Source organism: Streptomyces sp. CBMA291 (assembly GCF_014596525.1).
In the GTDB taxonomy this organism is placed as follows: domain Bacteria; phylum Actinomycetota; class Actinomycetes; order Streptomycetales; family Streptomycetaceae; genus Streptomyces.
In genome coordinates, this window is sequence record NZ_MSJP01000104.1 from 1 (window position 1) to 57,671 (window position 57,671).

The window sequence follows — 57,671 nt, forward strand, 5'->3', positions numbered from 1 at the left end:
CCTCCGGCAGCCAGACGGGCGCGCCGTCGGCGAGCACGGACCGGAAGGGCTCGGGGGCCGCCGGGGGGATCCACTGCCAGGCCTCCGCCTCGGCCGCGCCCACCCCCGCGTGACCGGCGAGCCGGAGACACCCGGCCCCGGCGGGCCGCCACAGCCAGAGGCTGTCGGCACCGAGCGGGGCGAGCCCTTCCGCCAACAGCGTGTGCGCGGCCTCGCCGACCGCATCGGCGACCTCCGCCTCGGCGGCCGTACGCCGGTACCGGCGCCGCTCGACGAGATACCCGGGGGTGTCGGGTCGGACATCGCCGGCGCCCGCGGCTTCGGGACCGGGCTCGGGATTGCCGGGGCGTATGCCTCCGGCGGCGGGGGGTGCGGGCTCGGGCCGGGGTCCGGCCCCGGGCTCAGGCTTGGGCCGGGGTCCGGCCTCGGGCTCGGCCTCGGGCTCGGACCCGGGCTCGGACCCGGACCCGGACCCGGGCTCGGGCTCGGGCTCGGGCTCGGGCTCGGGCTCGGGCTCGGACCCGGACCCGGCGGGGCGCACATCCACGGCGCCCGCACCCACCCCCCGACCGCCCCCCGCACCCGTATCCGCACCCGTATCCGCACCCGTGCCGGTGAGGCGTACGCCCCCCTGGTTCGGCTCCCCGTCGGCCGCGTTCACGATGTCGGCGGCGAGGTCGGCCGCCGGGAGGCCGGTCGCCTGGGCGAGGGCGGTCAGGTGGTCGGCCGCCTCGGCGGGAGGCAGCCGCAGCTGGGCCGCGAGCACCCCGGTGGCGAGGTCGAGCAGGTGCCGGTGGGCGAGCCGGGTGCGCAGCCACCGGTTCTCCGCGACGAGCGCGGCGGCCCCCGGCTCCTCCGGAGCAGCCCGCGGGGCCTCCTCGTAGTCGCCGGAACCGGTCAAGTCGGCCTCCGTCCCGCCCTGGCGCGCCCACCGGGAAGGTCCCGGCGGACGTGCTCCGGGCGTACGCGCGGTTCACCCTCCCATTCGAACACTCTTTGGCGGCTCGGGACCGGCCGGACGGGTGCGGCCTGTGCGGCGAAAGCCCGGTGGCGGGGGGACGGGACCCGCCCGTCCTCAGTCCCGGGCGGCTTCCGTACGTCCCCGGTCGCCGCCGCCCACCGCGCGCAGGGCGAAGGGCAGGAAGCGGTCCGCCGCCGCTTGCGCTTCGGGTCCTTCGAGCCGCTCCGGCGGGCGGGGGGTGAGGAGGAAGCGGGCCATGACCGGGCCGACCACGATCTCGCCCAGCAGTTCGGCGTCCTCGACCGGCGGGATCTCGCCCCGGTCGGCGGCGAGCCGTACGACCTCGGCCACCCGCCGGTACACGGGCGCGAGGAAGGCCGTCGTGAGCGCCTCGGCCAGGGTCGCGTTGTGGGCCGCCTCGCCGATCAGCGCGCGCATCAGCCGCCCTCCCTCGCCGGTCACGGCGAGGACCTTGTCCCGGAGGACCACCCGGAGATCGCCTTCGAGGCCGCCGGTCGCGGGCGGGCCGTAGGGATCCTCGGCGAGGCTCGCGGCGGCGGCGACCACCAGTTCCTCCTTGGACGACCAGCGCCGGTAGAGGGTCGCGGTGGAGACCCCGGCCCTGGCCGCCACGGCGGCGGTGGTCAGGGCCCCGTAGCCGCTCTCGGCGAGCACTCCGAGCGTGGCGTCGAGAAGCGCCCGGTCCCGGCCCGCGTCCCTCGGGCGGCCTCGGCGCGGTGCGGGGTCCGCGGGAGAGGCGGCGGGGGCTGCGGAGGCGGTGTCTTCCATGCCGCAAGACTAATCCAGCAAAAACGAAACGAAATGATTTCGTTTCGTTTACACTCGACGGCATGAGCGCTCCCGCCACCTTCGCGACCTCGTCCACCGCCGACGCGGCCACCACCGTCGCCCGGCTGAACGCGACCTTCGCCAGCGGCCGCACCCGGCCCCTCGCCTGGCGCAAGGCCCAGCTCCGCGCCCTGCGGCGACTGCTCACCGAGCAGCAGGAGACCTTCGCCGCCGCCCTTCACGCGGACCTCGGCAAGAGCGCCACCGAGGCGTACACCACCGAGATCGGCTTCACCCTCAACGAGATCGACCACACCCTGCGCCACCTCCGCCGCTGGCTGCGCCCCCGCCGCGTCCCGGTGCCGATGGCGCTCCAGCCCGCCCGCGCCCGTACGATCCGCGAGCCGCTGGGCACCGTCCTGGTCATCAGCCCCTGGAACTACCCGCTGCAACTGGCCCTGGCCCCGCTCGTCGGCGCGCTGGCGGCGGGCAACACCGCCGTCCTCAAGCCCAGCGAGCTGGCCCCGGCCACCTCCGCCGCGCTGGCCCACTGGCTGCCCCGCTTCCTGGATCCGACGGCCGTCGCCGTGGTCGAGGGTGCCGTCCCGGAGACCACCGCCCTGCTTGAGCAGCGCTTCGACCACATCTTCTACACCGGCAACGGCACGGTCGGCCGGATCGTGATGGCCGCAGCCGCCCGCCATCTCACCCCGGTCACCCTCGAACTGGGCGGCAAGAGCCCCGCCGTCGTGGAGCCGGGCGCCGATCTCGCGACCGCCGCCCGCCGTATCGTCTGGGGCAAGTTCATGAACGCGGGCCAGACCTGCGTGGCCCCCGACTACGTCCTGGCCGTCGGCGCCGCCGCGGACGCGATCGAGCCGCATCTCACCGCCGCGATCCGCGAGATGTACGGAAGCGACCCGGCGCACAGCCCCGACTACGGACGGATCGTCCACGAGCGTCACTTCGACCGGCTGACCGCCCTGCTCGGCGACGGCCGGATCGTCACCGGCGGCGACCACGACCGCGCCGACCGCTATCTCGCCCCGACCGTCCTCGCCGACGTCGACCCGGACGCCCCGGTGATGAGCGCCGAGATCTTCGGGCCCATCCTGCCCGTCGTCCGCGTCCCCGACCTCGACGCCGCCCTCGCCTTCATCACCGCCCGCGACAAGCCCCTGGCCCTGTACGCCTTCACCGCGAGCGCCCGCAGCAAGCGCCGGATCGCCGCCGAGACCTCCTCCGGGGCGCTGGCCTTCGGCGTACCCAACGCCCATCTCGCCGTTCCCGGGATGCCCTTCGGCGGTGTCGGCGAGAGCGGCGTCGGCGGCTACCACGGCCGCCACTCCCTCGACACGTTCAGCCACACCAAGGCGGTGCTCGACAAGCCGCTCCGTGCCGACACCCTCCGCCTCGCCTACCCGCCCTTCACCCCGTTCAAGTCCGGCCTCCTCCGCCGCTTCCTCTGAGCGGGGCGGCCCGACCGACCGACCGTGCCTGGCGTCGCTCCGCTGCCGCGTCAGGCGCGGGGCACCGCCAGGGTCGCCAGCTGGTCGGCGTAGGCGTCGAGCGCGGCGAGGGCCTGGGTGTCGTCGCGGTCGATCAGCCAGTTGAGGGTGAGCCCGTCCAGGAAGTTCAGCCCGTAGCGGGCGAGGACGGCGGTCTCCACGCTCCACCGGATGTCGGCCAGCCGGGCGACGGTCCGCAAGTGGTCGACATTGGCCTGGAGATACTGCTGGTACTGGCGGCGGGCGACCTCGGCGAGACCCGGCTCGCGCAGCGCGTACTGGGTGAGTTCGTAGGTGAGTTGGTGCTCGTCGGGGCGCTCGCGGATGCCGTCCCAGTAGGCGTGCAGGAAGACCCGGAGCAGGTCGCGCGCCGAGGCGCCGTCGACGGGCGCGTCGAGGGGGAAGGCGAGCGAGCGCAGCATGATGCGCTCGATCACGCTTTGCAGAAGCTGCTGCTTGGAACGGAAGCAGTAGTGGAAGGCGCCCAGCGGAAGCCCGGCCTCGCCGACGATGGCCCGGGTGGTGGCCTTGGCCACGCCGTCACGGATCATGACGCGGATGGCGGCCTCCACGAGTTGCTCGCGGCGCGCTTCGGCGGACTGGCGGACCATGGGGTCTCCCGGGTGGGTCTCGTGGGGGGGGCGGCGGGCCCGGTGGCGCCCTAGAGGAAGGCGTGGCCTTCCCCTCGGTAGGTCGGGACCACGTCGACGACCCGGTCGCCTTCGACCAGGTGCAAGTGGTTGACCCGCTCGCACAGTTCGCCCGCCTTGGCATGCCGGAACCATACGCGGTCGCCCAGCCGCAGCCTGTCGGCGACGGCGCCGGTGAGCGGGGTCTGGACCTCGCCCGCCCCTTCGCCCGGCAGCATCCGCAGCCCGGCCGGCCGGACCGGGAGGGGCAGCCGGTCGAGACCGGCGGGCCCGGACGCCACCCAACCGCCGCCGAGCAGGGTGACGTGCCGGGGAGCGGGCCTGCGGACGACGGACAGCACGAAGTGGGCGGCGGGCAGGGGACGGAAGCGCCGGTAGTGGTCGAAGAGCCCGGGGGCGTACAGACCGGAACCGGCGCCGAGTTCGGTCACGGCGGGTTCGGCCGAGGTGCTCTCCAGGCTGCCCGTTCCGCCGCCGTTGACGAACTCCAGGGGGGTGAGGGCGCGTACGGCGTCGACCACGGCGGCCCGACGCTCGCGCAGTTCCCGCGCGGAGAGCCGCTGGACGAGCCGTACGGCCGCGCGGCTCCCGGGCAGTCCCGGCCGGTTGTCGCCCACTCCGGCGATCTGCCCCTCGTACGCCATGACGCCGACGAGCCGCAGCCGCGGCCGGGCGAGCACGGCGACAGCGAGGGCGCGGGCCTGTTCGGGGGTGTGCACCGGGGAACGGCGCATCCCGAGGTGGACGCGCCCGCCCGCGAGCCGGAGGGAGGCGTCGAGATCGAGGCAGACGCGCAGCGGGGGCCCGTCGGGGCCGACGGCGTCGGTGATCACGTCCAGGTGCGCCGCGGAGTCGACCATGAGCGTGACGCGGGCCGCGAGCCGCGCGTCGGCCGCCAGGCGCCGGAGCGCGGGCCCGTCGGTCGAGGGGTAGGCCACCAGGACGTCGTCGTGGTCCTCCGCCAGCCACAGGGCCTCCGGGAGGGTGAAGGCGAGGACGCCGGAGTAGCCGGGCACGCGCAGTACGTCGCCGAGCAGCCGACGGCAGCGGAGGGACTTGCTGGCCAGCCGGATCGGCTTCCCGCCGGCGCGTCGCGCCATACGGGTGGCGTTGACGGCCAGCGCCCCGAGGTCGACCACCGCGAACGGCGGCTGGAGGGACGCGGTGGCCCGCTCAAGCTCCTCGGGGGTCGCGGGGCGGGCGGTGGAGACGGGGGCGGCGGAGGCGACGACCGGGGCGATGGCGCCGGGCGAGACGTCCGGGGTCGCTCGGGACCCCGCGTCCTGGGCGGCCTGCGCGCCGTGGACCCGCCCGGACGGGGCCTGCCCGTCCCGGTCCCGCATGTCCCGGCTTCGCTCATCCCGGCTCTGCTCATCCTGGCTCTGCGTGTCCCGGCTCTGAGGGGAACTTCCCATGCTGGAGGGGCCTTTCTCGGGGCCTGGAGGGCGGCGCTGGCAGGGCTCTGCCCCGGCTCTGAGGGCCGCTCGGGGGTGCCTCACCTTGCTCTTGGTCAGTTGTCCAAGTCAAGGCCTCCCACCCCTTGACTTGGACAACCGACCAAGACGACGCTGCCCCCGACGCGTGCCATCGGCCGCCGATTCCGCCCGTTCTGTCTGTCGAGAGGACTTCCGGTATGACCGAGGTATGGAGCAACTGGTCGGGCAGCGAACGGGTACGGCCCTCGCTCGTCCGCGCCCCGGCGAGTACGGACGAGGTGGCCGCCGCCGTGTCGGAGGCCGCCGCGCGCGGGCTGCGGGTCAAGGCGATCGGCTCGGGCCACTCCTTCAGCGGCGCGGCCGTCGCCCCCGGCGTCCAGCTCCGCATGGACGGCATGGGCGGCCTGCTCTCCGTGGACCCGGCCGAGAAGCTGGTCACGGTGGAGGCGGGGATGCCACTGTGGCGGCTGAGCCCGCTCCTGGCCTCGCACGGGCTCGCCATGAAAATCATGGGCGATATCGACCGGCAGACCGTCTCGGGGGCGATCTCCACCGGGACGCACGGCTCGGGCTTGCGCTTCGGCGGTATCTCCACGCAGATCAGGGCCTTGCGGATGGTCCTCGCCGACGGCTCGGTGGTCACCTGCTCCGCCGAGGAGCGCCCCGAGCTGTTCGAGGCGGCACGCGTCGGGATCGGGGCCCTCGGGGTGATCACCGAGGTCACACTCCAGTGCGTCGACCGGTTCGCCCTGCACGCCCGGGACACCACGACGCCGGTACGGGAGGTCCTCGACCGGATCGGGGAACTGACCGAGGAGAACGACCACTTCGAGTTCTTCTGGTTCCCCCACAGCGATGTGACGCTGACCCGCCGCTTCACCCGGCTGCCCGGCTCCACTCCGCTGAAGCCGATCGGCCCCGCCGCCCGCAGGCTCGACCGGCTGGTCGGCGACCTCGGGTTCGAGGGGCTGTGCCGTCTCGGTACGGCGGTTCCGGCGCTGGTGCCGCCGATCGCCCGGTTCGCGGCGCGGGCGATGTCCGCGCGGGAGTGGACGGACCTGTCCCCTCGGGTGTTCGCCTCTCCGCGCGAAGTCCGTTTCCACGAAGGCGAGTTCGCGATCCCGCGTGAACACGCCGTCGACGCGCTCCGGGAGATCGAGCGGTGGATCGCGTCGACCGGCGAGCGGGTGTCCTTCCCGCTGGAGGTGCGGTTCGCGGCGGCGGACGACATCTGGCTCTCCACCGCGCACGGCCGCGAGACCTGCTACATCGCCTTCCACCAGTACCACCGGATGTCCCACCACCGGTACTTCCGGGCCTGCGAGGACATCCTGGGCTCCTACGGCGGCCGCCCCCACTGGGGCAAGATGCACACGCTGGGCGCGGGCAGCCTGCGCTCCCGCTATCCGCGTTTCGACGACTTCACGGCCCTGCGCGACACCCTCGACCCGACCGGGGTCTTCGCCAACTCCTATCTCGACCGCGTCCTCGGGCTCGCGCCCGGCGCCGTACCCGTCACCCGCGACCTCGTCAGGACCACGGCCTGACCCTCCCGCCACGGCCCGCGCCCCGGCCCCGCCCGTCCCTCCCCGCCGGGCGCCGCTCCCGCCACCCCTGCCCCAGGAGACCTCATGCCCCGCCCCGTCCACCCGGAGATCTGCGACGCCTCCGCCTCCGATCTGGTCCGTCGTCTGCGCTCGCGCGAACTGTCCGCGCGCGAGGTCATGACCGCCCATCTGGAACGCGTCGAGCAGCTCAACCCGGAGCTGAACGCGATCGTCACCCTCACCGCCGAAGCGGCCCTCGAAGGGGCGGCCGAGGCGGACGAGCGTCTGGCGCGCGGCGAACCGGTCGGTCCGCTGCACGGACTGCCCGTCGCCCACAAGGACACCCACAACACCAAGGGCCTCCGCACCACCCACGGCTCCCCCGTCCTCGCCGACCATCTGCCCGAGCACGACGACATCAGCATCGAGCGCATGCGGGCCGCCGGGGCGATCACCCTCGGCAAGACCAACGTCCCCGAGTTCGGGGCCGGTTCGCACACCTTCAACCCGCTCTTCGGGCCGACCCGCAACCCGTACGACACCACACGCTCGGCCGGTGGCAGCAGTGGCGGTACGGCGGCGGCCCTGGCGGCGGGGCTCCATCCGCTGGGCGACGGCAGCGACATGGGCGGCTCGATCCGCAACCCGGCCTCGTTCTGCAACATCGTGGGACTGCGCCCCTCGCCGGGCCGGGTGCCGCTGTGGCCCGACTTCACCCCCTGGGCCACCCAGGTCGTCCAGGGCCCGATGGCCCGCACCGTGACCGACGTGGCGCTGCTGCTCTCGGTGATGGCCGGGCCCGATCCGCGCTGCCCGGTCTCCGTCGACCAGGACCCGTCCGTCTTCGCCGCCCCGCTCGACGGCGACGTGCGCTCCCTGCGGGTCGCCTGGTCGCCGGATCTGGGCGGAGTGGTGCCCGTCGAACCGGTCGTGGCCGAGGCCGTCGAGGCGGCGGCCGGGGTCTTCGCCGGACTCGGGTGCTCCGTCGTCCGGGACTGCCCCGATCTCGCCCTCGCGGACGAGGTCTTCCGTACGCTGCGGGGCTGGCAGATGGCCACCGCGCTCGGCCCCCTGCTCGAAGCCCACCCCGACCAGGTCAAGCGGACCCTGGCCGAGAACATCGCGTTCGGGCAGCGGCTGACCGGCGCGGATCTGGGCCGGGCGGAACTCCTGCACGGCGAACTCTTCCACCGCATGAGGAACTTCTTCACCCGCTACGACGTCCTTCTGCTGCCTGTCAGCCAACTGCCCCCGTTCCCGGTGGAGATCGAGTACCCGACCGAGGTCGCCGGTACCGCCATGACCGACTACCTGGACTGGATGAGGTCGGCGTACTCCATCTCGGCCACCGGCAGCCCCGCACTCGCCGTACCCGCCGGATTCACCCCGGAGGGCCTTCCGCTCGGCGTCCAGCTCGTCGGCCCGCACCGGGGCGAACTGCCGCTGCTGCGCGCCGGATACGCCTTCGAGCAGGCCACCCGGTACGGCGAGCGGCGGCCGGGCTGAGCGGGGCCGTGGCGCCGCCGGAGCCCCGGGCCCCGGCGGCGGCTCAGCCCTCCGGGGGCGCCAGGGGAACCCGGCCGACGGCCCGGCCGTAGTCGTCGAGGAGCCAGCCCATCCGCTTGCGCGCGCCCGTCGTGACGGCGCGGTCCGCGATCTCCAGCGCCGGGAAGGCCTCGGCAAGCTGCGCCTCGAAGGATTCGATGGCCGACAGGCTGTGCAGCAGCACCTGGACGAAGAGGTTGTGCGGGCCGGTGACCGAGGCGCACAGCCGGACCTGGCCCATCCTGGCCAGGTCCGGCCCCGTCTGCCTCAGAAGACGGTGGGGGACGGTCATGCGGTAGGTGACCATGGCGGGCAGCCCGGCGAGCGGGTGGGCGAAGTCGCAGCGCAGCGTGAGGTCGCCGTCGCGGAGCATCCGCCCCACTCCCCGGCGGGCCACGTGCTCGCCCAGCCCGGTGGCCGCGGCCAGGGCCGTGTAGCCGAGACGCGCGTCGCCGCCGAGCGCCGCCAGAAGGGCACGGTCCTGAGCGGACCGCCGGGGGCTGTCCCGCACCCCGTACGGCGTCCGGCTGGGCGGTCCAGCCGTGCCGAGTCCGGCCCGGCCGGCCGGCTCCATGGCCCTGATGCGCCAGTCGCCGCCCTCTCCGTACAGGCTGATGCCCAGCTGTGTCCGCATCGAACGGACGCCGTCCAGGCCGCCGATGGCGTGGTGCACGGCCCGGCCGAGTTCCGACGGCCGGTAGGCGCCCACGGCCAGCAGGAGATCGAACTCGCCGGTGACCTCCTCGACGCCGAACACCCAGGGCAGCGCGCACACCCGGGCGCTCAGCGCCTCGCGGGCGCCCGGCTCGCTGCTCACCTCGACGAAGGCCACCGCGGCCGTCCTGGCCGAGTCGTAGGCGGTCACCCAGGCGAGTCCGCCGGTCGTCAGCCGCTCCCAGCGGCGGGCGGCCGTCGTCGCGTCGATGCCCAGGGCCCGTCCGATGGCCGCCCACGGGGCGCGCGGCGAGGACTGGAGGGCGTCGATGAGCGCGAGGTCCTGCTCGGTGAACTGCGCTTCGCGCCCCGGACAGAGGACGGAGGCGTCGGATTCACGACGGAACGACTCCAGTCCGTCATTTTCCTGCAATTTGGCGTCATGTTCGCTCACGCGCCAGATCTTAGGTGCACTTCCGGCCGGAGCGCTGCTGCGGCCCCAGGTGAGAGGAGTGCCATGCCTGCTCCGTCCGTCCCGTCCCCGCCCCCGGCCGCCGCCGACCGGGGCGCCCCGGGCAAGCGCGCCGTCAGGACCACGGTCGTCCTGCTGTTCGCCGCCTGGCTGATCGACTACGCCGACCGGCTCGTCATCAACTTCGTCCTGCCGTCCATCGGCGAGGAGTTCCACCTCACACGCGGACAGCAGGGCCTGATCGTCTCGGCGTTCTTCCTCGCCTACGCCCTGGCCCAGGTCCCCGGCGGCATGCTCACGGACCGCTTCGGCGCCCGCCGGGTGACCCTGTGGGCGCTGCTTTCCTGGTCCCTGTTCACCGCGCTCACCGGCTTCGCCTGGTCCTTCGCGGCACTGCTGCTCATGCGCTTCGCCTTCGGTGCCGCCGAGGGCGTCTTCCCCCCGGCCGCGATGAAGGTGCTGGTCGAGCGGACCGCCCCCGCCGAACGCATGGGGGCCAACGGCGTGATCATGAGTTCCAACGCGTTCGCGGCCATCCTCGTGCCGCTCTCGGTGGCCCCGCTCGTCGCCGTCTTCGGCTGGCGCTCGGCCTTCTTCTCGACCGCCGCGCTCGGCGTCCTCGTCATCGTGGCGATACGGGCCTGGCTGCCGGCTTCCCGGCCCCTGACCGAGCCCGAGGCCGAGGCGGCCCCCGAGGCCAACGGGCAGCCCTGGCGGCTCCGGGACGTGCTGCGGTTCGGCGTGCTCTGGCGCTTCGCCGCGATGATGTTCGGCTACAACGTCGTCACCGGCGGGCTGATCACCTGGGCCCCGTCGTATCTCAGCACCGAGCGGGGGGTCCCGCTCGCCTCGTCCGGTCTCCTCCTGGTCCTCCCCGCGCTCGCGGGCGCGGCGGCCACCATCATCGGCGGGCGACTGGCCGACCGGCTCGGCGGCCACCACCGCAAGGTGATCGTGCCCGGCATGGCCGTCGCCGCGATCGCCCTGCCCCTGATGGCGTACTCCCCCTCGCTCATCGGGTTCGTGGCCTTCGCCACCCTCGTCGTCTTCGCCGCCTCCCTGGCCTACATGCCGATCTTCGCCGTGCCCCTGAGCGGTCTGCCGTCCGCCTGCCTCGGGGTGGGCAGCGCCGTCATCGTCCTCGGCGGACAACTGGCCGGCATGATCACGCCGCCTCTCGTGGGCGCGCTCGCCGACTCCTTCTCCTTCCCCGTCGCCTTCACGGTGACCGGCGTCGGCGCGATCATCGCCTCCGCCATGGCCTTCCTCACCCCTCAGGACGCCGACGCCTTCCGCGCCGTCCTCCCCCGCCCCCGCACCACCCTGGAGCAGTCATGACCACCACTTCCCCGACCGGGCTCCTCACCGGTATCGCCGACCTCGTCCCCGAACTGCGTGCTCTGTACGAGGACTTGCACGCCCATCCCGAGCTGTCGTTCCAGGAGGTCCGTACCGCGGGCGTCGTCGCCGAGCGGCTGCGCGCCCAGGGCTGGAAGGTCACCGAGGGCGTCGGCCGCACCGGCGTCGTCGGCGTCCTCGCCAACGGCCCGGGACCCGTCGTCCTGCTCCGCGCCGACATGGACGCCCTGCCGGTGGAGGAGAAGACCGGCCTGCCGTACGCCTCCACAGCGCGGGGCACCGACCGCGACGGCAACGACGTCCCCGTCATGCACGCCTGCGGGCACGACATGCACGTCACCTGTCTGCTCGGCGCCACCGGACAGCTCGCCGCCCACCAGGACGCCTGGCACGGCACCGTCGTCGCCGTCTTCCAGCCCGCCGAAGAGGTCGGCGGCGCCCCCGCCATGATCGAGGACGGCTTCCTCGACCGCTTCCCCCGCGCCGAGATCTGCCTGGCCCAGCACGTCCTGCCGTCGCCCCTCGGCTACGTGGTCACCCGTCCGGGTCCGGTGATGGCCGCGAGCGACAACCTCAGGGTCCGGCTGCACGGGCGCGGCGGCCACGGCTCCGTCCCGGAGCTGACCGTGGACCCGGTCGTCATGGCCGCCGCCGTCGTCATGCGCTTGCAGACGGTCGTCTCGCGCGAGGTGGCCGGGACCCAGACCGCGGTGCTGACGGTGGGCGCGATCCACGCGGGTACGAAGGAGAACGTCATTCCCGACACCGCCGAGCTGCTGATCAACATCCGCAGTACCACCCCGGCGGTGCGCGAGCGGGTCCTCGGCGCGGTCGAACGCGTCGTCCGGGCCGAGTCCGCCGCCTCGGGCGCCCCGAAGGACCCCGAGATCATCCCGTTGGCCGCGTTCCCCGTGACCGTCAACGATCCGCAGGCCACGGCGGTCGTGACCACGGTCCTCGGCGATGTCCTCGGCCGGGACAAGGTCCTCGTCACTCCGCAGCCTTTCACCGGAAGCGAGGACTTCGGCATCTTCGGCGACGCGCTCGGGGCCCCCTCCGTGATGTGGTACTTCGGCAGTCTGCCCGCCGCCGTCTTCCAGGGCCTGAGCCCCGCCGAACTCATGACGAACGGTCTGCCCGACTCCGTCCCCACCAGCCATTCCCCCCTCTACGCCCCCGACCCCGACCCGACCATCCTCACCGGGGTCACGAGCCTGCTGGCCGCCGCCGCGCACTGGCTGCGTCCCTGAACGCGTCGGTGCGCGGCGGCGGGTGGGGAAGGCAGGCACTCACGCGCCCGTACGGGCCCGCCCTCCGGTCCCCGGGTTGACGAGGTAGTCGTCGACCACCCGCTTCACCTGCCCCGTCTTGCCCTCGCGGTAGAGCCAGTGGCTCACGACGTCCATGGTGTACAGGCGCGCTTCGGGGAAGGAGGCCGCCATCCGGCGGGCGCCGGGGAGCGGGGTCGCGTAGTCGAGCGTGGCGTTGACCACGAGGACGGGCGGGAGCGGGCCCGCCGACCGCGCGGGGCGGGGCTTGGGCGGCATGGTCCAGCCCTGGCAGCCGAGGACGAAGTCCAGTGCCTGGGCGTTGTACCGGACGTGCGGGGCGGCTTGGGCGACCCGCTGGAGGATGGCCTGGTACTGGGCGTGGTCGCGGATTCGGAAGTCGTAGTCCCGGCACAGGACCAGCCGGTGGGCCGGTTCACCTTCGGTGTCGATCCACTGGACCTGGCCCTTGCCGCTGTGGAGGGCGGCCAGTTGCTTCGCCGACTCCGCCAGCGCACCCTTGCCGACCCAGAAGGTCAGCAGGCCGGCCAGCCGGTCGGCGTCGACCTTGGTGCGGGTCGGGCCCTTGGGCCCGGGGTCGCGGAGCGTGCCCGCGTCGGCGCGGGCGAACAGTCCGTCGGTGACGGCGACCACGTCCTTGCCCTTGAGCGCACAGGTCCCGTCCTTCGCGCACCACTCCGCGAGCCGCTTCAGCGCGCCGTCCAGGGTGACGGCGGCTTCGGTGAGATAGCGCTCGGCGCCCGGCCGGCCCGGGTCGAGGGCGCTGTCGAGGGCCAGGGCGCGGAGCCTGCCGGGGAAGAGGCGTGCGTAGCGTTCGCCGATGAGGGTTCCGTAGGAGTGGCCGATGAAGCTGATGCGGCTCTCGCCGAGGGCGGCGCGGATCGCGTCCATGTCGCGGGCGACGCTCTCGGCGTCCATGTGGGCGGCGAGCGGCCCGGTCTCCTTCAGACAGCTTTCCGCCAGTCGGCCGTTCAGGGTGCGCAGCCGTCCGAACTCCGCCGCGTCGTGAGGGCGGGCCGGGATCGAGCCGAGAAGGTTCTCGTCGCAGACGGCCCGGTGGCTGCGGCCGATGCCGCGCGGGTCGAAGCCGATCATGTCGAAGCGCCGGAGCATCTCCGGGGAGTAGCCGCCTGATGGGCCGTCGGCGTACATCGCGTCGCCGAGACCGGGTGCGCCGGGGCCGCCCGGGTTCGACAGGAGGACGCCGACGCGCCGTGCGGGGTCGGTGGCCCGGTGGCGGGCGACCGCGATGCCGATCTTCGGCCCCTTCGGCTGCGACCAGTCCAGCGGGACCTTCACGGTGCCGCACTCGGCGCGCGGGCCGGGGTCCGGGAAGGGCGGATCGGCGGTGCAGGCACCCCAGATGATCGCCGGGGTGGAGGCGGGGACGGAGGCGGATGCGGGGGCGGATGGGGAGGCGGGGGTGGTGACGGACGGTTGCCGGGCCGCTGCCGCCGCGCCCGGCGCGGTCAGCGTGGTGGCGGCCATGGAGGAGGCGGACAGGGTGAGCAGGAGGAGTGCGGAGAAGGTTCGGCGCCCCGGGGAGCGCGGCGGCCCGGAGGCCGTCTGCGGCCCCGAGCCCACGAACGGGTTCACCTGCGGACTTCTGTACGGATTCACCTGCGGGTTCGTATTCACGTCGCCGACTCTTCCGGGCCCGTGTGATGGCGCCCCCATGAGGACGTGGTGGGAACGTAACAAGGCTCCAGGCCACTCGGATGTCCACGCCGCCGCTCACCGGAGCGTGAGGAATCGATTCACCAGACCGATTTATCAACAATCCATGAAATATGCCTGGTTGGGATGACTTTCTGTGGTGAACCGGGGGCGTGCAGGGTTCACGCGCCCGGCGCCCATCACAACGTGCGCCGGGGCAAGATCTGTTGCTGTCCGTAGTTTCCTAGCTTCATACTGTGATGGACGCCTCGGCCTCGTCCGCCGATCGCGCACCCACCCGTCCCGTCACCCCCGTGAGTGAGGCGTGCCATGCCCTGGTTAACGGCGCGAAACGCACTGACCGTAGCCGCCCAGCCGGTCCTGCTGCTCGCCGCCGTCTCCGTCTTCGCCCTCACCCAATGGCGCGGATGGGAACCGGGGATGACCACCTTCCTCTTCCAGTTCGCGGTGCTCGGCCTCCTCGTCGTGCTGGAGTTCCTCATCCCGTACGACCCGTCCTGGCGGCCGACCCGCCGGGAGTGGGGGTACTACGCCGTGTACTACGTCCTCACCGCCACCGGCGGCGGACTCGGCCAGAACCTGGTGCTCTACGGCGTCGGCGCGCTGGCGAACCCCCGCCCCCTGCTCCCGCTGTGGGGCGAGATCCCGCTGGCGCTCGTCATCGGCTCCCTCGCGAGCTACGCGGTGCACCGAGCCGGGCACACCTACGCCTGGATGTGGCGGCTGCACGGGGTGCACCACGTGCCGAACAAGGTCAACGTCGCCAACAACGGCGTCAACCACGTGGCCGATGTGATCATCTCCCAGGGCTTCGTTCAGCTCGCTCTGGCGCTGGTCGGATTCTCCGAGCGCGCCGTCTTCGGCGTGGGCCTCTTCATCGTGGCCCAGGGGTACTTCGTCCACGCCAACATCCGTGTCCGGCTCGGACCCTTCAACCACGTCCTCGCCGGTCCCGAGCAGCACCGGCTCCACCACAGCACCGACCTCGCCGAAGCCGGTCACTACAGCTCGGACCTGGCGCTGTGGGACAGAGTCTTCGGCACGTTCACCTGGCGTCCCGGCCGTGAACCGGTGGCCGTCGGCCTGACCGACCCCCGCGCCTTCCCGGCGACCGGCCGCATCCTCACCACGCTCGTCCACCCCTGGCGCCGTTCCACCGGCTGACCCCCGCGAACGGCTCCGCCCCGTCCCCTCTCCCCGTTCCGTCCCCCTTCTCCGCTCCCGCTCCCGCTCACGTTCGTACGGCGCGCGCCACTCCCCTTCGCGTGCGCCCGTTCCGCGGTTCAAGGAAGGCTCATGTCCACACAAGCCCGTACGTCCCCACCGGCACCTCTCCCCACTCCCCCCGCGAAGGTCGCGGTCATCGGCATCGGCTGCCGCTTCCCCGGCGGAGCCAACGACCACCGTTCCTACTGGCGCAATCTGATCGAGGGAAAGGACTGCATCACCCCCACCCCGCCCGACCGGTACGACGTGACCAGCCTGGGCAGCAAGGACAAGGCGAAACCGGGCCGGCTGGTGGGCAGACGCGGTGGCTACATCGACGGCTTCGACGAGTTCGATCCGGCGTTCTTCGGCATCAGCCCGCGCGAGGCGCACGCCATGGACCCGCAACAGCGCAAGCTGCTCGAAGTCGCCTGGGAGGCCCTTGAGGACGGCGGGCAGAAGCCGGCGGAGCTGGCCGGGCGGGACGTCGGCGTCTACGTCGGGGCGTTCACCCTGGACTACAAGATCCTGCAATTCTCCGACCTGCGGTTCGACACCCTGGAAGCCCACACGGCGACCGGGACGATGATGACGATGGTCTCGAACCGTCTCTCGCACTGCTTCGACTTCCGGGGGCCGAGCCTCTCCATCGACTCCGCGTGCAGCTCCTCCCTGGTGGCCGTGCACCTCGCCTGCGAGAGCCTGCGCCGCGGCGAGAGTTCCCTGGCCCTGGCCGGCGGCACGCTGCTGCACCTCACCCCGCAGTACACCATCGCCGAGACCAAGGGCGGCTTCCTCTCACCCGAGGGCCGCTCCCGCACCTTCGACGCAGGAGCCGACGGCTACGTCCGGGCCGAGGGCGTCGGCATCGTCGTCCTCAAGCTCCTCTCCGAGGCGCTGCGCGACGGCGACCCCGTCCACGCCGTGATCACCGAGACCGGGGTCAACCAGGACGGGCGCACCAACGGCATCACCGTCCCCAGCGCCGACGCCCAGACCGCGCTCATCGAGCAGGTCTGCGCCCGCGCCGGGATCACCCCGGGCCAGCTCCAGTACGTGGAGGCGCACGGCACCTCCACCCCGGTGGGCGACCCCATCGAGGCCAACGCCCTGGCGAGCGCCCTGGCCATCGGCCGCGCACCCGGCGCCCGGTGCTACGTCGGCTCCGTCAAGACGAACATCGGGCACACCGAGTCCGCCGCCGGGATCGCCGGTCTCATCAAGACCGCGCTCAGCCTCGAACACCGCCTCATCCCGCCCCACATCAACCTCGAAGAGGTCAACCCGGCGATCGACCTGGCCTCCGCGCCCTACGAGATCCCCGACCGGGTCACCCCCTGGCCCGCCCACGAGGGACCCGCGCGCGCCGGGGTCAACTCCTTCGGCTTCGGCGGCACCAACGCGCACGTCCTGCTCGAAGAGGCACCCGCCCGCCCCGCCGAGGACACCCCTGCGCCCGTCCCCGGGCAGCGGTCCGCCGCCGAAGGGCTCCCCTTCCGCGTGCTGCCGCTCAGCGCCCACGACGCCTCGGTGCTCCCGGACCTCGCCGAGGCCGTCCGCGCGGAGCTGGCCGCCCCCGGGCCGCACCCGGCCGCCGCGCCCGTCTCCCTGACGGACCTGGCCCACTCCTTCGCCCGCCGCCAGCACCACGACGCCCGGCTCTCCGTGGTGTACGAGGCCCGCGAGGACCTGGACGAGGCGCTCGCCGCGTACGCCAGGGGCGAGGAGCACCCCCGCGTCCTGCCCGGCGGCGCCCGCCCCGACCGGCATACCGCGCCCGTGTGGGTCTTCACCGGGATGGGCCCCCAGTGGTGGGCCATGGGCCGCGAGCTGTTCGCGTCCTCGCCCGTCTACCGCGAGGCCGTCGAGGCCGTCGACCGGGAGATCGCCGCCCAGGCGGGCTGGTCGCTGACCACCGAGATGAACGCCGGGGAGAACGCCTCCCGGATGGCGGAGACCTGGCTCGCCCAGCCCGCCAACTTCGCCGTGCAGGTGGGCCTTTCCGCCCTCTGGCACGCCCACGGGGTGCACCCCGCCGCGATCGTCGGCCACAGCACCGGCGAGATCGCCGCGTTCTACGAGGCCGGGGTCTACAGCCTGCGCGACGCGGTGCGGATCGTCCTGCACCGCAGCCGCCTCCAGCAGCGGCTCGCGGGCACCGGCACCATGCTGGCCGTCGGCCTGCCCGAGGACGAGGCCGTACGGCGCGCCGCCCCCTTCGGCGACCGGCTGTCCGTCGCCGCCGTGAACAGCCCCGGCGCCCTGACCCTCGCCGGGGAGCGGGACGCGCTCGCCGAGTACGCCGAAGCACTCCGCGCCGACGGGGTGTTCGCCAGGTTCCTGGACGTGGAAGTCCCGTACCACAGCGCCGTGATGGAGCAGATCAAGGACGAGCTGCTGACGGAGCTGGCCGGGATCGAGCCCCGGCCCGCGCGCCTTCCGCTCCACCTCACCGGCCGGGAGGGACGCGCCGAAGGACCCGAACTCGACGCGGAGTACTGGTGGAGCAACGTCCGTGACACCGTCCGCTTCCGCGCCGCCGTCGACGCCCTGATCGCCGAAGGGCACCGTACGTTCCTGGAGATCGGCCCCCATCCGGTGCTCGGCCACTCCGTCCGGGAGTGCGCCGCCGCCCACGAGGGCGACCCCGCGACCGTGACCACCCTGCCGTCCCTGCGCCGCGCCGAGGACGAGGCCCTGCGCTTCACCACCTCCCTGGCCGCGCTCCACGCCCTCGGCTGCGCCGTGGACTGGGAGGCGCTGCACCCGGCCGGACGGCGGGTCCCGCTGCCCCGGTACCCGTGGAAGCGGGACCGGTACTGGACCGAGCCCGCGCCCGTGGCCCAGGTCAGGCTCGGCCGGATCGACCACCCTCTCCTCGGCCGGCGCCTCGCCACGGCGGAGCCCGCCTGGGAGGTCACGCTCGACGTGGAGGCCACCCCCTACCTCGCCGACCACCGCATCCAGGGCAGGACGCTCTTTCCCGGCGCCGGGTACGTCGAGATGGCGTACCAGGCGTTCCGGGCGCTGACCGGGGGGACGGACGCGGAGCTGGGCGACATCGAGCTGCGCAAGGCGCTCTTCCTGCCGGACGACGCCCCCCGCTCCGTACAGGTGTCGCTCTCCGCGCACAGCTCCGCCTTCACGGTGGCGACCGAGGGGGACGAACCCGTCGTGCACGCCCTCGGCGTGGTGCGCGGCGGCGCCCCCGCGGCCCGTACCGCCCCGCTCGACGCGGCGGGCATCCGGTCGCGGGCCGACCGGCACCTCGACGCGACCGCCTGCTACGAGACGCTGAGCACCTTCGGATACGAGTACGGGCCCGCGTTCCAGGGCATCGCGGAGGTCTGGCGTACGCCCGGCGAGGCGCTGGCCCTGATCCGGCCGACGGTCGACGCCGAGAGCGCGGCGGCGCACCATCTGCACCCGGTGCTCCTCGACGCCTGCTTCCAGGCCCTCCTGGTGGCCGGGCTCCCCGACGGGGCGGACGGGAGCGGGATGCTGCTGCCGCTGACCATCGAGGCGGTGCGCACGGTCCCGGTCGGCGACCGGCCGCTGTGGGCGCACGCCACCGTCACCCGGCGCGCCGGTGACGAACTCGTCGGCGACATCGCCCTCTACGCGGAGGACGGTGAACCGCTCGGGTATGTGCGCGGTTTCCGGGCCGCCGACGTGGAGCAGGTCTCGGCGACGGTGGGGCTCTCCACCATCGACGGCTGGCTGGCCGAACTCACCTGGTCGCAAGCGCCGTTGGACGAGGTCACCGAAGCGGAACCGGCCGTGGCGGGGGGCGGCGGCTGGCTGCTCCTCGCGGACCGGCCCGGCGGGGTCGCGGACCGGCTGGCCGCGCTCGCGGAGGCGAACGGGGTGCGCTGCCACCTCGTACGGCCGGGTGACGGCTACGTCTTCGACCGGAACGGCCGGGACTCCCGGGTGACCCCGGGGAGCGCCGACGACCTGCGCGGGCTGCTGGCCGATCTGGCCTCGGCCACCCCGGGCCGTCCCGCGCCGGACGCCGTCGTCCATCTGTGGAACCTGGACCTGCCCGCCCTTGAGGACACCGGCAGGGGCCTTCTCGACACGCACGCCACCCTGGGCGCCTACTCGGTGATCGCCCTGGCCCAGGCCCTCCAGGACGACCCCCGCCAGTCGGCCGCGCCCGCCGCGCTGCACCTGGTCACCCGGGGAGCCCAGGCGGCCGTCCCCGGGGAGGCGGTGGCCCCGCTCGGCGCGCCCGCCTGGGGTATCGGCCGGGTCCTGCGCCATCACGAACTGACCGCCCATCGCGGCAAGTTGATCGATCTGGCACTGAGGCCGACCGGTCTCGAAGCGCAGACCGGCACCGAGGCCGAGGCCCGGACCGATGCCGACACCGAGGCCCAGGCCCTGTTCCGGGAGATCCTGGCCCCGCTCTCCCCTGAGCCGTCGCTCTCCGCCGAGCCGTCGTTCGACGAGGTGGCGCTGCGCGGCGGGCGTCGGCTCGTCAGTGGGCTCACCCGGCCCGAGGGCCTCACCCGGCCCTTCCCGCCCCGGCTCCGCGCGGACGGCGCCTACCTCGTCACCGGTGCGTTCGGCGCGCTGGGCAGGCTGTTGTGCCGCTACCTCGTCCAGCGGGGGGCCCGGCACCTCATCCTCGTCGGCCGTACGCCGCTCCCCGACCGCGCCACCTGGCGTTCCCTCGCCCCGGACTCCCCGGCGAGCGACGCGGTGGGCTTCGTCAAGGAGCTGGAGGCCCTGGGCGCGCACCCGGTGCACGCCGCCCTCGACGTCTCCGACGAGCGGGCGCTCACGGACTGGCTGGCCGAGTACCGCGACCGGGACGCGCCGCCCGTGCGGGGCGTCTTCCATCTCGCCGGGCACGTGCGCGACACCCCGGTGCGGGCCGTGGACCGCGCCGCCTTCGACTCCGTCTTCGACCCGAAGGCGGCGGGTGCCTGGCTCCTCCACCACCATCTGCGCGACGAACCGCTCGACCACTTCGTCCTCTTCGCCTCCGTGGCGTCGCTGCTGACGACCACGGGGCAGACGAACTACGCGGCGGGCAATGCCTTCCTTGACGCCCTGGCGCATCACCGCAGGTCGCAGGGGCTGCCCGCGCTGAGTCTCGACTGGGGCCCGTGGGCGACCGGCATGATCGAGGAGCTGAGCCTGGTCGAGCACTACCGTGCCGTCCGGGGCATGAGTTCCCTCTCGCCCTCGGCGGGCACGGCCGTACTGGAGCGGGTCCTCGGCCAGGACCGGGCCCAGCTTCTGATCGCCACCGTCGTCGACTGGCCGACGTTCCTCGCCTGGTACCCGTCGCCGCCCCCGCTCGTCAGGGAGCTGGCCGCCGAGGCGGCCAGGGCCGCGGCCTCGGCGGCGGGCGAGGGGTCCCGGGAGAGCGGCTATCTGGACCGGTTCCGCGCGGCGGCGGACGAGGAGGAGCGCACCGCACTGGTCTCCGATCTCCTGCTCGGCTGCGCCTCGGCCGTCCTGCGGATCGGCGCGGACCGGCTCGACCCGGACGCGGGGCTCGGCGCGCACGGCATCGACTCGCTCCTCGCCATGGAGCTGCGGGCCCGGCTCCAGGCGGCGACCGGGGTCGCGCTGCCGGTCGTGGCGCTGCTGAGCGGCGCTCCGCTGCGCGAGCTGACCGCGCAGCTCCGCGATGCCACGGCGGAGCTGGCCGCGCGGGCTTCGGGGCCCGACGCGGGGGCGGCGGTGGAGGTCCACGAGGACGCGTCCCGTCATCCGCTGACGCAGAACCAGAAGGCCCTGTGGTTCCTGAAGCAGCTCCACCCGGACGGGTACGCGTACAACATCGGCGGCGCGGTGGAGGTGCGCACCGAGATCGATCCCGCGCTGATGGCCGACGCCGTCCGCGCCCTGGTGGCCCGGCATCCGGTGCTGCGGGCCAACTTCACGATGGAGGACGGCCGGCCGCTCCAGGTCGTCTCGGAGGACGTCGAGCCGGACACGGCGGTCTTCGACGTCGAGGGCAAGGAGTGGGAGGAGATCCGCGAACTGATCGTCGAGGAGTACCGCAGGCCGTACGACCTGGCGCGGGACCGGCTGATGCGCTTCCGGCTCTTCCGGCGCGGTCCGGACCGGTGGGTGCTGATGAAGGCGGTCCACCACATCGTCTCCGACGCGATCTCCACCTTCACCTTCATCGAGGAACTGCTCGCCCTGTACGAGGGCATGCGCTCGGGCCGTCCCGTCGAACTGGCTCCCGTCCCGGGCCGTTACGTGGACTTCCTGAACCGGCAGAACCGGTTCCTTGCCTCGCCCGAGGCCGACCGCATGCTGGAGTACTGGCGGGGCGCCCTGCCCGCCGAGGTCCCGCCGCTCGCGCTGCCCACCGACGGGCCCCGGCCCCCCGTGCAGACCCACAACGGCGCCTCGGAGTTCTTCGTCCTCGACGAGGAGCTGTCCGCCCGGGTCCACGCCCTGGCCCGTGAGCACGACGTGACCGTCTTCATGGTGCTGCTCTGCGCCTACTACCTGCTGCTGCACCGGTACTCCGGTCAGGACGACCTCGTCGTCGGCAGTCCGGTGACCGGGCGCACCGACGAGGACTTGTCGTCGGTGTACGGCTACTTCGTCAATCCCCTGCCGCTGTACGCGAGTCTGGCCGGGGATCCGAGCGTGGCCGAGCTGCTCGCGCAGGTCCGCGGGACGGTGCTCGGGGGGATCGACCACCAGGAGTACCCCTTCGTCCTGCTGGTCGAGAAGCTGGGGCTCCAGCACGACCCGAGCCGGTCCGCCGTCTTCCAGGCGATGTTCATCCTGCTCGCCCACAAGGTCTCCTCGCAGCAGTACGGATACCACCTGGACTACATCGAACTCCCCGAGGAGGAGGGGCAGTTCGACCTCACGCTTTCGGCGTACGAGGACGAGGCCGAGCGCCGCTTCCACTGCGTCCTGAAGTACAACACCGACCTCTTCCGGCCCGAGACCGCCCAGCGGCTCGCCCGGCACTACCGCAACCTCCTGGACGCGCTGACCCGTGCGCCCGGCGGACTTCCGGTGGCGGGGCTCGGCATCCTCGGCGAGGACGAGCGCCGGGAGGCCCTGTGCGGTCCGGCCGCCCGGGGGCCCGTCCTCGCTCCGGAGCCGCCGGTGCACCATCTGTTCACGCGGGCGGCGGCCCGTACCCCCGAGGCGGTCGCGGTCACCGTACCCGCCCCGGCGGCGGGCGGCGCGGCCCGGCATATGACGTACGCGGAGCTGGAGCGGGCATCGGCCACGCTGGCCGGGCGGCTGAGGGCCCTGGGCGCGGACGGCGGTGTCGTCGCGGTGTGCCTGCCGAAGTCGCCGGAGCTGATCGTCGCGCTCCTCGCCGTGCTGCGCGCGGGGGCCGCCTATCTGCCCCTCGATCCCGACCATCCCGAGGAGCGGCTCTCCTTCATGGCGGTCAACGCTTCGGCGCGGCTCGTCCTGACCGATGCGGCGGGTGCCGGGCGGCTCGACGTGCCCGGCGCGAAGGTCCTCACCGACCTCCTCGCGCAGGACGCCGCCGCCCCCGCGGGGGACGCGGCGGTGGGGACCGGGACGCCCGCGTATGTGATCCACACCTCCGGTTCGACGGGCCGCCCCAAGGCCGTCCAGGTGTCCCACGGCGCCCTCGCGGCCCTGTGCGCCGCCTGGCGGGAGGAGTACGGACTCGAAGAGTCCCCCGGCGTGCACCTCCAGATGGCCGGAGTGTCGTTCGACGTCTTCACCGGCGATCTGGTGCGCGCCCTGACCACGGGCGGCCGACTGGTGCTCGCCGACCGGGAGTTGCTTCTCGATCCGGCCCGGCTGCACGGGGTGATGGCCGCCGAGGGCGTCGACCATGCCGAGTTCGTCCCCGCCGTGGCCCGCGCCCTGATGGCGTACTGCGAGGAGAGCGGCCACCGGCTGGACTTCATGCGGCTGACGATCGTCGGCTCGGACGCGTGGAAGGTGGCCGAGTACGACCGTCTTCGCGGGCTCTGCGGCCCCGGCACCCGGGTCGTCAACTCCTACGGGCTGACCGAGGCCACCGTCGACAGCGCCTGCTTCGACGGCCCCACCACCGACCTGGACCCGAACGGCACGGTCCCCATCGGCACCCCGCTGCCCAACTGCGCCCTGCACGTCCTGGACGCACATCTGCGGCCCGTGCCCACCGGGGTCACCGGAGAGCTGTGGGCCGGTGGCGCCGGGCTCGCCCTCGGATACGCCGGCGACCCGGAGCAGACCGCCCGCCGCTTCGTCACCCTCACCCTGGACCCGGGACCGGACGCCGTACCCGAGCGGCTCTACCGCACCGGGGACCTGGCGCGCAGGGACGCTCGGGGCCGTCTCCATCTGCTGGGCCGGGCGGACGCGCAGATCAAGCTGCGCGGTCATCGCATCGAGCCCGGGGAGATCGAGTCGCTGCTCACCGCGCTCCCCGAGGTCGCCGAGGCCTATGCCCTGGTCAGGACCGATCCCGTCGGCGAGCCCGCCCTCTGCGCCTATGTGGTGCGGACCGCCGGGGCCGAGCCGGATCCCCGGGCGCTGCGCCGCCATCTCGCGGCCCATCTGCCCACGTACCTCATCCCGGCCTTTCTGGAGACGGTGGACGCCCTGCCGCTGACGCCGAACGGCAAGGTGGACCCGAAGGCGCTTCCCGCGCCCCGCGCCCAGTCGGCGCAGGAGGACCACGAGCCTCCCGTCACGCTCTACGAGGAGCGGGTGGCGGCGCACTGGAAGACGGTGATCGGTCTCGACCGGGTCGGTTTGCAGAGCGACTTCTTCGAGTGCGGCGGCAGCTCCATCACCCTGATCGAGCTGATCCACCGGCTCCAGAAGGAGTTCGGCATCGCCATCCCCGTCGGGCTGCTGTTCAAGGTGACCACCCTGCACGGCATGGCTCGTACCGTCGAGGACATCGTCACCGGCCGGGTCTCCGGCAGCCTCTCGCACCTCTCCTTCAACACGGGTGAGGGGCCCGTCCTCTTCTGCTTCCCGCCGGCCGGCGGCCACGGTCTGGTCTACCGGCACTTCGCCGCGCATCTCGGGGCGCACGAGCTGATCGCCTTCAACCACGTCGACGGGGACAAGAGCCTCCGTTACGCCGACCTGGTGGAGTCGCTACAGCCCGAGGGGCCCTGTTCCCTCCTGGGGTACTCGCTGGGTGGCAACCTCGCCTTCGAGGTCGCCAAGCGCCTTGAGGAGCGGGGCCGGGAGGTGGCCCATGTGGTGATCATGGACTCGTACCGCATCGAGGAGGAGTACGGCATCCCCACCGAGCACACCGAGGCCTTCGAGCACGAACTGCGGGACCATCTGCGCCGTCACACCCAGTCCGAGACCGTCACCGTCCAGACCCTCGAACAGGCCAGGGACTATCTGGCGTACTGCGGACGCACCCCGAACCACGGCACGGTCGCCGCACGGGTCACCGTGATCGCCGACGAGGCGAAGGCGCAGTACTACGCGGCCGGTCAGCGCGGCAGCTGGCACACGGCCTCCACCGGGAGGAGCCGGGTGGTCCGGGGCGCGGGGCTGCACGCGGAGATGCTCGACGAGAAACCGGCCGGGCGGAACGCGGCCCTGGTGCTCGCCGCGCTCGGCGGTCTCGCCGATCCGGCCGGGTCCACCGGGTCCCCGGCCGGAGACCGTACGGCCTGCCCGGCGGACGGTGGCGAGGGTGGGGCGTCCGATGGTGCGTGAGGACAGGCCCGTATGGGCGGATCGGGGCCCGTGGCCGTCCGGCGGGCGGGCCCCGGGCGAGGCGCCCCGGGTGATCGTGATCGGTGCGGGCATCGGCGGTCTCTCCACCGGCTGCTACGCGCAGATGAGCGGCGCGGAGACGCGGATCTTCGAGCGCCACGTCCTGCCCGGCGGCTGCTGCACGGCGTGGTCGCGCCAGGACTACGTCTTCGACTACTGCATCGAGTGGCTGACCGGCACCGGGCGGAACAACGACGCCAGCCGGGTCTGGCGGGAACTCGGCGCGCTCGACGGCAAGACGATCGCCAACTTCGAGATGTTCAACACCGTCACCGACGAGACCGGCCGCTCGGTCACCTTCTACAACGACCCCGACCGGCTCGAAGCGCATCTCCTGGAGCTCTCGCCCGGTGACGCCCGGCCGATCCGGGCGTTCTGCCGGGACCTGCGCCGCTTCACCCGGGTCAACCTCTATCCGTTCCTGACCCCCCCGCCGCTCCAGTCCACGAGCGAGAAGCTGGCCACCCTGCGGGCCGTGCTGCCCTCGTTCGCGCTGTTCTGGCGCACCGCGGTGACCCGGATGGAGAGCTTCTGCGAGCGGTTCGAGGACCCGCTGCTGCGCCGGGCGTTCCCGTTCATCTTCTTCCAGGACCACGAGGTCTTCCCGCTGCTGCCGTATCTGTTCAACATGGCGAGCGCGTACCACCTCAACGCCGGTTTCCCGCAGGGCGGTTCGCTGGGGCTCGCCCGCTCGGTGGAGGAGCGCTACACGGGGCTCGGCGGGCGGATCGACTACCGGTCGCGGGTGGAGCGGATCCTGGTGGAGAACGACCGGGCGGTCGGCGTCGAACTGCGGGGCGGCGAGCGGCACTTCGCCGATCATGTCGTCTCGGCCTGCGACGGTGTCACCACCCTCGAAGGGCTGCTCGGCGGCCGGTACACGAGCCCGAAGATCGACAAGCTCTTCGGCGAGATGATGGGCCGCGACGACGCGCTCTACCCGGGCGTGGTGTCGGTCTTCGTCGGGGTCGACGGGGAGCTGGATCCTTCGGCCCGGCACAGCACCACGTATCTGCTCTCCGACGAGGACAGCGCGGCGCTGCCCGGCGTCCTACAGAACAGCATGGTCGTGCAGATGCGGTCGCGCTACTCCGACGGCTTCGCCCCGCCCGGCAAGTCCGTCGTGCACTGCACCTACTTCAGCGACTACGAGCCCTGGAAGCGGCTGCGGACCACGGACCGCAAGGCGTACTGGGCCCGCAAGCAGAAGGCGGCCGACTTCGTACGGGAGTTCCTGGAGCGGCACCACCCGGGAATCAGCAACGCGATCGAGGTCGTGGACGTGGCCTCCCCGACGACCACCGAGCGGTACACGGGCGTGCGGGGCGGCAGCATCCTCGGCTGGAAGTCCTTCACCCCGGCGGACGACGTGATCACCGGGCTGATCAACAAGGACCGGATGCGGCTGCCCGGTCTCGACGGCTTCTCCATGGCCGGCCAGTGGTTCGGCGGCGGCAGCCTGATCCGCGCCGCCGCGAGCGGCCGGTTCGTCACCCAGTACCTCTGCAAGGAGCTGGGCCTGGACTTCCGCGCCTGGGAGAGCGGCGGAACGGTCCCCTGGCATCCGGACCGGCTCGGCCGGCTGCCCCAGCTTGAGACCCGCAGGGTGAGGTGACGTTCGGATGACCGCGACGACACGCGGAAAAAGCATGATCATCATCGGTGGAGGGCTCGGCGGCCTGTCCACCGGCGCGTACGGCCAGATGAACGGCTACCGCACCCGGGTCTTCGAGATGCACGAGATCCCGGGCGGCTGCTGCACGGGCTGGGGGCGCGGCGACTACACGTTCGACGCCTGCATCAGCTGGCTCCTCGGCAACGGTCCGGGCAACGAGATGCATCAGATCTGGCTCGAACTCGGGGCGCTCCAGGGCAAGGAGATGCGTCACTTCGACGTCTTCAACACCGTGCGCGGCAGGGACGGGCGCACCGTCTACTTCTACTGCGACCCCGACCGGCTCGAAAGCCATCTCCTGTCGCTGTCCCCGCCGGACGCCCGCGCCATCCGGGGCTTCTGCGCGGGGCTGCGCAAGTTCATCGCCTGTCTGCCCTCGTATCCGTTCCTCAAGCCGGTGGGGTTGATGAGCCGGCGGGAGCGGTGGCGGATGCTGGCCGGTTTCCTGCCGTACTTCAATCTGTTCCGCACCTCGATGTCGGTGCTGATGACGGAGTACTCGGCCCGGTTCAAGGACCCGCTCCTGAAGGACGCCTTCAACTACATCCTGTACGAGCGGCATCCGAACTTCCCCGTGCTGCCGTTCTACTTCCAGATGGCGGCGCAGGCACACCGGTCGGCGGGGGTTCCCGAGGGCGGCTCGCTGGGGCTCGCGCGCTCCATCGAGCAGCGCTATCTGCGGCTCGGCGGCGAGGTCACGTACAACGCGCTGGTCGAGGAGATCCTCGTCAAGGACGACCGGGCGGTGGGGGTGCGCCTCTCCAACGGCGAGGAGCACTACGCGGACATCATCGTCTCCGCCTGCGACGGGCCGACCACGCTGTTCGATCTGCTCGACGGGCGGTATCTGGAGGGCGAGTACGCCACCCTGTACCGGGAGACGCTGCACCGGCCGGGGATGGTCTTCCCCGGCTACGCGAGCGTCTTCCTCGGTCTGCGCCGGTCGTTCCCGGAGGCCGACCCCACCACGACGCACCTCCTCGACGAGGCGACCGCCTCCCGGCTGACCGGCATCCGGCACCCCAGCCTCAACGTGCAGTTCCGCAGCCGTTTCTATCCCGAGCTGTCGCCGCAGGACACCAGCGTCGTCTACGCCACGTACTTCTCCGACACCGCCCCGTGGCGCGAGCTGGCCGAGGGACCCGAGCGTCTCAGCCGCCCGCGCCGGGGGACGGAGCTGCACACCCTCCCGGTCCGGCGCGGCAAGGCGTACACCCTGGCGAAGCGGCGGACCAGGGACGCCGTCGTCGACTACCTGGACGGGCTGTATCCGGGCCTGAAGGACTCCGTCGCCGTCCGCGACACGTGCACTCCGCTCACCCAGATCCGCTACACCAACAGTTTCGAGGGCACGTTCCTCGGCTGGCAGCCCTTCGTCGAGAGCGGGGAGGCGATGGAGGAGCTGGTCAAGAAGAACGGGCCCGTCCTGCCCGGTCTGGGCAATTTCTACCTCTCGGGCGTGTGGGCCACCACGGGCGGTCTCATCCGCGCGGCGGCGGCCGGACGTCAGGTCATGCAGTTCATCTGCCGGGACGACGGAATCGACTTCACCGCTTCCGTCGACACCAGCGCTCCCCTCCCGACCCATGTCGACATCGCCGTCGGCCCGCACCGCTGAGAAAGGCGCTTTTCGTGTCCTTGCCCCCTGACCTCCACTCCGATCCGGACACCCTTCCGAAGCCCCTCGCCTATCCGTTCTGGACGCACGACGGGCTGGGCCTGCCCGAGGGCTACGGGCCGCTGCGCGACCGGCCACCCGTCCGCGTCCGGCTGCCGTACGGGGACGAGGCCTGGCTCGCGACCAGTTACGAGGACGTGCGTGCCGTCCTTTCCGATCCCCGGTTCAGCCTCGCGGAGGCCGTCCGCCGCGACCAGCCGAGGATCGGTCCGATGCCCCGGGCCGGCGGGGGGCTCATCGCGCTCGACGCCCCGCACCACACCCGGCTGCGCGCCCTGCTGGCGAAGGAGTTCACCGCCCGCCGGATGGAGCCCCTGCGCGGGCGGGTCCGGGAGGTCGCCGACGGGCTGATCGACCGGATGGTGGCGGCGGGACCGCCCGTCGACCTGGTGGAGGGGCTCGCGTTCCCGCTGCCGATGACGCTGATCTGCGAGATCGTGGGGGTGCCTGAGGCCGACCGGTCGGCCCTGCGCGCCTGGGCGGACACGGTGTGCTCGGGCAGTGTGACGCCCGAGGTGGTGCGGCGGAGCGCCCAGGACTTCTTCTCCCGGATGGACGACTGGATCGAGACCCGCCGCCGGGCCCCCGCCGATGATCTGATCACCGTCCTGGCCCGTGCCGCCGACGAGGACATCCTGACGGAGGAGGAGCTGCGGGGACTGCTCAACGAGATCCTCATCGGCGGCTTCGTCACCACCACCAACCAGATCGCCAACTTCTTCGCGGTGCTGCTCCTGCCGGGCGAGGCGGACGGCGGCGGCCCGGAACTCCTGACGACCCTGCGCACCCGGCCGGAGCTGGTCTCCCGCGCCGTCGAGGAACTCCTGCGCCTCGTCCCGCTGCTCAACGGTCTCACCCTGCCCCGGTACGCGGAGGAGGACGTGGAGCTGGGCGGGATCGTGGTGCGCAAGGGCGAGCCGGTGGTGGTCTCCCAGGCTGCCGCCAATCACGATCCCGCCGCCTTCCCCTCCCCCGGCCGTATCGACCTCGACCGGCCCGGCGCCTCGCACATCAGCTTCGGCCACGGCATCCACTACTGCCTGGGCGCCCATCTGGCCCGGCTCGAACTCCAGACGACCCTGGAGCGCGTGACGGCCCGGCTGCCGGGCCTGCGGCTCGCCGTACCGGAGACGGAACTGCGGTGGCGGTCCAAGGAGTTCTTCAGCGGTCTGCGGTCGCTGCCGGTCGCCTGGTAGCGGCCCGGTCCGGGGCCCGGGGCACGCCTGCTTCCGGCGGACGCGCGCCGGGCTTCGGTCGTGCCTTGGGCAGTGCCTCGGGCGGCGCTTTGAGCTGTGCCCTGGGGTGGTGCCTTGGGCCGTAGGCGTGCGGTGTGGACGCGCCTCCGTGGTTTCTTTCCTCAGTCGTCCGCGCCGCCCTCTCCGCCCCACGCCTGCACTTCCCCGTACGAGGGGGCCGTGAGGTCCGTCGGCCGGTCGTCGCGGATGGCCGTCGCCGCCGTCACGGCCGCCGCCAGGGCCCTGCGGTAGAGCAGCGAGCCGAGGCTGACCCTGCGGACGCCCAGTGCGGCCAGGGCGGTGAGGGTGGGGCCGGTCGGCGCGTACAGGATGTTCAGCGGGACGAGGGCGGTCGCCACCAGGTCCGCGATCCCGTCCGGGTCCGACAGGCCCGGCACGAACACGCCGTCCGCACCGGCCTGTTCGTAGACCGCGAGGCGCGCCGCCGTCCCCTCCTTCTCCCGTCCGAGCCAGTGGGTGTCGGTGCGGGCGTTCACGAACAGGCCGGGTACGGCGGCCTTGACGGCGGCGATCTTCGCGGCGTGCGACTCCACGGGGGCGAGGGTTCCGTCCGGGCGGCCGTCCTCGATGTTGATGCCCGCGGCGCCCGCGTCCCACAGGCGGCGGGCCAACTCGGCCACTTCCTCCGGGTCGTCGCCGAAGCCTCCCTCCATGTCCACGGTGAAGAGGAAGGAGTCCCGGCCGAGTCGACGGGCCAGCGCCAGGGTCGCCCGCGCGGTGGCGGCCGCCCCGTCCGGCAGACCGGCCGCCGCCGCCACGCCCAGGCTGGTGGTGGTGATCGCCGGGAATCCCTCCGCCGCGAGAGCGACAGCGGAGGCGTGGTCCCAGGCGTTGGGCAGCAACAGCGGTTCGGTCCCGTGGTGCAGCCGGGCGAAGGGGGTCAGCGGGCGTCGGCGCAGCCCGTCGGCGAGGGCGTGGGCCCGGCCGGGGCAGACGCGCGGTGGCGCGCCGAAGACGAGGGGCACGGGGTGTTCGCGCTGGGCGGCGGCCAGATCCAGGAGCACCGTGTCCCCCTCGGCGATCTCCCGGCCCGCGATCCGGGTGGCGCGGGCGGCGATCCGGCGCATGGCCGGTACCGGCGGAACCTCCCGGAGCACCCGGGCCAGGGGCGCGTCGCCGTCCGGCGCGGCCTGGCCGGGCTCCGGCATTCCCAGGGCCTCGGCGAGGGCGTGCACCACCCGCACCCGGGTCTCCCCGTCCGGCGCCGCCTCCGCCGCCCGGTGCAGTTCGGCGGGGCGAGGCGGGACAGTTCGGCCTCCACCAGCGCCCTGCGCCGCCGATGCGGCTCGCCGGAGCAGAACCGGGCCGCGGTGGTACGCGGCCAGGCGACGCTCACCCCGGCACGCCCACCGTCCTCGGCGGGCGGCTCCGGAACGAGCGCCGGGTCGGCCGGCGCGGCCCGTACGTCCTCGTCGCGGTCGAACTCGTACGTCACGTGCGTCATGGGGCCGAACTTAGAAGCGGAACGCTTCGGGGGCCGCCGAACCGTCGCGGGGGGGGGGCGGGATCCTGTAGGGCGTACGGGTGGGGCGCTGAGGTGGCGGGGGGCGAGGACGGGTGCTCGGTGTCGGTACTCCGCGTCGGTACTCCGTATCGGCGCTTGGTGTCCGTGCTCCGTATCAGCGCCCCGTGTCAGCGCCCCGTGTCAGCGCTCGGCGTCCGTGCTCCGTATCAGCGCGAGCGCCTGTCCAGCGCTGTCGTGCCGAGTGCGAGGGCGAGGCCGATCACGCCCAGGACGGCCGCGATCCCCAGCAGGGAGGTGTAGCCCCAGCCCATCGAGAGCGCCGCGCCCGCGAGGAGCGGGCCGCCCGCGTTGCCGACGTTGAACGCCGAGACGTTGGCCGACGACGCGAGGTTGTCGGCGCCTTGGGCCGCTTCGAGGACCCGCGTCTGGAGGGGCGGGATCACCGCCGCCCCCACCAGGCCGAAGAGCAGGAAACCGACGATCGCGCCGGGCTTGCTGTGCACGGCGGGGATGAGGAGCGCGGAGACGAGCGCGATCCCGGCGAGCGCCCCGTAGAGCGTGGGCACGAGCGCCCGGTCCGCGAACCGCCCGGCCAGCGGGGTGCCCACGACCATGCCGACGCCCATCAGGACCAGCATGAGCGGGACCGTCCGCTCGTCGAAACCGGTGACCTCGGTGAGCATGGGGGTGATGTACGTGACGACGGTGAGGAACGGCGCCCAGCCGAAGGCGGTCGCCGCCAGGGCGAGCCAGACCCGGCCGCGCCGGAAGACCGCCAATTCCTGACGGAAGCCCGTGCTCTGCTCCCGGGACAGCTGCGGGACCAGGACCGCGATCGCGACGAGGAGCACCGCGCCGAGGACGGTCACGCCCCAGAACGCGGCCCGCCAGCCGAGCGCCTGCCCGAGGGCGGTACCGCCGGGGACGCCGAGGACATTGGCGATGCTCAGGCCCATGAAGACGGTGGCGATGGCACTCGCCTTGCGCTCCGGTGCGACGAGTCCCGCCGCCACGACCGCGGCGGTTCCCACGTAGGCGCCACCGGCGAAGGCCGAGAGCACACGTCCTATGAGCAGCATTTCGTACCCGGAGGCCACCGAGCTGAGGAGACCGGCCACGGTGAAGAGGCCGACCAGCCAGAGAAGCAGATGTTTACGGGGAAGTCGCGCGCCGAGGACGGTGAGCAGGGGGGCGCCCACCACCATGCCCAGGGCGTAGCCCGACACGAGCAGGCCCGCCGTGGGGAGCGAGACGCCGAAGTCGGTGGCCACGTCGGGAAGCAGTCCGGCGATGACCACCTCGGTGGTGCCGACGGCGAAGGCTCCGAGCGCGAGGGCCGCCAGGGCGGCGCGACCCGCCTGCCGGGGGCGGGTGCCGGGTGCCGGGGTGAGGGGAGGAGCGGTGGAGAGATCGTTTGTCACGCCCTTCAGCCTCGCGCGACCACCCGCCGGGAACAGCACCTGTCCGCGCAACGATCGGTAAGCCTGACTTACCGATCGATCGCGTGCGGAGCCGTCCTGGGCACGCGCCCGCACGCGGGGGGGGGCTGGGCCTACGGCTGTCCTGCGGTCTCAAGGGCGGCGGCGCCCACCGAGGCGGTCATCGCCGGGCTACTTCCCGAGGCGGTCTGCGGCACGGCGGGGCCAGGGGTGGGAGCCTTCGACGCGACGGGGCCAGGGGTAGGGGCAGGGGCAGGGGTCTTCAGCGTGGCGGTGCCAAGCGAGGCCGCCGCCTCGACGAAGGCACGTACCCGTGCGGTCTCGCCCGCCGTACGCCACACCAGCCCGTACTCCACCGGTTCGGCGTCGCTGAAGGGGACGTACACGACGCCTCGGGGTGTGTAGTGCTCCGCGACGTCGGCGCCGACGGGGGAGATCCCCTGCCCGGCGCCGACCATGGCGAGGGTCTCCTGCATGGTCGCCGCCGTCCTGCCCCGCCGCACCGGCTGCCCGCTGGGGGTGCGCGGTGGGGCCAGGTGCTCCTGCCAGTAGCCCGGTACGTTCCCCGAGCACGCGAACACCCGGTCCCGCGCCAGGTCCTCCACGGACACGGACTGGCGCTTGGCGAGCATGTGATTGGCCGGGACCGCGAGCATCCGGGCCACCCGGAGCACGACGGGGCCGCAGGTCAGGTCGGGTTCCATGATCGGGAAGTGGGTGACGAGGACATCCACCCGGCCGCTGCGGAGCGGCCCGAGCAGATCGCTGAGCTGGGTCTCGTGGATCTGCACCTCCATGTCCGGGTGGAGGCGGCCGAAAGCCCGTGCCGTGTCCATCACGAACTCGCCGGCTGCGGTGCCCAGATACCCGACCGGGAGCACCCCGGCGACACCCCGCGCCTCGGCCTGCGCCCGCCGCACGGCCTCCTCGACGCGCCGGTAGCCCGGCTCCACCTCCTCGTACAGCCGATGGCCGAGCGGTGTGAGGCGGACGGTGCGGCTGGTCCGTTCGAAGAGGGGGGCGCCGATACGCCGTTCCAGGCCTCGGATCGTCTGGCTGATCCTGGCACGCGAGACGTGCAGCCGCTCGGCGGTGCGGCCGAAGTGCAGCTCGTCGGCGAGTATCAGAAAGCTCTCGATCTCCAGTCTTTCCAGCATCCAGCCGACGATACCTTCCGGACGGATCCGGCGTATCGGACGGTCCGACGGGGGACACCGGCGCCTCCCCGTACCCCGGGAGCCGTCGTCGTTCCGGGAGCCGTCGGTGCGGATTCGCCCGGCCGGGCGGTGCCGGTGGGAGATGAGGGTGTCGCTTCCCGGGCGGTTCAGCCGTGGCGGACGATGACGCCGATGCCCCAGCCGATCGCCGCGAGCACCACCGCGAGGACCAGTGCGGCCAGGACCCGGCGGGGCGGGCCGGCGGCGGGCCGGAACCGGGTGGTCCCGGCTGCCGGGCCGACGGGATGGAGCAGCCACAGGGCGCACGCGAACAGTGCGGGCAGACCGGCCCCGGTGAGCAGTCCCACCACGACGATCTTCGAGAGCGCTCCCACGTCGACCCAGGTGTTCACGGGGCCGCCTTGTCGGAAGACGACTCGGAGGGAGGTGTGGGAAGCACCGAACCGGTCCAGGCGGCGTTGACGTTCTCCGGGGTCACGGCCCGACGGCGGGAGGCGGCGAAGAACACCGTCGAGAGCAGCACCAGGACGACGAAGACGACGGCCACACCCGCCGTGCCGCCGATGCCGTTCGCGGTCCAGAAGGCCACCGCTCCGAGCAGCGCGGAAGCCGGGAGCGTGAGCAGCCAGGCCGTGACCAGGCGGCGGGCGATCCGCCAGTGCACCTCGGCGCCTGTCCTGCCGACCCCCGAGCCGACGATCGTTCCGGTGGCCACGTGGGTGGTGGACAGCGGGTAGCCGAAGTCGGTGGAGCAGAGGATCACGGCGGCGGTGGCCGATTCGCTGGCCATCCCCTGCGTCGGCTCGATCTCCGTGAGGCCCTTGCCCAGGGTCCGGATCACCCGCCAGCCTCCCGCGTAGGAGCCCAGGCCGATGGCCAGCGCGCAGGAGACGATCACCCAGTCCGGCGCCTTCGCCCCGGCGGGCAGCGCGCCGTCGGCGATCAGGGCCAGGGTGATGACGCCCATGGTCTTCTGCGCGTCGTTGGTGCCGTGGGCGAGCGACACCATCGACGCCGAGCCGATCTGGCCGAGCCGGAAACCGTGCCGTCGCGCGCGTTCGGGAACCCGCCGGGTGATGCGGTAGACGAGAAGGGTGCCGACCACGGCCACGCCTCCGGCGATGAACGGCGACAGCGCCGCGGGGACGACCACCTTGGAGACCAGGTCCTGCCACTTCACGGCCGCCGCGCCGACCGAAGCCGCCGTCGCCCCGATCACCCCGCCGACCAGCGCGTGCGACGAGCTGGAAGGGATGCCGAGGAACCACGTGGCCAGATTCCACAGGATGCTGCCGGTCAGACCGGCGCACACCACGCTCAGGGTGACCTCGTGAGCGGCGACCAGACCACTGGCGATGGTCGCCGCCACGGCCGTCGACAGGAACGCCCCCGCCAGGTTCAGCACCGCCGAGACCCCGACCGCGACACGCGGCCGCAGGGCCCCGGTGGCGATCGAGGTCGCCATGGCGTTGCCCGTGTCATGAAAGCCGTTGGTGAAGTCGAAGCCCAGCGCCGTCGCCACCATCAACGCCAGGACCGCGTCGTTGCCGGTCACGAAGCCGAACCTAGCCCGCACACCGGTCCGTTTCGGCTCAGGACGCCCGGATGCCGGAGGGGCACCATCCAGTCGGTCCAGCGGCGGAAGGCTCGGGCACGCCTCGGCTTCGCCCCGGCTTCAACCCGACTCCACCCCCGACCTCGCCGCGGCTTCGACCCGACTTCAACCCCCGACTTCGCCCCGGCTTCAATCCGGCTTCGACTACGCCAGAACGTCATCTCATCGCATGAATTCGCTCGACAGAGTGACGTGACGTCGCTTCGCCCGATGGCCGGTCGGGTGGTCATAAGAATGGGAGACTCGGACGGGATGGTCCCGGTCCGGGTGGCCCCTGAGGGAGACAGACCGTGCGAGACGAAGCCGTTCGGCGTGCCGCGCTGATCTTCAAGCTGTTCGACGCCAACAAGAACGGAGTACTCGACCCCCAGGACTTCGGCCTGATCACCGACCGGGTGCTGGCCGCCGCCGAGGACTCGACGCAGAAGGACAGGGAGGCATTCGCCAGCAGCATGCGCCAGTGGTGGGACGTGCTGGCGGGGGCGCTGGACACCGACAACGACGGCCTGATCAGCCCGCAGGAGTTCGAAGCCTCCGTGCTCGACCCCGAGCGCTTCGCGCCGACCGCGGATCTCTTCGCCAACGCGCTCGCCACGCTCGGCGACCCCGACAACGACGGTCTGATCGAGCGGCCCCGCTTCCTCGACCTGATGACCGCTTGGGGCTTCGACGTACCGAACGTCCACGCCCTGTTCGAGGCATTCGGACCGGATGCCACCGACCGGGTCACGGTGACCGCCTGGGCCGACGGCATCCGCGACTACTACACGCCCGGCCTGGCCGGAATCCCCGGCGACCGTCTGGTCTCGCTGCCCGCCTGATCCCGCCACCGTACGGAAGAGCGAACACGCGGCCCGCTCCCTCCGGGACGGGCACGCGGAGCCGCCACGACCGGGTCTCCCTGCCGTAGGGTCATCGTGATGACGTCGCCCGGTCGCTCGGCACGCTCCGGCGTTCAACAGGTCGGTGCGGCAAGGAGTCCGGCCGCTCGCGGAAGCGGCCGGACAGACTCATGGACGGTCCCGGCACTCCCGCTCGGACCGTCCCCCGCGACACCGCACCTCAAGAGGCCTTCCGTGCGACCGGCCCCGGAGAAGTTCGCGTCCGACAGCAGCGGAGTTCGACTCTTCGGGGCGCCGCGCGAGCAAGCCGGGCGGCCGGAGCACGGCCGTCGCCGTCCGGACGTACCGCCAACTGGCTACTGTCAACTGGCCACCGCCTGCGGCCACTTCTTGCACTTGTCGCCTCCGAGTCCGCCACGCTCCGGTATCCGACGGTCGCCATGGCGAGCAGCCGCCCTGACCGATGACCTCTCTGTCTGCTGGCCTCTCTGCCTGCTGACCACTCCGGCCGATCATCGCTCCGACCGGCGGCAGGCTGCCGGAGACCGGAATCGCCGTCGCCCCGGTCACGGACGACCCCGCTCTTCCGCCCGGCCATGGGAGGGGGCTCCTGGGGCGGTCGCGTGGTTGCGGGGCGGGGGGCGTGTCGGGATACTTCGCGGACCTCCGACGGAAGGACTCCCGTGTCACGGATACGCCCTGTCGCGCTCGGTCTCGCACTGGCCGGCACCGCCCTGCTCCTCGGAACGCCGTCGGCCACAGGCGCCACCCCGGTCGCAGACCCCGCCACGGGCGCCGCCCCGGTCACCGTCGAGGAGGCCCGGCTGGACCGGGCCGCGCCCCGGGAGATTCTGCGTCGCAGCGGGTTCGACGCCGTGGCGAGGGAGTTCGCCCGTTCGCTGGCGGACACGGGCTCGTACCGGGAGGCCGAGCGGGTCGTCGACCGGGAAGGCGCGCGGCTGTGGCGACGTGCTGTCGACCGGGCGCAGGGGCGGGGGCCCGCCGGTGGCGATCTCAGTCGGGACGACGACCGGCCGCTTTACTGGGCGCGGCTCGGGATGACCCGCGAACTGCGTTCCTGGCAGGTCGGTTTCCCCCTCGCCGACGGCGCGCGGGCGCGTCTGCTCGATCGGCTCGAACGGGCATCGCGAGGCCAGGACTCAATCCGCTATCCGGCGAAGGGCAAGAAGGGCAAGGCCGTCAAGCGGATCCTCGTGACGGGCTTCGACCCCTTCACCCTCGACCGGGACACCCGGATCAGCAACCCCTCCGGTGCCACCGCGCTGGCTCTGGACGGCACGGTGATCCGTACGGCGGACGGTTCCCTCGCCCGGATCGAGACGGCGGTCTTCCCCGTCCGCTGGCAGGACTTCGCCGACGGCACCGTGGAGCGGACGCTGCGCGCGCACCTGCCGGAGGTGGACCTCTTCACGACGATCAGCCAAGGGCGGGTCGGCCGGTTCGACATCGAGCGCTACAACGGAGCCTGGCGCGGCGGTTCCCCCGACAACGAGAACCTCTCGCGTACGGAGACGGTCCCGGTGGCCGACCCCGCCTCGCAGCCCCAGTGGACGAAGACGACCCTTCCCTACCGGGCGATCGTGGCGGCCCGTACCGGGCGGTTCCCGGTGTACGACAACACGGCGGTGACGGAGGTGCCTGCCGGGGCGAGCGTGCCGGTGGACCGCGCCGACGGACCCACCGCCGGTTCCGCCGCCCGCGCGGGAAGCGGCGGGAACTACCTCTCCAACGAGATCGCGTACCGCGCCACCCTGCTGCGCGACCGGCTGGGCCTCTCCAGCCTGCCTGGCGGCCATGTCCACACCCCGGTCCTCCAGTTCGGCGCGGCCAACTCCGACCCGTCGACGGGCACGGTCACCGACCCGGAGTTCGTCCGCAACCGCCTGGACATCATCAACCAGGTCCGCGCCGTGCTCAGGGTGGCCATCTCGTCCTGAGGACAGCCCGGGGGGGGCCGCAGTGAGTGGCGCCCTCCCCCGCACGACCAGCGTGAACCGGCGCGCCCCCGCCAAGGAGTCTTCTTCGCCCCGACGCAGAACGGCAGAGCCTCCAAGACATCCGACTGGCTGAATTTTCCTTAAATCCGACTATTTAATGCACTTCGGGGCCATGCCCTCTCTGATGTCTCGCCCAGCCTCAGACCGAGCCCCCAGCCAGGATCGGGATCAGCCATGACCACCGAGATCACTCAGCAGTGCCCGGAAAGCCTCAGTACGTCCGCCGCGAGGAATCTCGCCACCACGACCAAGACCGTGCCGCAGATGCTCGGGATCACCCCGCGCTACCTGCTGCGCGTACTGCCCTGGGTGGAGCTGGAGGCCGGTGTCTACCGGGTCAACCGCCGTCGGGGATTCATCCTCGGCGACGGGCTGATCAGCACCAGCACCCGTGGCGACGGCCAAGCCCGGGTGATCGCCGAGGATCTGCGCGAGATCGGGTTCCTCAGCCAGCTCGACAGTCCGCTGCTCGGCGCTCTGGCGCAGGGCTTCGTACAGAGGGAGGTGGCGCCCGGCGAACTGATCGTGGACGCCGACACCCCCGCCGGACAGCTGTACGTCCTCGCCGCCGGTCGTGCCGAGAAACGTGCCAGTGGCGAGTACGGACAGGACGCCCTGGTGGCCGTCATCGGTGACGGTGACTTCTTCGACGCCCACGCGTGGGCGACCGGCTCGCCGATGCCCTACCGGGTCAAGGCCGTCACCGAGTGCACCGTACTGACCCTCGACCGTCGGATGCTCCTCGAACTCGCCGATCGTGAGCCCACGTTGCGCGCCCAGTTGGACTCCCTCGGTTCCGAAGGACCGGCCGGGACCGATCGCGAGCAGCCGATCGAACTCAGCTCCGGTCACACCGGAGAGCCCTATCTGCCGCAGACCTTCGTGGACTACGAGGACTGCCCCCGCGAGTACGAACTCGCGGTCGCCCAGACCGTCCTGAAGGTCCACACCCGCGTCTCGGACATCTTCAACTCCACGATCGACCAGGTGCAGGCCCAGCTGCGGCTGACCGCCGAGGCGCTGCGCGAGCGCCAGGAGTGGGAGATGATCAACCACCCCGAGTTCGGCCTGCTCAACAACATCGCACCGACCCAGCGCGTACGCACCCGCCAGGGCTCACCCACCCCGGACGACCTCGACGAGCTGCTCACCCGGGTGTGGAAGCAGCCCGCGTTCTTCCTCGCCCATCCCCGGGCGATCGCCGCCTTCGGGCGCGAGTGCACACGGCGCGGGGTGCCCCCGCAGATCGTCGAGCTGTTCGGCAGCCCGTTTCTGACCTGGCGTGGCGTGCCGCTGCTGCCCTCCGACAAACTCGACCTCAAGGGCTCGGCCAACTCGGCGCCCGGCACCACGAACATCCTGCTGATGCGCGTGGGCGAGGACCAGCAGGGCGTGGTGGGCCTGCGGCCGGCGAAGGTGCCGGACGAGGCCGAACCCGGCCTGTCGGTACGGGCGATGGGTGTCGACCTCCAGGCCATCACCTCGTATCTGATGACCAGTTACTTCTCGACGGCGGCGCTGGTGGATGACGCCATCGGAGTCCTCCAGAACGTCGAGGTGTCGAGCTACCATGACTACGCCTGACGGGTACGGAGACAGTCCGATCGGCCCTCCGGCGGCGGACCCGCTCCCGCCGACCACGGCCCCGGCATCCGACCGGAGTACGGACGAAGTCCCCACGGCGTCGGCCCTGCCCTTCGGACCGACCGCGCTTGCCACCTCGGCCGCGCCGACCGCACCTGTCACACCATCCCCTTCGGCCGCACCATCCGTGCCATCATCTGCGCCCCCGCCCGCCCTGCCGACGGGGGCGCCCGGTCCGCAGCCGATGCCGACCGGGGCCTTCCCGCTCCCCTCGGCGCTCTCGCACGCGGTGACCGGCGCCCGGTACTGGCTGCCCCCACAGCCCGCTCCGGGCACGGCGACGACCCCCGCGCCGCACCCCGCCGCCTTCGATGTCGAAGCGGTGCGGCGGGACTTTCCGCAGCTGCACCGGGAGGTGAACGGCCGCCCGCTGGTCTGGCTGGACAACGGGGCGACCACGCTGAAACCCCGCCAGGTCACCGAGGCGGTCGGCGAGCACTACGCGAGGGAGACCTCCAATGTGCACCGCGGCGCGCACACCCTCGCCAGGCAGGCCACCCAGGTCTACGAGGAGGGCCGCGAGGAGGCCGCGAAGCTGCTCGGCACCCGGGACACCGGCGAGGTCGTCTTCGTCCGGGGCACCACCGAGGCCGTCAACCTCGTGGCACAGAGCTGGGGCCGAGCCAACCTGGGCGTAGGCGACGAGATCCTCGTGTCGGCCGCCGAACACCACTCCAACCTGGTCCCCTGGCAGCTGATCGCCGGGGAGCGCCGCGCCAGGGTGGTGCCGATCCCGCTCCTGCCCGACGGGCGACTGGACCAGGACGCCTACCGCGATCTGCTGAGCAACAAGACCAAACTGGTGGCACTCACCCATGCCTCCAACACCCTCGGCACCGTCCCGCCGGTGGCGGAGATGACCGCACTCGCCCACCGATGGGGCGCCAGGGTACTGGTCGACGGCGCCCAGGCGGTGTGCCACTTCCCCGTGGACGTCACCGAACTCGACGCGGATTTCTACGCCTTCTCCGGGCACAAGGTGTTCGCGCCGACCGGAATCGGCGTGCTGTTCGGCAAGCGGGAGGTGCTGGAGGCCATGCCGCCGTGGCAGGGCGGCGGCAACATGATCGACTCGGTGACCTTCGGCAGGACCTCCTACGCGCCGCTGCCGCACCGGCTTGAAGCGGGCACCGGCCACATCGCCGGCGTGGCCGGTCTGCGGGCGGCACTGCGCTACCTCGCGGACCTGGACCGCGAGGCCGCCACCGCGTACGAGGAGCAGCTCACCGCCTACGCGATGCGCGCCCTGTCCACCGTGCCCGGGATCCGGCTACTGGGCACCGCACCGGGAAAGATCGGCGTGCTGACCTTCTTGCAGACCGGCACCGACCCCGTGGACGTCGCCGCCCTGCTCGACCAGCAGGGCATCGCCGTACGCGCCGGACACCACTGCGCCCAACCGGCGTTGGCCGCGTACGGGGTCACCAGCGCGGTCCGCGCGTCGCTCGCGGTGTACAACACGACGCGGGAGGTCGACGCCTTGGTGGGCGCGCTCCATGAGTCGGTCGGCGCCTGATCGTACGGAACGGCACTCGTCCTCTTTCCCGCGCAGCCGGGAGACGAGCCGCATCACCGGCCCCCCCTCATCGCACGGCTCACATGCGGCTCGCATACAGGTCACGTACGGCTCCAAATCAACGAAACGGCCTTCCCTCGTCGCGGGAGATGTCCCCGCACGGCGTTACGGCCCCGGAGCCGATCGCACGGGACCTCCGCGAGGAGGACTCCTCCCTCTCGTACGCCTGGAACCCGACCGACGAGATCGAACCGGACGGCGACACCACGGCGGTCGGCCCCTCCTCGCCTGGCCCGGCCATCACCTCCGCCCCAACGGTGAAGATCGCGGCGACGCGGCGGAGCTTCCCGCCGATGGCCGACGAACGACTCCGGGGCCCGCGCGCGACGGTGTCCGTACGCGCCGCTCCCGACGCCCTCTCGACACGACGGACGGGCTCGCATCCGCCCGTGAGACCGGGGCGCCGCCGCGCACCCCGGGCCCGGCCCCGGCCGGGCGGGAGCGGCGCCGGGGCCGGACGCGAGCCGCGACACCCCGCGCCATCAGGGGTCACGGGGCGACTCCACCTCGAACCCGGACGGCTCGCCGGGCGAGGCGGCGCCACCGTCCGACCCGCCATACCGGCCGCGCCCCTCCCCCGCTTCTCAGGGATCCGTCCGCACGCGCCGGGCGAGGACGAGCGTGCCTCCCGCCGTCCCTTCGGTCGCGGTCCCGCGAGGTCCGAGACCTCCGCAGTCCAGGATGGCTCGATTCGAACCTTGCCCGGCCATGGCAAGGCGCCCCACATTAGGCGCAGTTCACGCACATCCTGCACACAATTCACAGTGACGGGAGAGTCGACGGCGGTGGCGTTCCAGCGCGCGAGAACCATGGTGGCGGACGACACGGAGGGCGGTGCGGGGCGGCGCCCCGACACACCCCCGGATTCCTGGGAGTACACGGACACCGAGGCGGCGGGAGACGGGCCGCGCTATCTGCTCCTGGGACCCATGGAGTTGCGGCTCGAAGGGCGTCCATGCACACCCACGGCACTCAAGTCCCGTGCGTTATTGGCCCTGTTGTTACTTCGAGCCAACCAGCAGTCCTCCGCCAACGCGTTGATCGAGGACCTGTGGAACGGCCGACCGCCCCGCTCGGCGCTGGCGGCACTCCAGATGTACGTATCGGGCCTGCGCCGGATCCTCGACCCCGGCCACAGCCGCGACGGTCTGGACGCCCGCCACCACCCGCTGCTGCCGACGGTGGGATCCGGTTACCTGCTGCGCGTGGGGCCCGGAGAACTCGATCTGGACGAGTTCCGCGAGCAGGCGGCCCTCGGCCGCAGTCGGCTCGCCGCCGGTGACTGTCAGGCCGCCGACCACGCTTTCCGGCGCGCCCTGACGCTCTCGCGCGGTACACCCCTGGGCGATCTGACCCACGCGGACCTGCCCGGCTTCTACGGCGACCGGCTCGCCGAGGAGCAACTGGCGGTGGTACAGGACCGGATCGGCGCGGACATCTGCCGGGGCCGCGCCCGGGAGGTCACCGGCGAACTCCGGGAGCTGTGCGCCCGCTATCCCCTGCGGGAGGCCTTCCACGAGCAGCTGATGCTGGCGCTGACCGCCACCGGCCGGCAGACCGAGGCCCTGGAGGTCTACGCCGAGGCCCGGCGTATGGTGGTGGCGGCCGGTGGCATCGAGCCGGGATCCGCCCTCAAGGCGGCGCAGCAGGCGGTGTTGCGCGTGCTTCCGCCTTTCAACGCCGGACACGAGTACTGCCATTCGGCGCTGGACACTCAGCAGGAACGTTTCTCTCCCCGTTGACCTGGCCTTTTTCGGCCCTCAGCGCGGCTCGATTCCTCAGCTCAGCCGCCAGTCCAGACGGCGCCCGTAGTAGACCAGGGGCTGTCCCTCACCCGGCACGCAGGAGGACACCTCGCCCACCAGTGCCGTGTGGTCGCCGTGGGGGAAGGCCGCGGCGACCCGGCAGCGCAGGTAGCCCGACACGTCGAGCAGTCGCGGCACGTCACCATCCCACTCCCACCGGACGTCCGCGAACTTGTCGTCCGCACCGCCCGCGAACACCCGGGCCAGCGCCTCGTCGTCCACGCCCAGCAGGTGCACCCCGAAGTCCGCGCCCGGCCGGGCGCTCAGCTCCCGGCCGGTCCGGGAGCCGTCGGCGACGGCCATCAGGACGGACGGCGGCCGCACGCTGTAGGAGCAGAGCGAGGACACCAGCATGCCGACGGGGCGGCCGTCCGACCGCCGCGCGGTCGCCACCGCCACTCCGGTCACCAACCGGGACATGGCCTCGGCGAACCGCTCGGCGGACACGCCGGGGTCAGCGGACACGCCGGGGTCGGCGAGCGCGCCCGGCCCAGCAGGCACGCCCGGTTCGGCGAGCACGCCGGGCGGGCGCCCGCCGCCGATGACGGGCCGGTCACCCGCCACGGGCGCGCCGCCCTTCGTAGGCGCGCCGCCCTTCGCGGACGCTTCCCCCTTCGCGGGTGATCCGGCCCTCGCAGGCGCTCCGGTCGGCGGTCGGCTGCCGACGGGAGCGGTACCCTCCGCGACCCTACGCACGGGCCTGCCCGGCGGCGCGCAGACAGCTGTCCAGGTGGCTGCGGGCGTCGGGGTCACCGGTGGCGGCCAAGACCGTCTCGAAGTCCGCCGCGGCCTCGCCGTAGCGGCCGGCCGCCTCGTGGACCACACCGCGGTTGAACCGGAAGTCCGCACGGTCCGCGAGTTCCACGGCGCGGTCGAAGTCGGCCACGGACAGGTCCAGGTCGCCTTCCATATAGGCGAGTTCACCGCGTACCGCCCACGCCTCGGCGAGTTCGGGATCGTTGCGCAGCGCGGCCTCCAGCGCCTCCCGGGCGGCGGGGACGTCTCCCTCCTCCGCGAGGAGCCGCCCGCGCAACGACAGCAGATGCGGGTGCTCCGGGTGCTGCGCGAGACCGCCGGTGACGCTCTCCAGCGCCGCCGCGGCGTCGCCGACGTCGGCCAGGATTCCGGCCTTGCCGAGCGACGCCTCCGGATGGCCGGGTTCGAGCTCCAGCGCGCGGTCGAAGTCCGCCAGGGCGCCCTCGGTGTCCCCCAGCTCCAGCCGGGCGTCGCCCCGGTTGTAGTACGCCTCGGGGAACGGCGGCTCCAGGCGCAGCGTCCTGGTGAACTCGTCGATCGCCTCCTGGGCGCGGCCCAGCTTGCGCAGGATGACGCCCCGGTTGAAGTAGTGGTCGGAGAAGCCCTCGTCCGCCGCGAGGATCTCTGCGTAGTCCTCAAGTGCCTCCGTCAGCCGCCCGCTCATCGTGTTCACCTGGGCCCGGTTGTAGCGCAGGCCGGTCCGGTGCCAACTGCGCTTGCCGAGGCCCAGTTCCCTGTCCAGCCGCTCGATCCCCTCGTCCAGCAGTCGCAGCGCCTCGTCCGGCCGCCCCGCCCTGACCTCGACCAGCGCCAGGCCGTTGCGGTTGAAGACCGAGAAGAAGGCGCGCTCGTCGGGGTCCTGGAGCAGGTCGGAGATGCTGATGGCCTGGTTGACCCAGGCACGGGCCAGGCTCTCGTCACGCCGCTCCGGCGGGTAGTGGCGGGCGTAGAGCATCCCGGTCTCGTAGGCGAGCTTCATGTGGTGGGTCGCGCTCAGGGTGCGGGTACGGGCCTCGTGCTGGAGGGCCGCCGACTCGTCGGGCCGGCCGCCCGCCGCCAGGCAGGCACTGGCCTCGCGGATGAAGTACCACCAGGTGTCGGGGTGTTCCTCGGCGGTCAGGCACTCCCTCGCGGCCGCACTGATCTCGGCCGAGATGTGGTAGAAGCCCAGGTACTTGCAGTGGTCGAGGGCCCGGCGCGCCGCCGCCACCCCGGCGCCGACGGGGTCCGTGCCGCGTAGCAGGTGGTACGGCAGCGCTCCCAGGCTCAGCGAGGTCTCGCCCGCCTCGACCCGCTCGGCCAGCTCCCCGGCCCTGCGGTCGTGCAGGGCGGCCCGGTCGGAGGGCGTGAGTGCCGCGTAGGCGGCGGCCTGGCCCGGCTCGTCGCCCACGCAGTCGCCGTCCACGAACGCGCGGGCCGCGCGCCGCGTCTGGGCGGGATCCTCGGATTCGGCAGACGGTACGGCGTCCCGCTCCGTTCCCCGGTACGCGCCCCTCCCCCACTCCGTACCCGGATCCGCCTCCGTATCCGCCTCCGGCTCCGGCTCCGTCGGTCCGGTGACGGAGATGGCGTACGTCGCGAGCGCGTCCGGCAGCGAGACCGACACCTCGCCCGGGGGCTCCCGCAGCGGCTCCGGGCCCGTACAGACCACGATCGTCAGCAGCTCAGCCGGTATCCGGCGCAGGGCCACCGCCAGGAACTCCTGGTCGGTGACGTCGGCGTGCTCGACGTTCGTCACGACCAGGGTGCGGGGCGCGTCCTTCGCGTCGGGCAGCGCCGCGAGAAGGAACTCCACGAGCCCGTGCGCCACGCGCAGCGAGTGCAGCCGCGCCGGGTACCGGCTGATCTCACCGGCCGAGGACTGTTCCTGGATCCCCCGGACCAGCGGCGGTACCAGGGGGGTCAACTCGGGGGTGCTCTGCTGGAGTTCGATGTAGTGCCGTTCCGCGAGTTCGGGCCTGGCCCTCAGGATCTCCGGCGCGATCTCGCGCAGCAGCGTTCCTGCGGCGGTGTACGGACCGCGCAGTCGGCGGTGCGCGTCCGCGGTGAGCGACGGACCGGGCAGACCGAGGGCGTCCCGCAGCTGCTCCCGTCGGCGGGAGCGCGGGGCGGAGATCCAGTAGTGACCGCTCACGTTTCTTCCTTTCACTGAGGGCCTTCGGGGTGGAGACGGCCAGGTCGTCTCTTTCGGGTCGTGCCGGTCAGACCCGCGTCGTCCGGTGCCGTGCCGTGCATCGCAAGGCGGAGAGGCTGCCGCGTACGGGGGCGTACCCGGGTGTCTCGACAACGCGGCGAGGTGCGGTGCCGGGCGGCGCGGGCCAGGCAGGATCCGGAAGAGACGGCCTACGGGCCCCGCCGCCGGCAGGCGCGGCGGACGTCGGCGTCAGGCGATGACGTGCCGGGTCCGCTCGCGGCGCCTGCGGAGCCGGTCGCGGGCGGCGAGCCAGAGGGCGATGCCGATCTGGAGGAAGGTCAGCAGCAGGAAGACCGTGCCGTCCACGAGCATGACCCAGTTCGGCCGGTCGGCCGTGAAGCGGCCGAGGACGGCGCCGATCATGTCGAAGAAGACCGGCCCCAGGCCGAGCAGGAAGGTGCTCAGGCTGAGCGTGTAGCCGACCGGGATGAGCCAGGAGTACCAATGCGCCGCCCGCCGGTCCGCCGGATGCCACTCGGACTCGTCGAGGAGCCGGTCCGGGCGCCCCAGCAGCCGGTTGCACCGGTTGCGGAGCATCCGGGTGGCCGTGGTGTGCAGATCCACGCAGCCGAGGGCCGTGCTGATCAGTACGTAGATGTCGGTGCGCAGATAGAAGAAGAACTGCCACAGCACGCGGATCACCGCGGCGAAGGCCACCGCCAGGCAGACCCGTCCGGCCAGACCGACGCCGTCGGGCCCTCGGGTGAGGTCCGCGACGATGATCAACACACCGACCAGGACCACGTCGACGATCATTCCCGCCAGGATCGGCAGATAGCGTTTTCGGCGCTCCACCACGACCAGGCCGTCCAGGGAGGTCTCGACCACCAGGAAGTAGAAGCGGTACGACATCCGGGTGCGCGACCCGACGCCGAGGCGGCGGCCGGCCAGCGCGTGGTAGATCTCGTGGATCGCGATGAGCGGTGCGGCGGCGACCGTCATCACCACCATGATCAGGGAGTAGTAGTCGCTGAACACCATGGCCCGGGGGCTGGGCAGCAGGTCGGGGCTGCGCACCATCAGCACGGTCGCCCAGGCCACCACCGCTCCGTAACAGAGCCACGCAACCGGTGAGAACAGCGCCTGCCCGAGCCGCTGCCAGCGCACCGGCCGGACGGTCTCGGGGGCGGGGCCGGGCTCGGACCTCACGAAGTCGAGTTCGTACAGCGCCTCGACGATGTCGGCGACGTCGATGGGTTCGCCGTACTCGGTGGCGTACCAGTCCGCGGCCTGCCGGGGGGTGGCGCCTTCCTGGAGGCGGCGTACCAGGGCGGCGCCGTCCGGCGGGAGGATGGCGAAGGACTCGATGTCGGGTCGGCCGATCGTGACCTCGCCGTTCTCCTCCAGGTACACGAGACGGTGAAGCGTCAGCGGGCTGTCGAGGTCGCGCGCCACGGCGTCGTCCGAGGCGTCCGGCTGCGCGATGCCGTCACGAAGTTCCTGATCCGCCATCGCGGCTCCTTCATCTGCATGGTCCGGTACCGCGCACGACGCCCGTACACGCCCGGGTTCCGGTGGCGGACGACCGCCCGCCACCGGAACCCGGAACGGCACTCAGGTGCGCTGCACTCAGTTGGCGGCCGGGTACGTCGAACAGGCCGAAGAGGTCAGACGAACCGGACCGGCCTTGCGGATCTGGATCTTCTTCATGAGAGAACCCCTCTCTAGTGACGGCTGGTGACACATGGCCTGTTGGCCACCAGTGATTCTTCTGAGCCGGCCCAAAGCCGCCCCAGATCCCCGCCAAAGGCTCACGCGCCCGGCACTCCCGCCGGGACCGTGCCCTCCGGGAAGGTCCGGTTCCTCCACGGTCGGCGAGCACCGACACCACACCGCGCGCGAACACTCCTACGGCCCCTCCGAGGACGCGCTGTTCATGATGATCAGCGGCCTCGACCACTCCGACGACACCTTCGTCATCGTCCGGCCCGACGAGGACGACCCCGTCTGGTTCTCCTCCGTCGAAGAACTACCGGTACTCGACCAATCACCAGGTCGTCATCGACGCCGACACCCGTCTGGCCGTCGTGGTCGGCCGACCGCTCGCCGGGAACCGCAACGACTGCAAGACGTGGAAGGAGTCCGGCGCCAAGGCCACCGTCGGCAAAACCACGACAATCGCCGACGGCGGCTACCCAAACACCGGACTCGTCATCCCGCGCCGTCGGCAGCGCGGCCGGGTCGGACTGCCGGACTGGAAGAAGGAACACAACAAGTCCCACAAGCAGGTCCGAGCCCGCGTCGAGTACGTCTTCGCCCGCATGAAGAACTGGAAGGTCGTCCGCGACTGCCGCCTCAAAGGAGACGGAGTCCACCACGCAATGCTCGGCATCGCACGGATGCACAACCTCACTCTCGCCGGATTGGCGTTCGGCCGGCTCGGCTGTCGACAGGCGGACCAAGGGGTCGCCGACCGCTTGGTCGAATGGGCCGCCCTCCTCGGCCATGACCTGGAAACCGCCCGCAAGGCCCCGGGCCAGAGCGGATTCCAGGTCGGCCGGCGCGAGGGCGGGCATGCCCCGGTGACTCCGGGCACGCCCGCCTTCGCTGCGGTGCGCTCCTTACAGGCGGAAGGGGTTGCCTCCCTGGCCCGCGAGGACGTACCAAGCGGTGGCGCCGGTGTGGAGGGAGGCGTAGTAGATGTCACCCTCGCCGGTGGTGAGGCCGTCGCTGGAGGAGGCGACGATGCCGTAACCGTCGGCGTTGGGGACCGCCCCTCCCTGGGCGTCCTGCAAGGTCTTCTGGAGAACTGCCGCCTTCACGTCGTCACCCGGTGCGCGGCGGGCGTGGTAGGCGGCGAGCAGGTGGGCCGTGCCTTCGAGCCAGACCTTGCTGGTGTCGGCCTTGGCGAAGCTGACCCCCATGAGACCGTTGTCGGTGGCGGCGAGGTTGGTGGCAGCCCAGTCGACCGACGCGGAGAAGCGGGGGTCGAGGGTGGCCAGGTAGCTCCAGGTCTGGATGTCCTCGGGGACGCTGTCACGGTTCTGGGTGACACCGTCGTTGCCGGTGCCGGTCCACAGCCGGCCGTCGTCCGCCTGCATGCCGCGCACGAAGGCGAAGGCGTTCTCGGAACGCTGGGCCCAGGTCTGGTCACCGGTCAGTTTCGCCAGCATCGCGAAGAACGCGCCGACGTCGATGTTGTGCTCGGTCGCCTTCCATTCCTTGCGGACCATGGCCGTGCCGTTGCCGGAGGAGTCGGAGTAGCCGCCGGTGTAGCCGCCGAGCCCCCGGCTGTCTGCGGCGTTGTCCTGGATCCAGTCGGCGGCCCTGAGCGCCCCGTTGAGGAACCGCTGGTCACCGGTGACCGAGTACAGGCGCGCGAAAGCCATGCCGGACCAGGCCATGTTGCCGGTGTAGACCGACCAGCTTCCGATGTAGGGGGTGCCGACGGGGTAGTCGCGGCCGAGCGTGGTCACGAACGGGTCGGTCAGGTAGGACGCCCGGATCCGGCCGTCGTTCTGCGGGTCGTGGTCCTGGGCGTACAGCAGGCTGTTGCCGAGCCTGACGGCCCGTCCGACGTCACGGAATCGTCCCTGCAACTCCGCCGCGATGATCACTGAGTTGTCGTAGGTGAAGGACGCCTGGTAGCCGTTGGGGCCGTACTCCGGGCCGGGCCCGAAGTGTCCCCCGGTGTAGCTCTGCGGCACACCGAGGTCGTTCACCACGTTCTTGTCCATGGCCTGTTGAAGGAAGCCCACGGCCATGAGAGTCGACCCGGGGGGAGCATCGGCGACCTGCGACGAATCGCAGGCGCCGAGCGCTTGGAGATTCACGCAGGAAGCGGCGTTCTCCACCTTCCACTGCTGCTCGCCGAGTCCGGAGCAGGGCACGACTCGCAGCCGGGAATTCGAGTCCTCCTCCGAGAGCGTCAGGCACCCCCGGCGCATGAGTGCCGGATGGATGTCCGTGGGTCTCGGGTCGAGCACGTGGCTGATCCAGAAATGCCCCTGGCCATCGGTGTGGAACTGCCAGCTCGCCGCATACGGGTCGCTTTCGACGGGCCCCACATCACGTAGGTGGACCGTCCCGGTGACCGGATCGGCGATCAGGGCGGCACCACTCGGAGACCTCAGCTGCCAGCCACCGACCGTGTCCCTGGCGGGAGTCCAGGTCTGGGCCGTGGCAAAGGTCTGCCCAGGCCCAGGCGCCAGGGGCACCTCGTGGAACGCCGGGAGATCACCCGCGGGGATCAGCGTCCCCTGCGAGGTGAGAAAGCGGCGGCCCTCCACCGGCCACGGTCCACGAGCGCTCAGCGCGGCGCTGCCACCGTTCGCGACCGTCGGATCGACCGCGGCACCGAGGGAGTACTTCGCGTCCTCATCCGGGGACACCGACATCTCCGTGGCCGGTCGTCCTCCCGGGTTCGTGCACTTGAACCTCCACGCCGCCGCCCCGAAGCCCTGCGCCAGGTTTGCGGCCATCGCCGTCAGACACGCGCCCAGGGCCTGATGCCCGTACGCGTTGGGATGGATCGCCTCCTGCTGCGCACCCAGGGGACCGATTTCGGAGAAGCGGTCGGGGACCCATCGGATCCACTCGGCACGGTTGCTGGCCACTCCTCCCGCCGTTGTCGCCAGGTCGGCGAACTTGCTACAGAGTTCATGCCCTGCGAAAGCGTCGGTCAGGTCCAGGAACCTGACCCCGCCGATATCGTCTGCCGCCGTCTTCAGGCGTTCGGTGAGGTCTTTCATCAGGTTGTTGGCTGCCCATGTGGCGTCAGCGTCCTTGAAGGGGCAGCCTCTGCTGGTCCGGCTATCCGGCGTGAAGTCCCCTATTTCCTCCGGGAGGGGGCGAGGATACGATTGCAGGACCAGGTTGTAGTCCCAGGGCTGGTATCCTGCATCCCTCATCTTGACCTTGATCGCCTTGAGGACACCGTAGACCTTGGTTCGGATATACACATTGGCCGCAGCGAAATTCTTCTGCTGTTCTTCGTTGCAAGTTCCCCCGAAGGGGATCGTGTACGCCTTGATGCAGGCCTTGATGATATCGGCGAAACCGACGTCATTTCCGCCGACCGAGACGACTATCATCTTGACCCGGTTCGTTCGGGCGACATAGTCGAGCTGCGACAGCTGCGAAGGCTGACTTTTTTCGACCCACTGGTTCTCGAACTGGACGGTCTTGGCTCCCGAGCAGGCGAGGTTGAACTTCCTTACGTCCGCCTCGCCAGGCAGGCTGGCCTGTGTGATCTCGGCCTCGTTCGACCTGTCGCATTTATTGCCACCGGCTTCGTAGGACGTATCCTCGTCCAGTCCTAGATAGTTTTTCCCCCGGTAGATTCCGGTTCCCTTGTCGGTGGACGCCCTGGCTTCTCCGTCTCCATTCCCTTTCCACCGTCCACCCTCACCGGAGATGTAGCTGTCGCCCATCGAGACGATGGCAGCGGGAAGATTCTGGTCGTTCGGGCTTGCCTGGGCAGGAGCGATGGACGCAATTCCCCCTGCGGCCACCACGGCTACCGAGAGAAGAGCGGCGACGGCCTTTCGCCATCGCCCATAATCGGGCGGAAAAAATGTTGTACGCATAAACTCTGAACCTTTCACGCCGGGCCATGAGGCGGTTCCTCGCGACCTGAAACGGCCTCAGATTAGATGGCGCCGTGCCGGTTCTGTGGACTCGATGCGAAGACTGCGCATTTTCTGGGAACTTCTGCCTTTTCGGACACGGCACACGTGCCCGTTCGAACACGTCCGCCACCCCCCGGCCGCCACAGCGGACCGGCATCCGGGCGACCTGGTACGCCGGGGTCACCCGGACGGTCCAGCCCGACTCCCGCGTAGCCGCTGCCGCTCGGCGTCTACGACCAGCGCCTCCGTTCCGGCGCTGCCCGGAGTTCCCACCGGCCGGACCGGCTGCGGACCGCTGTCAGCCGAACGCCCACCCGATGAGGCGGGTCCTTCGGTCAGGAGCTGCTCGTCCGGGACCCGGCCCCAGCAGCCGGTTGGTGTAGACGACCCGTAGCCAAGGGTGCCGTGGTCCGAGCGGTGGAAATGGGCCTCCCAGACCACAACGTCTTCCGGGGCTTCTGCCAGGCTGTCAGCGCGGGGCGTTGGGGCGGGCCTGCGAGCCCGGCTTCGTGGTGACGGAGATGTCGCTGGTCACCCGGTGGAGATGCCCGGTGGCATCCTCGGCTCGGGCGAGACGCTTCGGCTGGAGTTCGCCGACGGGGTGTTGCGGGCGGTGTGGGAGGAGGGTGACACGCAGAAGCTGACCTTCACTGGAACGGCTGTCACTTCCCTGGCTCAAACCCGCGTTTGCGCCGTACGCCCGTCAACCGATGCGATCACCTCCCCGCAGAGGCGGGGAGCGATCTTCCGGCCTGCACTTTTATCCCACATCGGGGTGCTCGTTAAGTACGACTCGGCCGCGTAATCCCCCCACGAGGCCCGGTGGTCTGCGGCTTGTACGAGCGGGCCGGGCGCCCGCGCTTCCGCCTGGCCTCGCGGGCGCACGTTCCGGTATCCGTACGCGGATGGCTTCCGCACGCCCCTTGGATGCGTCGTCGCGCCGGACGTGTGGCATTGGCGGCGCAACACTATGCCGGAAGCCTGAGGGCATGGTGAGATCACAGGGCGCATCGAAGGTAAGAATCCACACGCGGAAAGTCGGCGCAGCCATGACCGCAGTCGCGGCGGCTGTCTCGGGGATGGTCTTGGCAGGGGCACCTGCCGCCGCCGCCGGTTCCATCTCGATCGAGGTCGGGGCGAGCTATTACAAAGGAACGCCCACCTGGTCGAACCGGTCGGTCTCCATCGACGGATCGTTCAAGGCCACCGGGTGCCGGCGGGTCTACGCTCGGGCGTGGGCGGGCACCAGCTCACTGGACTTCAAGAGCACCAGCACCTGGTGCAACAGATCCGGGGCTGCGGACTTCGCCCTCTCCGCGAACGTCGCCGGCGGGTCCGACTACATCTGGGTCTACATGACCGACGAGAACCAGAACTTCCTCGAAGGCCAGACCTGCTACCGCTCCGGCTCCTGCGTCGACGGCCTGCACTAGGGCCTCGGAGGAGCAGAAGCGCCGCGTGGCCGAGGCCGCGAATTGTCCGGGGAACTCGGCTCTCTGCCGGACGCTCGCGACAGGCAGAGAGCCGATGCGGCCCCGGCGGGCCCGCATCGCCCGGAACCACACACCCATTCAGCCCTGTCCCCCGTTGCTCGGGCTCGGCGGCCCTGCGATCCGGCCCCGCAATGGGGCCTCTGATGGGTGGTGGGCATCGGGCGTCATGCGGGGCAGACAGGCCTGACCTCCTGATCGGGGAAGTATCGCGCCTTCTCTTCATCGGTGAGGTCGCGCGAAACGGCCTTGCAGATGACGTCGGTCGCGGCGTCCAGCGCGACATAGGGCCACAACCGCGCGGTGTTGTCTGCGCTGGCGCTGGCGAGAGTACGGTCGTCGGGGCCGAACACCACCGACCTCACAGCGCTGGTGTGGCCGGTGAAGGTCCTGATCGGGGTGCCCGTGGCCACATCCCACAGGCGGACGGTGCTGTCTTCACCGCCGGTGGCGAGGGTGTGGCCATCGCGGCTGAACGCCACCGACCACACGGCGCTGGTGTGACCGGTGAGAGTGGTGGTGGTTTTTCCCGTGGCCGTGTCCCACAGGCGGGCGGTCTTGTCCGCGCTGGTGGTGGCGAGGGTGCGGCCATCGCGACTGAACACCGCCGAGAGTACGCCAAGGGTGTGGCCTGTGAAGGTCTTGATGGGGGTGCCGCTGGCCACATCCCACAGACGGGCAGTGCCGTCTTCGCTGGCAGTGGCGAGGGTACCGCCGTCCGAGCTGAACACCACTGACCACACGGCACCGGTGTGACCGGTGAAGGTCCTGATGGGGGTGCCGCTGGCCACATCCCACAGACGGGCGGCGCTGTCTTCACCGCCGGTGACAAGAGTGCGGCCGTCCGGGCTCAACGCCACTGAGAACATGCCGTCTTCCGCATAGCCGGCGAAGGTCCTGATGGGGGTGCCGCTGGCCACGTCCCACAGGCGGGCGGTGCCGTCCGTACTGGCAGTGGCGAGGGTGCGGCCATCGCGGCTGAGCACCACCGACCTCACGGCGCTGGTGTGACCGGTGAAGGTCCTGATGGGGGTGCCCGTGGTCGCGTTCCACAGGCGGACGGTGCGGTCTGCGCCAGCGGTGGCGAGAGTGCGGCCATCGCGGCTGAACACCGCCGAGAGTAAGCCGAAGGTGTGGCCGGTGAAGGTCCTGATGGGAGTGCCGCTGGTCGCGTTCCACAGGCGGACGGTGTGGTCTGCGCCAGCGGTGGCGAGAGTGCGGCCATCGGGGCTGAACGTCGCCGATCTCAGGGCATCGGTGTGGCCGGTAAAGGTGGTGAGGAGCTTGCCTGTGGTCACGTCCCACAGGCGGGCGGTCTTGTCGTCGCCGGCGGTGGCGAGAGTGCGGCCATCGCGGCTGAATGCCACCGACCACACGGAGCCGGTGTGACCGGTGAGAGTGGTGAGGAGCTTGCCTGTGGTCGCACCCCACAGGCGGGCGGTGCCGTCCGTGCCGGCGGTGGCGAGGGTGCGGCCGTCGCGGCTGAGCGCCACCGACATCACGGCGCCGGTGTGGCCGGTGAAGGTCCTGATGGGGGTGCCGCTGGCCACGTCCCACAGACGGGCGGTCTTGTCTTCACCACCGGTGGCGAGAGTGCGGCCATCGCGGCTGAACACCACCGACGTCACGGAGCCGGTGTGGCCGGTGAAGGTCCTGATGGGAGTACCGGTAGCTGCGTCCCACAGACGGACGGTGGAGTCACCGCCGGCGGTGGCGAGCGTGCGGCTATCGCGGCTGACCGCCACCGACTCCACGGGAGCGGTGTGGCCGGTGAAGGTGGTGAGGAGTTTGCCTGTGGCCACGTCCCACAGGAGGGCGGTGTTGTCCTGGCTGGTGGCGGCAAGAGTGCGGCTGTCGGGGCTGAACACCACCGAGAGTATGGCGCTGGTGTGGCCGGTGAAGGTCCTGATCGGGGTGCCGCTGGCCACGTCCCATAGGCGGGCGGTGCCGTCCGGGCCGGTGGTGGCGAGGTTGCGGCCGTCTGGGCTGAACACGACCGACCACATGTGGTCGGTGTAGCCGCCGAGGCGGTGGGCCAGGGGCCGGTTCGCATGGGAGCTGAGGCTGGTCACGGCTTCAGTGGTGGGGCTGGTGCGGTAGGCACTGACCGCGAGGAGGGCGGCGAGTTCAGGATTGACGTCGAGCAGGGAAACGGACTGGGCGGCGAGTTGCCGGGACTGTGCGACCCGTTGGGCGGCCTCTGCGGTCTGCTGGGCGGTGATCGCGGTCTGACGTTGCCAGAAGGCCATGCCTGCGGCGATCAGGGCGAGGGCGAGGGTAGTGGCCAGGATGGTGTTGAGGCGACGGCTCCGGCGGGCAGCGGTCTGCTGGCGGTGGCGTCCGGCCTTCAGGAAGTCGTCGAGGCCGGTGGGCAGTCGGCGGCGGTCCGACCAGTCGGTGCCTTCGGCGAGGACCGTTCCGGAGGGCAGGTCCTGGGGATCGCGCCGCTTCTGCCAGCGGGTGTACTGGTCGCGGGCACGGTTGAGCCAGTCGTGGAAGCGGGCATCCTGCTCGACCCAGTCGCGCAGGGCGTTCCAGTCGCGGATGAGGGCATCGTGGACCAGTTCGGCCACCGCCGTCCCGTCCGCGTCGTCGTGGAGCCGGTGGGTGGTGACGATGCGGTGTCGGGAGAGCACGGCCAGGACTTCGTCCACGGCCTGCGGCGCGTCGGGCGTGGCGTCGTCGTAGGCCAGTTCGCGCAGTTCGCCGAGCGGGAGCTGCTGGCGCGCCGCCGGGATGTTCAGGGAATCGTCGGCGGGGCGGACGAGGGCGGTGAGGATCCTGCGGGCGATGTCCCGCTGCCGGGGGTCGAGTTCGCTCAGGGCTGTGCCGCACCAGTCGGTAAGGGCGCCGGTGACGGCTCCGATGCGGCGGTAGGCGTCACCGGTGAGTCGGCCGTCGTACTCCAGACGGCGTTCCCACAGTCGGGTGAGGGCGACTTCGAGCAGGGGCAGCACCGTGACGGGCGCGCCGCCGGTGCCGTCGGCGCGGGGGTTCAGCTCCAGGACGTCGGCGATGATCTGCTCCGCGAGGCCCGGCTCGAAGGCCGTGTCCAGGTCGCGGGCGGGGCCGGTGACGATCGCGTCCAGGTCCGCGGCGCTCAGGGTGGCGGGGACGTTGAGGACGCCCCTCGCCCGCAGCGCGGCGTCCAGCAAGTCCGGGGCGAGCGCGGACAGACGGGAGTAGAAGTCGTCGCGCATCACGAGGACCACACTGAGCGGGGCGTCGGAGCGGATCGCGGCGGTGATCCGGGCAAGCGCCTGGAGAGCCTCGGGGCCTTCGGAAGGGGCGAGGAGTTCCTCGAACTGGTCGACGATCAGCACGACACGGGACTCAGGCGGTGCATCGGCCGCCCCGTCGGCGGCATCCGCATCGTGGGTGGCGTCCACCCCGGCGTCCCCGGGCTCGGGGCCGGGCAGGCCCGCGCGGGTGAGGGCGCCCGGCAGGTCTGGGCCCGGCCGCGTGAGCACCTGCCGCCAGCGGTCGCTGCCCGGCAGTCGCCCCGCCGTCAGCGCGGGCAGTACCCCCGCCTGGACCAGCGAGGACTTCCCCGAGCCGGACGGGCCGAGGAGCAGCACCACCCGCCGCCCGCCCGCGAGTCCCGCCACGACCTGGCGCACGGCTTCCTCGCGGCCCCGGTACCAGGGGGCGTGCTCGGCCGTGAACGGTTCCAGCGCCCGGTACGGCGACAGGTCCTTCTCGTCCAGTGCCGGCCGCACCTCGCGCAGGACAGCGGTGGGGGTGACGTAGGCGATGGCCTGGCCCCGGTCGTGGCCGTCGGGGGCAGTGATCGCGGTGAGCATCCCCACCACCAGACCGGTCGTCTCGTCCAGGACCGGTCCGCCGCTGAAGCCCTGGGTGAGGTCGTTGGCACCGGTCAGTTGCAGCAGCTCACCCGTACTGTCGGCCGCAGGCAGGAGTCCACCGGCCGTGGCGAACCCCAAGTGCCCGCCCGGCGGCGCCTGCTGGGGGAAACCGAAGGAGCGGACCCGGTGCCCTCGGGCGCCCGCCGCCGAACCCAGCGGCAGTGGCTCCACACCAACCTGGCGCTCCAGGCGCACCAGCGCGACGTCCTGCTCGTACGGCTCGCGCCACGTCTCCTCCAGCACCCGCCCGGTGACCACCGGAGCGCCGGGCGCGTGCGGGAAGGCCAGCATCACCACCGAATCGGGCCCGTAGCCGCCGTCCACCAGGACGTGCGCGCACGTCACCACGAGGCCGCCGTCGACCAGGAATCCTGCCCCCACCACCTGCCCGGCCCCGTCGCGGACCTGCGCGACGGCCGCCGGCAGGCCGTCCGCCGCACCGGCCCGCGTCGCCTCCCGTCCGACCGTCATCCCGTCAGGCCTCCGGATCGCCAGCGGCTGCGCGGACCGCGGTCTCAGGCTCGTCGTCCTCGGGAACACCGGCCGGAGCCGCGTCGCCCTCGTCCTTGCGCCACACCACGCGCACCGTCAGATGGCACTTGGCAGCGGTCTTCGTGATCACCACCCCCGCTGCGGCAGAGAGATCGACCCCGAACTCCACCTGCACCTCGTCCGGCCCCGCCGCCCGCAGCCGGTGCAGCACCGTGCGCGCCAGGCCGGTCACCGGCTCCAGTGCCGACCCCAGACTCTCCGGAAGCTCCCGCACCACGTCACCGACCCGGCCCGCC

General features: G+C 72.0%; 32 protein-coding genes and 2 pseudogenes (1 of these 34 running past the window's edge). 17 read left to right on the top strand and 17 right to left on the bottom strand.

Going from position 1 to position 57,671, the window contains the following annotated elements; all coding sequences use genetic code 11:
- Both BU197_RS30770 and BU197_RS24805 read right to left on the bottom strand, forming a co-directional pair.
- A partial coding sequence (locus BU197_RS30770; RefSeq protein ID WP_223184131.1) for an ANTAR domain-containing protein occupies positions 1-901 on the bottom strand: 901 nt, incomplete at its 3' end.
- Between the two features lie 174 nt (positions 902-1,075).
- Positions 1,076-1,750, bottom strand: coding sequence for a TetR/AcrR family transcriptional regulator (locus BU197_RS24805; protein WP_188270534.1), 675 nt, complete (start codon positions 1,748-1,750; stop codon positions 1,076-1,078).
- Between the two features lie 62 nt (positions 1,751-1,812).
- On the opposite strand from BU197_RS24805, the gene BU197_RS24810 reads away from it, so the two are divergent.
- Positions 1,813-3,219 carry an aldehyde dehydrogenase family protein gene (locus BU197_RS24810; RefSeq protein WP_188270535.1) on the top strand — a complete coding sequence of 469 codons (1,407 nt, stop codon included), beginning with the start codon at positions 1,813-1,815 and terminating at the stop codon, positions 3,217-3,219.
- Between the two features lie 50 nt (positions 3,220-3,269).
- Here BU197_RS24810 and BU197_RS24815 read toward each other — a convergent pair whose 3' ends face one another.
- Together BU197_RS24815 and BU197_RS24820 are read right to left on the bottom strand one after the other, a co-directional pair.
- Positions 3,270-3,869: a TetR/AcrR family transcriptional regulator gene (locus BU197_RS24815; RefSeq protein WP_188270536.1), complete on the bottom strand. Its 600-nt coding sequence runs from the start codon at positions 3,867-3,869 to the stop codon at positions 3,270-3,272.
- 50 nt (positions 3,870-3,919) lie between these two features.
- Complete coding sequence (locus tag BU197_RS24820) at positions 3,920-5,251, bottom strand: amino acid deaminase/aldolase (RefSeq protein WP_188270537.1); 1,332 nt, start codon at positions 5,249-5,251, stop codon at positions 3,920-3,922.
- A gap of 290 nt (positions 5,252-5,541) precedes the next feature.
- Here BU197_RS24820 and BU197_RS24825 point away from each other — a divergent pair, with 290 nt between their 5' ends.
- Positions 5,542-6,891 (top strand): D-arabinono-1,4-lactone oxidase, encoded by a 1,350-nt coding sequence (locus BU197_RS24825; protein ID WP_188270538.1) that lies wholly within the window; start codon positions 5,542-5,544, stop codon positions 6,889-6,891.
- Between the two features lie 84 nt (positions 6,892-6,975).
- Positions 6,976-8,397: an amidase gene (locus BU197_RS24830; RefSeq protein WP_188270539.1), complete on the top strand. Its 1,422-nt coding sequence runs from the start codon at positions 6,976-6,978 to the stop codon at positions 8,395-8,397.
- Positions 8,398-8,440: 43 nt separating this feature from the next.
- On the opposite strand, the gene BU197_RS24835 is transcribed toward BU197_RS24830, so the two are convergent.
- Positions 8,441-9,544: an Lrp/AsnC family transcriptional regulator gene (locus BU197_RS24835; RefSeq protein ID WP_317452233.1), complete on the bottom strand. Its 1,104-nt coding sequence runs from the start codon at positions 9,542-9,544 to the stop codon at positions 8,441-8,443.
- Positions 9,545-9,607: 63 nt separating this feature from the next.
- On the opposite strand from BU197_RS24835, the gene BU197_RS24840 reads away from it, so the two are divergent.
- Both BU197_RS24840 and BU197_RS24845 read left to right on the top strand, forming a co-directional pair.
- On the top strand, positions 9,608-10,900 hold the full coding sequence (locus BU197_RS24840; RefSeq protein WP_188270540.1) for an MFS transporter: 1,293 nt from the start codon (positions 9,608-9,610) through the stop codon (positions 10,898-10,900).
- Complete coding sequence (locus tag BU197_RS24845; RefSeq protein ID WP_188270541.1) at positions 10,897-12,171, top strand: amidohydrolase; 1,275 nt, start codon at positions 10,897-10,899, stop codon at positions 12,169-12,171. The genes BU197_RS24840 and BU197_RS24845 overlap by 4 nt, the downstream gene beginning before the upstream one ends.
- 39 nt (positions 12,172-12,210) lie before the next feature.
- Here the strand turns inward: BU197_RS24845 and BU197_RS24850 are convergent, their stop codons facing one another.
- Positions 12,211-13,806: an alpha/beta fold hydrolase gene (locus BU197_RS24850; RefSeq protein WP_317452234.1), complete on the bottom strand. Its 1,596-nt coding sequence runs from the start codon at positions 13,804-13,806 to the stop codon at positions 12,211-12,213.
- A gap of 390 nt (positions 13,807-14,196) precedes the next feature.
- On the opposite strand from BU197_RS24850, the gene BU197_RS24855 reads away from it, so the two are divergent.
- The 5 genes from BU197_RS24855 (at position 14,197) to BU197_RS24875 (ending at position 29,365) form a co-directional block, all read left to right on the top strand.
- Positions 14,197-15,051, top strand: coding sequence for a sterol desaturase family protein (locus BU197_RS24855; protein ID WP_188270543.1), 855 nt, complete (start codon positions 14,197-14,199; stop codon positions 15,049-15,051).
- A 132-nt stretch (positions 15,052-15,183) separates the two neighbouring features.
- Positions 15,184-24,756: a hybrid non-ribosomal peptide synthetase/type I polyketide synthase gene (locus tag BU197_RS24860; RefSeq protein ID WP_188270544.1), complete on the top strand. Its 9,573-nt coding sequence runs from the start codon at positions 15,184-15,186 to the stop codon at positions 24,754-24,756.
- The gene (locus BU197_RS24865) at positions 24,746-26,431 is read left to right on the top strand and encodes a phytoene desaturase family protein (protein ID WP_188270545.1); all 1,686 of its coding nucleotides are present in this window, start codon (positions 24,746-24,748) and stop codon (positions 26,429-26,431) included. The genes BU197_RS24860 and BU197_RS24865 overlap by 11 nt, the downstream gene beginning before the upstream one ends.
- A 34-nt stretch (positions 26,432-26,465) precedes the next feature.
- Positions 26,466-28,109, top strand: coding sequence for a phytoene desaturase family protein (locus BU197_RS24870; RefSeq protein WP_188270546.1), 1,644 nt, complete (start codon positions 26,466-26,468; stop codon positions 28,107-28,109).
- A gap of 14 nt (positions 28,110-28,123) precedes the next feature.
- Entirely contained in the window at positions 28,124-29,365 is a 1,242-nt protein-coding gene (locus BU197_RS24875) for a cytochrome P450 (RefSeq protein ID WP_317452235.1), read from the top strand.
- A 161-nt stretch (positions 29,366-29,526) separates the two neighbouring features.
- On the opposite strand, the pseudogene BU197_RS24880 reads toward BU197_RS24875, so the two are convergent.
- The 5 genes and pseudogenes from BU197_RS24880 to BU197_RS24900 form a co-directional block, all read right to left on the bottom strand.
- A pseudogene (locus BU197_RS24880) lies at positions 29,527-30,869 on the bottom strand (isocitrate lyase/phosphoenolpyruvate mutase family protein).
- Between the two features lie 227 nt (positions 30,870-31,096).
- Positions 31,097-32,311, bottom strand: coding sequence for an MFS transporter (locus BU197_RS24885; protein ID WP_188270547.1), 1,215 nt, complete (start codon positions 32,309-32,311; stop codon positions 31,097-31,099).
- 131 nt (positions 32,312-32,442) lie between these two features.
- Complete coding sequence (locus BU197_RS24890; protein WP_188270548.1) at positions 32,443-33,486, bottom strand: LysR family transcriptional regulator; 1,044 nt, start codon at positions 33,484-33,486, stop codon at positions 32,443-32,445.
- 167 nt (positions 33,487-33,653) lie between these two features.
- Positions 33,654-33,899, bottom strand: coding sequence for a hypothetical protein (locus BU197_RS24895; protein ID WP_188270549.1), 246 nt, complete (start codon positions 33,897-33,899; stop codon positions 33,654-33,656).
- Entirely contained in the window at positions 33,896-35,032 is a 1,137-nt protein-coding gene (locus BU197_RS24900) for an inorganic phosphate transporter (protein ID WP_188270596.1), read from the bottom strand. The genes BU197_RS24895 and BU197_RS24900 overlap by 4 nt, the downstream gene beginning before the upstream one ends.
- Before the next feature lie 380 nt (positions 35,033-35,412).
- On the opposite strand from BU197_RS24900, the gene BU197_RS24905 reads away from it, so the two are divergent.
- The 5 genes from BU197_RS24905 (at position 35,413) to BU197_RS24925 (ending at position 42,944) form a co-directional block, all read left to right on the top strand.
- Positions 35,413-35,943: an EF-hand domain-containing protein gene (locus tag BU197_RS24905; protein ID WP_188270550.1), complete on the top strand. Its 531-nt coding sequence runs from the start codon at positions 35,413-35,415 to the stop codon at positions 35,941-35,943.
- Between the two features lie 704 nt (positions 35,944-36,647).
- The gene (locus BU197_RS24910; RefSeq protein WP_188270551.1) at positions 36,648-37,922 is read left to right on the top strand and encodes a pyroglutamyl peptidase; all 1,275 of its coding nucleotides are present in this window, start codon (positions 36,648-36,650) and stop codon (positions 37,920-37,922) included.
- A gap of 234 nt (positions 37,923-38,156) precedes the next feature.
- Positions 38,157-39,566, top strand: coding sequence for a family 2B encapsulin nanocompartment shell protein (locus tag BU197_RS24915; RefSeq protein WP_188270552.1), 1,410 nt, complete (start codon positions 38,157-38,159; stop codon positions 39,564-39,566).
- Between the two features lie 244 nt (positions 39,567-39,810).
- A complete protein-coding gene (locus tag BU197_RS24920) occupies positions 39,811-41,142 on the top strand; it encodes a SufS family cysteine desulfurase (protein WP_223183518.1) in 1,332 nt (443 codons plus the stop codon).
- An 824-nt stretch (positions 41,143-41,966) separates the two neighbouring features.
- A complete protein-coding gene (locus BU197_RS24925; RefSeq protein WP_188270554.1) occupies positions 41,967-42,944 on the top strand; it encodes a BTAD domain-containing putative transcriptional regulator in 978 nt (325 codons plus the stop codon).
- Positions 42,945-42,980: 36 nt separating this feature from the next.
- On the opposite strand, the gene BU197_RS24930 is transcribed toward BU197_RS24925, so the two are convergent.
- The 3 genes from BU197_RS24930 to BU197_RS24940 form a co-directional block, all read right to left on the bottom strand.
- Positions 42,981-43,571: a flavin reductase family protein gene (locus BU197_RS24930; protein WP_188270555.1), complete on the bottom strand. Its 591-nt coding sequence runs from the start codon at positions 43,569-43,571 to the stop codon at positions 42,981-42,983.
- A gap of 124 nt (positions 43,572-43,695) precedes the next feature.
- Positions 43,696-45,897, bottom strand: coding sequence for a tetratricopeptide repeat protein (locus tag BU197_RS31375; protein WP_188270556.1), 2,202 nt, complete (start codon positions 45,895-45,897; stop codon positions 43,696-43,698).
- Between the two features lie 249 nt (positions 45,898-46,146).
- Entirely contained in the window at positions 46,147-47,409 is a 1,263-nt protein-coding gene (locus BU197_RS24940; protein ID WP_223183519.1) for a hypothetical protein, read from the bottom strand.
- A 509-nt stretch (positions 47,410-47,918) separates the two neighbouring features.
- Between BU197_RS24940 and BU197_RS24945 the strand changes: the two are divergent.
- Positions 47,919-48,320, top strand: a pseudogene (locus BU197_RS24945) (transposase); the annotation flags it as partial.
- Positions 48,321-48,518: 198 nt separating this feature from the next.
- Here the strand turns inward: BU197_RS24945 and BU197_RS24950 are convergent.
- Positions 48,519-51,329, bottom strand: coding sequence for a GDSL-type esterase/lipase family protein (locus BU197_RS24950; RefSeq protein WP_188270557.1), 2,811 nt, complete (start codon positions 51,327-51,329; stop codon positions 48,519-48,521).
- 1,283 nt (positions 51,330-52,612) lie between these two features.
- Here BU197_RS24950 and BU197_RS24955 point away from each other — a divergent pair.
- On the top strand, positions 52,613-52,960 hold the full coding sequence (locus tag BU197_RS24955) for a hypothetical protein (RefSeq protein WP_188270558.1): 348 nt from the start codon (positions 52,613-52,615) through the stop codon (positions 52,958-52,960).
- A gap of 224 nt (positions 52,961-53,184) precedes the next feature.
- Here BU197_RS24955 and BU197_RS24960 read toward each other — a convergent pair whose 3' ends face one another.
- Together BU197_RS24960 and BU197_RS24965 are read right to left on the bottom strand one after the other, a co-directional pair.
- Entirely contained in the window at positions 53,185-57,354 is a 4,170-nt protein-coding gene (locus BU197_RS24960; protein ID WP_188270559.1) for a trypsin-like peptidase domain-containing protein, read from the bottom strand.
- 4 nt (positions 57,355-57,358) lie between these two features.
- Positions 57,359-57,671: the 3' portion of a CU044_2847 family protein gene (locus BU197_RS24965; protein WP_188270560.1), read on the bottom strand. Its footprint extends 86 nt past the window's final position; the window shows 313 of its 399 coding nt (coding positions 87-399); its start codon lies beyond the right edge, outside the window — the gene reads right to left on this strand; the stop codon is at positions 57,359-57,361.

Bases quoted from the DNA above. Each gene is read 5' to 3' on its own strand.
- BU197_RS24805 (WP_188270534.1), bottom strand. From the start codon at position 1,750: ATGGAAGACACCGCCTCCGCAGCCCCCGCCGCCTCTCCCGCGGACCCC.
- BU197_RS24810 (WP_188270535.1), top strand. From the start codon at position 1,813: ATGAGCGCTCCCGCCACCTTCGCGACCTCGTCCACCGCCGACGCGGCC.
- BU197_RS24815 (WP_188270536.1), bottom strand. From the start codon at position 3,869: ATGGTCCGCCAGTCCGCCGAAGCGCGCCGCGAGCAACTCGTGGAGGCC.
- BU197_RS24820 (WP_188270537.1), bottom strand. From the start codon at position 5,251: ATGCGGGACCGGGACGGGCAGGCCCCGTCCGGGCGGGTCCACGGCGCG.
- BU197_RS24825 (WP_188270538.1), top strand. From the start codon at position 5,542: ATGACCGAGGTATGGAGCAACTGGTCGGGCAGCGAACGGGTACGGCCC.
- BU197_RS24830 (WP_188270539.1), top strand. From the start codon at position 6,976: ATGCCCCGCCCCGTCCACCCGGAGATCTGCGACGCCTCCGCCTCCGAT.
- BU197_RS24840 (WP_188270540.1), top strand. From the start codon at position 9,608: ATGCCTGCTCCGTCCGTCCCGTCCCCGCCCCCGGCCGCCGCCGACCGG.
- BU197_RS24845 (WP_188270541.1), top strand. From the start codon at position 10,897: ATGACCACCACTTCCCCGACCGGGCTCCTCACCGGTATCGCCGACCTC.
- BU197_RS24855 (WP_188270543.1), top strand. From the start codon at position 14,197: ATGCCCTGGTTAACGGCGCGAAACGCACTGACCGTAGCCGCCCAGCCG.
- BU197_RS24860 (WP_188270544.1), top strand. From the start codon at position 15,184: ATGTCCACACAAGCCCGTACGTCCCCACCGGCACCTCTCCCCACTCCC.
- BU197_RS24865 (WP_188270545.1), top strand. From the start codon at position 24,746: ATGGTGCGTGAGGACAGGCCCGTATGGGCGGATCGGGGCCCGTGGCCG.
- BU197_RS24870 (WP_188270546.1), top strand. From the start codon at position 26,466: ATGATCATCATCGGTGGAGGGCTCGGCGGCCTGTCCACCGGCGCGTAC.
- BU197_RS24890 (WP_188270548.1), bottom strand. From the start codon at position 33,486: ATGCTGGAAAGACTGGAGATCGAGAGCTTTCTGATACTCGCCGACGAG.
- BU197_RS24900 (WP_188270596.1), bottom strand. From the start codon at position 35,032: ATGGTGGCGACGGCGCTGGGCTTCGACTTCACCAACGGCTTTCATGAC.
- BU197_RS24915 (WP_188270552.1), top strand. From the start codon at position 38,157: ATGACCACCGAGATCACTCAGCAGTGCCCGGAAAGCCTCAGTACGTCC.
- BU197_RS24920 (WP_223183518.1), top strand. From the start codon at position 39,811: ATGCCGACCGGGGCCTTCCCGCTCCCCTCGGCGCTCTCGCACGCGGTG.
- BU197_RS24940 (WP_223183519.1), bottom strand. From the start codon at position 47,409: ATGGCGGATCAGGAACTTCGTGACGGCATCGCGCAGCCGGACGCCTCG.
- BU197_RS24950 (WP_188270557.1), bottom strand. From the start codon at position 51,329: ATGGGCGACAGCTACATCTCCGGTGAGGGTGGACGGTGGAAAGGGAAT.
- BU197_RS24960 (WP_188270559.1), bottom strand. From the start codon at position 57,354: ATGACGGTCGGACGGGAGGCGACGCGGGCCGGTGCGGCGGACGGCCTG.